Raw genomic sequence first — 57,671 nt, 5'->3', positions numbered from 1 at the left:
GAAATGGTGATTGTGAAAGACATCGAATTGTATTCTATGTGTGAACATCACATGTTGCCATTCTTTGGGAAAGCTCATGTAGCTTATATCCCGAACGGCTATATCACCGGCCTCAGCAAAATTGCCCGCGTAGTCGACGTTTACTCGCGTCGTTTACAAGTGCAAGAGCGCCTTACACACCAAATCTTGGATGCCATTCAAGACACCTTGCAACCACTTGGCGTAGCCGTAGTAATTGAGGCGCAACACCTTTGTATGATGATGCGTGGTGTACAAAAACAAAATTCACTGACCACCACCTCCGCATTCTCTGGCCAATTTGGTGACGGGAAAACGAGGGCCGAGTTCATGAAATTAATAACATCGCGCTTGGGTTAACCGAGTTGTTATGTGAAAATGGTTTAATTGGGTTGTTTTCAAACACTTAATTAAACCATTTTTCGTTTATATGAATGGCAGGGCCTACCTTTGGTGGATTATTTAATACTGCTATATTTGCACTCTAGTTGAAAACCTGCCTTACTAAAAGAGTAGGCACAACGAAGGGTAACATCTAATAAAAACAAGCTATGAAGCACGCTTACGTATTTCCTGGGCAAGGTTCCCAGTTCCCAGGTATGGGTAAACACCTTTACGACACGAACGAAACAGCTAAGGCTTTATTCGAAAAAGCAAACGAAATATTAGGATTCCGTATTTCTGATATCATGTTCAATGGTACAGAAGAAGACTTGAAACAAACCAAAGTAACCCAGCCGGCAGTGTTCTTACACTCTGTCATCGCTTACCTCGCTTTGCCGAATGCTAAGCCAGATATGGTAGCTGGTCACTCCCTGGGTGAATTTTCTGCTTTGGTAGCTAATAAAACTCTTCAATTCGAAGACGCGTTGAAATTGGTGGCTATCCGCGCGAACGCTATGCAAAAAGCTTGCGAACAAAATCCTTCTACTATGGCGGCTATCCTTGGTTTGGCTGATGAGAAAGTAGAAGAAATTTGTGCCGGTATTACCGGCGAAATCGTAGTGGCTGCTAACTACAACTGCCCCGGTCAATTGGTAATTTCTGGTTCTAATGCAGGTATCGATATCGCTTGTGAACAAATGAAAGCTGCCGGTGCTAAACGTGCCCTCAAATTGCCTGTAGGCGGTGCTTTCCACAGTCCTTTAATGGAACCTGCTAAAGCCGAATTACAAGCGGCGATCGAATCCACTACTTTCAGTACTCCTATTTGCCCAGTTTACCAAAACGTAGTGGCAAAAGCAGTAACTGAACCAACTGAAATTCGTGCTAACTTAATCGCGCAATTAACCGGTGCTGTTCGTTGGACACAATCTGTACAAGCAATGGTTGCTGATGGCGCTACTCACTTCACTGAAGTTGGCCCAGGTAAAGTATTACAAGGTTTGGTAAACAAAATTGAAAAAACAGCGGTAACAGATGGTTTCAGCGGCACAGAAACGCTTGCTTAATACATCTTTCCCAAAGCTCTTAAATACACAACAGCGCCTCGCAACTTGCGGGGCGTTCTTGTTTGTAGTATTTTGCTCTTGAAAGGAAGTAAGTAACATTTTTCCATAATTCGCGTTTTAATAAAAACCCTTACCATGCAGTTGAAAACAACCCGCATCTTCATCGCTGCTATCGTAGTGTTAGTAGTTTGTGCTTGTAAAAAGAAGCTCGAACCCGTAAACACGTACGACTACGTATACATTGAATCCACGCTGAAACGCGACACGATCGTATTCCAAGATCCAACACCTTTCACTAGAACAAGAGCAGAAAAACCATTTTTACTATACACCGGCCCCGGTTCCGGCACTATAGGTATCCCCCGCGCCTACATGTACACCCTCGACACCACCGAAATTACCACCCGTATGCTCGGCGGCGGCGAACTCGACACCCTCATCTACCCATTCCTCATAGATTCCGCTCAAACCATCTTCAAAATCGGCAACTTCTACGATCGCCCCGACCTCGCCTCGCAAGACACCCTCACCTTCCAAAAATTAATCAAAACAAATTTATAACGAAGAGGCTCCCCCAAGCCTCTTTTTATTACCCTAAGCAAAAAACACCCCCTAATGGTTAATTTGCGAAATTGCCGCCATCGTTACCCAATACCCCAAAAGCTGTTTACAATATATCTCCCATATACGCCTAATATTAGCCCAATATTGTACCAATATTCCCCCAAAGTTTCAGATATATACCACATATATTCAACATACATCAAAAATATATTTCGGCCCTTTAAGAGCCATATGTAGCTTATATCGCCCATTGGATTGTCAAAAACATTTAAAGGCAAATTATAGGCTTTAAAAAAGATAGTAGTTGTAATTTCAAAGGCTCCCCATATTCTTTTCCGCAGTCCCCAATTACTTTCCGCAGTGAATAATTAAAGGGTAAAATTGAAGATGTATTGATAAACAAGCATCTAAGAAATTTACCCCATTTTTTGCCCATCCCTACAACCCAGTATTGACGGGCATTTACCATTTTTTCACCGACTCTACTCCGACTTTTTCGCCTCAAACCCAGTACTGGCAAAGGTCGGTCCGACAGTTTCCAAGCCTTTTGTCGACAAAAACCTTGTTAAACCCCCTATTTTACCGACATCAAGTAAGCTTTTACCTAGCTTTTAGTCGACAGTTTCCAAGCTTTCACCAACCCCAATCTAAACCCCCTTCCTCCAAATCCCCAAACTCACTCAAAAAAACAACATAATCAACATCAACACACCAACGCCCGGCAGCACAGTACCCCAACCGCCTCATCACAGCTCCGATAAAACGCGCCCGCCGTTTTCACGGCGCGTTTTTCGCCTTTCTTTGGTTACTTTCTTTGGCGAGCAAAGAAAGTAACACACTAGGATGTAATTGAAATTAGAATGGCCGATGCCCCATCAAAAAACTCTTGAACCTCCCCCCGGGAAATCAAAAAAGCCTTCCCAAATAATGAGAAGGCTTAAAAAAACCAATGAAATAGTATTAAAACGTAATCGCGCAATTAACCCATTCAGGATCAAAATTCGCATGATACTTTTTGTAAAAATTAAGCGCCGGTTCATTCCATTCTAACGCTTGCCATGAAATACCGTGGTAGTTCTTTTCTTTCGCTTCAACAATAAGGCGATCGAACAACAATTTACCAACACCTTTACCACGGAAGCTTTCAGTAACAATAATATCTTCCAAGTACATGCGGCAACCTTTCCAAGTAGAAAAGCGCGTGTAATAAAGGGCAAAGCCAATAATATTGTTTTCATGAACGGCTACAAAGCCCCACCATACTGGGTTATCGCCAAATCCCGATTCGGTAAAATGTGCCAATGTAACGGTTACTTCGTTGGGTGCTTTTTCGTAATCAGCCAATTCTTGTACTAATTCCAATATACGCGGGCAATCTTCTGCGGTAGCCCGGCGTACGGTTATATCTAGTTGCATTATTGTAAAGCCTGTTTGAGATCGTTGATAATATCTGTAATGGATTCAATACCTACACTCATTCGGATCAAGCCATCGGTGATGCCGTATTGTTCGCGGGTAGCTTTCGGTACGCCATAGTGTGTCATCGAGGCGGGATGCGATACCAATGTATCACAGGTGCCTAAGGAAACGGCGCGGGTACATAATTGCAAGCGATTGATGAATTTCGTACCGGCTTCTAAACCGCCTTTCAATTCGAAGCTCATCATCGCACCACCGTGTTTCATTTGCTTTGAAGCAATGGCGAAATCGGGATGAGAGGAGAGGCCCAGGTAATTCACCCTTTCAATGGCAGGATGCGCCTCTAAGAAGTTCGCTACTTCCATGGCATTATGACAATGACGTTCCATACGCAACTCCAACGTTTTTATGCCTTGGGTTAATAAATACGCGTCGAACGGGTTGCTATTACCACCAAGTAAACGGTGCGTTTTTGTCATGAAACCATTCATCAATTCCAAATTCTTACCAATAATAATACCGCCAATTGCTGTACCATGACCGTTTAAGAATTTCGTTGTAGAATGGAATACATAATCCACACCAAAGGCAAATGGTTGTTGCAAGTAAGGTGTAGCAAACGTATTGTCTACCGCTGTAACAAGATTATATTTCTTAGCAATGAATGTTAATTCTTCCAAGTCAACACACTGCAACGTAGGATTGGCAGGCGTTTCCAAGTACATCATTTTCACATGCGGGTTCGCTTTTAGCGTTTCTTCTGTTGCATGTAAATCGTGCATATCTACGATAATGCTGTTGATCCCCAAATTCGGCAATATCTTCTGGAACATTTCTTCCGTTCCGCCATACAGCGAGAAGTGGGTTAAAATTGCATCCCCAGCTTTCAAATTCCCCAAGAAAAGCGTTGTTAAGGCCGCCATGCCGGAAGCGTGTAAAATACCCTTTAATACTAGGTCTTTCCCGTTTTCATCTTGTAAACCAAATGCTTCCAAAGCCGCAATCTTTCGCTCTGCCTCCGTGAAATTCGGGTTGCCCCAACGTGTATAAATATAACCTTCTTCTTTTCCCTCGAAACGATGCATTCCTTGCTCCGCCGTATCGTACGTAAAAGTCGACGATGCATATATCGGCGTAATATGCGCATACATGGGGTCTTGCACATGTCCTTCATGTACACAAGCCGAACTAAACCCGCTGATTACTTTATTACTCATGCTAGTGATTTGAAAATGTTTGAAAAGTCTACTTACCCTATGTAAAATACACGCTACAGTTTTTACATTTGTACCCGATTGTACTTAATTTCAAATTTACAACTTACATGAACGATTTCCTACTTCGTTTAGCCAATTACAATGCTTGGGCAAATGGCCGCTTGATCAATATTTTGAACGGGTTGCCTGTAGATAAATTGAACCAAGAGATAGTATCAAGTTTTCCAACATTGCGTAAAACGGTTATCCACATGTGGAATGCCGAGCGTATTTGGTATCAAAGGATACACTTAATGGAACAAATTCCGCCGCCAACATTTGATATGGAAGATACGATGGAGGAGATCAACCAGCAGTGGGCTTCCCAATCGAAAGCGTATATTCAATTCATTGAAAAGGCAACACCACAGAAGCTTTCACATGTATATGGATATTATAATTTTCAGAAACAATACTTCAAATTACCGGTAGAAGTAACGTTAGCACACGTATTTAATCACAACACTTTTCACCGTGGCCAGTTGATCACCATGTTACGTCAAGTAGGTGTAACGAAGTTACCCTCAACGGATATGACAACCTTCGCACTCAACATTAAATAACCCAAGAGGCCTAGCAAGTATGGAAACTATATTTTATCTTGCGATTCCTCAAAATAAAAGATTTATGAGCATGCATTCCTTCTATGAGAACGCCCCGAAACACTTGGTAGCAGTAGACTGCATCATTTTTGGCTTTGAAGATGGCAAATTAAAGTTGCTGATCATAAAGCGGAAAGTTGATCCTATGGCGGGCGCGTGGAGTTTAGTAGGAGGATTTGTACAAGATGAAGAAAGTACAGACGAAGCAGCAGCACGGGTTTTAAAACAAACCACGGGCATGGAAAATATCTATATGGACCAGCTGCATACCTACGGCGAAGTAAACCGCGACACAGGCTCGCGCGTAATTGCTGTTACTTATTACGCGTTAATTCGCATCAAAGAACACGACCGCCTTCTAGCCAACGAACATGGCGCACACTGGTTATCACTACACCAAATTCCGGAATTAATATTCGACCACAACTTAATGCTACAAGAGGCCATGAAGCGCTTACGCGAGAAAGTACGCTTCCACCCAGTAGGGTTCGAGTTGTTACCAGAGAAGTTTACCTTGCCCCAGTTGCGTAATTTGTATGAAGAAATTTACCAACGCGAGCTGGATAAACGCAACTTCCGTAAGAAGATCCTTGCCATGAACATCTTAGAGAAACTGGAAGAAAAAGATAAAACCAGCTCTAAGAAAGGTGCCCACCTTTATAGGTTCGATAAACAGAAATATGAATTATTAATGGAAACAGGCTTCGGCTTTACGATGTAGTATACACGCGTATAGTTTACCTGTTATGTAATACCTTCCAAATCTACACCCAGCTTAGCGAGTGCTTGCTCGCCGAGCGGGGTGAGTTTGTAATGCTTTTCTGTTGACTCGTCGCGTACAATCCAACCCTGCTGCTCGAAATGCTCAAAAATACGCATGCCTAATTTTCCGCCGATATGCGAGTAGCATAGCTTAACGGGGATCGTGTGCTTAGTATCTACTGTTTTCTTTGCCATCATCATCTATTTAACAGCCGTTAACGCGTACACGTACGGTACTTTACTACCGTGGGAATTGAAACGGAATTGATGAGGGGCGAATTCCGTCATACCCGGGAAGCAGTTATACGGCGAATAATCGTATTCCAAGAAGGATGTAAGCTGTAACCCTTGCTGCATCAATGCTGTAAGTACTTCACTTAGGGGGTGGTTCCAAGATATTGTTTTCGCTTGGAGTGGCGCATCCCGGTCGGTATACGTACCACTTACATTCTCTACAATTTCTTCTACGTTAAAGTAGTGGTAGTGTATCTTCTCAAACGTATCATCTAAGGTCCATATGAAAGGATGGAACTCGGCAAACACGAATTGGCCGCCGGGTTTTAAGAAATGTTGCACCACGCCGGCCCATTTATCCAGGTCGGGTAGCCAGCCAATGGTGCCGTAGCTGGTAAATACAATATCGAACTGTTCGTTCAGATGTGCCGGAAGGGTATAAATATCACAGCAAATAAACTGGGCGTTGAGGCCGAGCTGGGTATTTACTTCGCGGGCTTTTTCGATGGCTTTCTCCGAGAAATCGACCCCTGTAGCTTGGGCGCCTAACCGTTGTAACGATAGCGTATCTTGCCCAAAATGGCATTGGAGGTGCAGTATTTTTTTACCTTTTACATCGCCAAGAAGGGCTAGTTCGATGGGTTGTAAAGACGTTTGACCGGCTAGGAAAGCGGGCATATTGTAGAAATCGGATTGAAAATGAACCGCTACCTTATCATTCCATGCTTGTTTATTGAGATCGAGGAAGTTACCATTGTTGGGCTGTTTCATATATTGAAATTACAAAAATTAAAGAATTGGAGAGCTGTACTAAACAATTTGAAAAAGTCGATTGTATTTATATTTTAAAAAATGTATTTATTAATTTTAGTTATTGAAATGAGTCGCTTGACTTTATTTTGCTAACCAATTAAGGTAGTGAAAAGCGTAAGATTTTTTTTGTAAAAAGCATCGACCATAGAGCCTTCTAAACAGAATGTAGCCATTTTAAACACAGAAATTCCGGCCTCAAACGATCGCTTTATCCTTTATGGGAAGGAGCTGTAGAAAATTAATAGTTAGTACACGATGGAGTATTGCACGCTGCTTACCTGTGTGAGAGGAAACTTATATATCAACATAAAAGATGTTGCCAATTACCTGGATGTATATCTTTTTCGTATTTGATGATAAAATACCATACATATGAAAACCCTATGGAATGCCCGAGCTAGTAATGATTTCCGAAGCTTCACAGGTTCCGCGTTGTTCTCACTTTTAAAGTGGAAACAAGGGATGTATAAGAGTACGCAGTTTACCTATGGATGAGCTTTACTTCACCGAATTTCCTATGCAAAAATGTTAACTGTGGTTGTGCATAACAACCTGGGGGAATGTATTTGTATACCGGAACCGTTGGAAGTGGGCCTAACTATTAAATACACACAAGACCATGCAAAAGAAATTTTGTTGCACCCGGCTAGGCATACGGCACGAAGTATCGCGAGAAATTGGAATGAACTTCAGGGTTGTAAAGTATGATGCTGAAGTACGTTTTGACAAAACCAATTTATTCCGATTTTTTGTGACGCCTGGTTATATGACAGAGGAAAGAAATGTGAAGCATTTGAACATCAAATTTTGCCCCTTTTGCGGCACAAATCTTTACGAGTTTTATAAGGCAGATGAGTTTATCAACGAAGACCCTGGGTATTTTTGATGGAGAGGTTGATGGTTAGCAGGCAAGCAGCTATTAACTTTAAACGACACAGTAAAATGAACAAGCCGCTAACACGTTATGTGCTAGCGGCTTGTTTATGAATGAGATAGAGAAACTTATTTTTCGATTTTATCGCCATCGTATGCCCACTTGATGTACGAAGCACCCCAAGTGAAGCCCCCGCCAAATGCAGCTAAAACGATGTTGTCGCCTTTTTTCAATTTGCTTTCCCACTCCCACAAGCACAATGGAATTGTACCGGCTGTAGTATTACCGAAACGATCAATGTTAATCATCACTTTCTCATCTGGTAAACCCATCGCATGGGAAGTAGCTGCAATAATGCGCAAGTTGGCTTGGTGTGGTGTTAACCAAGCAATGTTTTCGCTGGTAAGGTTATTACGACGCATAATTTCTTCTGCAGCAGAAGCCATGTTTGCAACAGCGTATTTGAATACCATTTTACCTTCTTGATACACGAAGTGTTCACGGTTAGCAACTGTTTCCGCTGAAGCCGGCTTCGCTGAACCACCTGCTTTCATATGCAAGTATTCACGGCCATGACCATCACTCTTTAACTCGCTGTCGATCAAACCATAACCATCTTCATTTGGTTCCAATAATACACCACCTGCGCCATCACCAAAAATGATACATGTTGCACGATCTGTGTAATCGATGATAGAACTCATTTTGTCGGCTCCAATCACCATCACTCTTTTGTAACGACCGCTTTCGATGAAGCGAGCACCTGTGTCCAATGCGTATAAAAAGCCGGAACAAGCAGCGCTAATGTCGAAACCAAAAGCGTTTTTAGCACCTATTTTATCACAAACAACGTTCGCCGTAGCTGGGAAAACCATGTCGGGCGTGACAGTTGCCACAATTAATAAGTCGATATCCATTGGCGTGATACCCTTCTTCTTACATATTTCTAATGCCACCGGTACACAAAGTTCTGATGTACCTTTGCCTTCGCCTTTTAGTATTCTTCTTTCTTTAATGCCCGTCCTGGTTGTAATCCATTCATCTGTAGTATCAACCATTTTGGTTAATTCCTCGTTGGTTAATACGTAGTCGGGAACATAGCCACCCACCGCTGTAATGGCGGCCGTAATTTTACTCATATAGCTAAGATGTTATATTAAAATGGGCGTAAAAATACGATTTAACCCAATATTTCCTAAAATGATTCTGGGAACCATTTTGTTAATAAAGATATGAACTTACTTGAATCATTCCTGGTAGGCACTTCGGCAATCGGACTTTTTATGTAAGTTTGTTTCTTTATTGATGTTTTCAACCTATATATGATAGCTTACCTTAACGGGAAACTTACCTATAAAACGCCAGCCCTTGTGCATGTTGATATCCAAGGCTTAGGCTATGAAGTACAAATAAGTTTAAACACGTATTCCCAAATTCAACATTTGGAATCGTGCAAATTATTAACATATTTGCATATTAAAGAAGATGCGCACACGCTCTACGGTTTTTTTGATGATGCGGAAAAGCAGATGTTCTTACACCTCATCAGCGTATCCGGCATCGGGGCCAGCACTGCTCGCATGATGTTATCCTCACTACAACCGGCAGATATTCAAAGAGCTATCCTCATGGAAAATGAGAAAATGCTCGAAGGTGTTAAAGGTATCGGCGCCAAAACAGCCAAACGCATCATCCTCGAATTAAAGGATAAAATGAAACGTGTAAATGTAGATACCGTTAATTTATCTTTCACCCCAAACAATACAATACAAGATGACGCGTTAAATGCACTAATCACGCTTGGAATTGCCCGTAATATGGCAGAACAAGCCATCCAGAAAGTATTGAAGGCAGACCCGTCGACGACTGATTTAGAGGCGCTTATCAAGAAATCCCTGAAAAGTTTATAATACTTAACACTGACCTCTATAAAATCTAATTTCGCTTGGCAAAGATTAACTATGGTGCTATTGCTATAGTAGGCGTTGTATCTTTTGTTATTGTTGACACGGCAGCCAGGAACAGAACGTCAAATTCCTATCGATCCTATGGAAGCAGTTTTGAAGCAATTGAGAAACTCGTAACAACTGATACTACACCTAAAGCTCCCGATACCCTGAAGTTTCCTATCCGCGACCGGAGAGGAACAGGGGTGACTGATCCCGTGAAAAACACCATTGATCTTAAAGATCCATCGAATATTACGAAAACCGTCGAGTACGACCCGGTTACAAAACAGTATACCGTGAAGGAAATGATTGGTAGTCAATATTATCGACAACCCACGGTGATGTCATTCGGCGAGTTCTACAAAATGCAGTCAGCCCAAAGTGAAGAGGCGTACTGGCAAAAAAGAGCCAGCACGATCTCTAACCTCAACCAAAAAAGTGCAGCCCCCGTCCTCAACAGCGGCGGAAAGGCCTTCGATCGCATATTCGGAGGTACTAAGGTTGATCTACGCCCACAAGGTAGCTTAGGACTCACTTTCGGTTACCAAGGTCAGAATATCAAAAACCCCGTACTCGTAGAACGCGCCCGTAAAAACGGTGGGTTCGACTTCGATATGGATATCAACATGAACCTTGTTGGTAGAATCGGGGATAAACTTAAACTAACCACTAACTATAATACCCAGTCGACCTTCGACTTCGAGAACCAAATTAAGCTCGAATACACAGGGTACGACGATGAAATTATTAAGAAAATAGAAGCGGGTAACGTAAGTTTCCCTTTACGCACTTCCTTAATTTCCGGTGTGCAATCGCTTTTTGGTGTGAAAACGCAACTACAATTCGGCCGACTAACCGTTACCAGCGTTCTCTCTAACCAAAAATCCCAAAAGCAAAATCTCCAACTGCGTGGCGGAGCGCAAACCTCCGACTTTGCCATCACGGCCGACCAGTACGAAGATAACCGTCACTTCCTCTTAGCGCAATTCTTCCGAGATACCTTCAATTACTCCATGAGTAATTTGCCCGTCATACGTTCCCTCGCGAACGTCACGCGGATCGAGGTATGGGTCACGAATAAAACAGGGGCCACCACCGAAACCCGCGATATCGTTGGTTTGATGGATATGGCCGAGTACAAACCTTATAATACCGGGATCAATGTACTCACAAATTCGAAGGTGCCCGACCGGGGAACGAATGATCTCTATAGTAAATTAACCGCCGACCCTGCTTCGCGCTATACGGGTACGGTGGTTAGTCGTTTATTGGCCATGGGCTTACAACCGGTGCAAGACTTCGAAAAAACCTTTGCCCGTAAGCTCGATTCTACCCAGTTTACCATCAACCGCCAACTCGGTTTCATCTCCTTGAACCAGCAATTACAGCCAGACGAGGTGTTGGCTGTGGCGTACGAATACACATACAATGGCCGTGTTTACCGCGTGGGTGAGTTCTCGCAAGATGTTCCACCAGATCAGAACAACTCGGCAAACCAGCGTATTTTATTCTTGAAATTGTTGAAAGCCACCTCTGCAAGACCTACTTTGCCGATTTGGGATTTGATGATGAAGAACATCTATGCAACAGGTGCTTACCAACTGAACCGCCAAGATTTCAAGCTGGATGTGTTGTACAAGGATCCCGGCAGCGAAGATCGCCAGCCAAGTGATAAAAGGTACATCCCCGATGCAAGAGGCTCTTACGAAGGCATGCCGATCATCTCCATCCTCAACCTCGATAGGCTTAATAACCAAAACGATCCGCAACCCGATGGTATATTCGATTATGTAGAAGGCTACACGATCAATAGCCAGAACGGGCGTATTATGTTCCCCATGCTAGAACCATTTGCCCAAGGTGTGCAAAAGGCTTTCGGGGGAAATGCGGCTTTGGAAAAGAAATACATGTACCGCGAATTGTACGACTCCATCAAGGTGGTAGCCCAACAATTCCCGCAATTGAACCGCTATGTAATGCGCGGTTCTTATAAATCTTCCAACTCTTCCGAGATCATGCTGGGAGGTTATAACATTCCGCCAGGCTCGGTAACCGTTACCGCGGGTGGCCAGCTCCTCCGCGAGAACTACGATTACGTGATCGATTATAACATGGGTAGGTTGAAAATCATTAACTCCGGTATTTTGAGTAGCGGGGTGCCCATTAACGTGCAGTTCGAAAACAACGCCAATTTCGGGATGCAAGTCCGAAATTACCTAGGTACCCGGTTCGATTATTTTGTGAATGATAAGTTAAGCATCGGTTCCACGATCGTGAGGATGAGCGAACGCCCGTACTACCAAAAAGTAAACTACGGCGACGATCCTATTAAGAATACCGTGGTGGGTTTAGATGTGAACTATAACTCCGATTGGAAAGGCTTAACACGCTTCCTCGATAAATTACCGAACTATAAAACTGAAACCCCGTCCATTATCAATTTCACGGGTGAGGTAGCTCGCCTATTCCCCGGCCACTCCAAGTTGGTAAATGCCGCGGGTAGCAAGCAAGGTCAAGTGTATATCGACGATTTCGAAGGCGCTCGTAATGGTTACGATTTGAAGTTCCCATCTACAAGCTGGTCGTTAGCTTCTACACCGAAAGACGCTGCCGACGAAGCCGGTAATATCCTCTTCCCGGAAGCCGACGCTACAAACGATCTTTCTTATGGTAAAAACAGGGCCTTGTTAGCTTGGTACATCATTGAACCAACGTTGCAAATCCCTAAATCGCCTAGCTTACCACCGAACATCACGGCCGATGAACAGTCGGATCCACGCGTACGCTTGGTGTATCAAAAAGATGTATTCCCGAATAGAAGCACCGACTTTGGTCAAAGCCAGCTAAGCACACTCGATTTAGCCTTCTATCCAACAGAAAGAGGTCCTTATAACTTCGATGCTTCCGATAGCGTAACTGCCAATGGCCGTTTACGTTTCCCTACAAAGCGTTGGGGTGGTATCATGAGGGCGATTGATAATAGTGATTTCGAAACCGCCAACATCGAGTTTATCGAGTTCTGGGTGCAAGATCCATTTATCATGAACCGTAACTCTAAAGGGGGCGACCTCTACTTTAACTTGGGTAACGTTTCAGAAGACGTGTTGAAGGATTCTCGTAAATTCTTCGAAAACGGTTTACCCGATCCGAATAAAGACCCGAATAAAATCGATACTTCTAACTGGGGTAGGATTCCGAAATTCCAACAGCAAATCACCCAAGCATTCGATAACGATCCTGCTATTCGTAAATACCAGGACGTGGGCTTCGATGGTTTGAACTCGCAAGACGAGGTGTCGTACCGTAGCAATTATATTAACCAATTGGTATCGCGCTTCGGCGCAGGTTCGCCAATTGTACGCGAAGCCATGAAAGATCCTTCTAATGATGATTACCATTTCTACCGTGGCGCCGATTACGATGCCGAGAAGAAAAGCATCTTGGAAAGGTATAAGCGTATTAATGGACCTGAAGGAAACTCGCCGGTGTCCGACAACAACTCGCAATTCTCTTCAGCAGCCACAAACTACCCAGAATCGGAAGATTTGAACCGCGATAACACGATGAACGAATCGGAAGAATACTTCCAATACCGCGTGAAATTGACCCCAGACATGCAAGTGGGTCAAAACTATATCGTAGATAAAATCGTTACGAAAGTAAAATTGCCGAACAACTCCGAAGGCACCGAAACTTGGTACCAGTTCAAAGTGCCGATCAGCAATTACGATAAAAAAGTAGGTAATATCCCCGATTTCAAATCGATCCGTTTCATGCGTATGTTCCTTACAAACTTCGAAGATTCTGTAGTATTACGTTTCGCGAAGTTGGAACTTGTACGGAACCAATGGCGCCGTTATTTATACGAATTGAAACCAGGCGATCCCATGCCGGTAGATCAAAGCACACTGTTCAACGTTTCTGCCGTGAACATCGAGGAAAATGCTAAACGTACACCTATTCCTTACGTAGTGCCGCCGGGTATTATTCGTCAAAATACATTGAGTGCTAACAATACGAACATCTTGTTGAACGAACAAGCATTGTCGATGCAGGTGTGTAATTTGCAAGACGGTGAATCACGTGCTTTGTACAAAGGCACCAACTTGGATTTACGCCAGTTTAGCAAATTGGAAATGTTCATCCACGCAGAAGCGATGAACGACCAAAACTCTTTGCGCGATGGACAATTACATGCCATCATCCGCTTAGGTAGCGACTTTACAGATAACTACTACGAATACGAAATTCCATTGACAGTTACACCTTGGAACACAAGCGACGCGATGACCATCTGGCCATCTGTGAACGACTTGAACGTGGCCTTAGATAAATTCAGTCAATTGAAACAAAAACGTAACCAAGCCGGTCAATCTCCACTCATTCCTTATAGTGAACGCGATGGCGCCAACTTCCTCACCATCGTAGGTAATCCTAGTTTGGGCGAATTACGCAACGTAATGATTGGTGTAATTAACCCGAAAGACGATGGTATGCCGAAGTGCGCGGAAATCTGGTTCAACGAAATGCGTTTAACAGGGTTAGATGAAAAAGGCGGTTGGGCGGCGTTAGCGCGGATGGATTTACAATTGGCAGATTTGGGTACCTTAACTGTAAGTGGCAATATGCACACGGCAGGATTTGGTAACATCGATCAAAGAGTAAATGAACGATTCCGCGATAACTACTTACAATACGACGTAGCTACCAACCTCGATTTAGGTAAACTATTACCCAAGCGAACAGGCTTAACGATCCCGGTATATGCAGGTTATTCACAAACCACGAGTACGCCGGAATACGATCCGTACGATTTAGATATTAAACTGAAAGATAAACTCCACCTAGCCCGCACAAAAGCGGAACGTGATTCTATCAAACGCCAAGCGGAAGACTTTACCTCTATTACGAGCTTGAACTTCACGAATGTGCGTAAGCTGAGCATGGATAAAACGAAAGTGCATTTGTGGGATATTGAAAACTTCGACGTAAGTTATTCCTTCTCGCAAATTAACCGTCATAACCCGCTTATCGAGAACGACGTGTTAACGAAGCATCGTGGTGGCTTGGGGTATACTTACGCAGCACCTAGCAAATTCTTAACACCATTCAAGAAAATGGTGAAGAGCAAATCGCCGTGGCTGGGGCTCATTAGGGATGTGAACTTTAACTACGTACCGTCGTTACTAAGCTTTAGGGCCGATGTAACAAGGCAATTCGGTGCTACGCAGATTAGAAACATCGGCGGTGGCCCGTATAAAATGCCGGAAACGTATAACAAGTACTTCACCTTCGATCGTTATTACGGTTTGAAATGGCAGCTTACACAAAGCATTAATGTTGAGTTTAACGCTGTGAACAATGCACGTATTGATGAACCAGACGGTAGAATCACCGGCGAAAAACGTGATACCGTAAGAAGAAACTTCTTCAAAGGGGGTAGAACAACGAACTACTTCCATAGCGCTACCTTAACATATACATTGCCTACATCGAAATTACCTTTGGTTGACTGGACCAACATCAACCTTAGTTACGGTACCGATTACCGTTGGATTGGGGCATCCCGTTTAGCATTGTACCTAGGTAACGCCATCGAAAACACCCAACAAAAAACCTTAACCAGTGAATTGAAATTCACGGAGCTCTATAACAAATCCAAATTCCTCCGGAAAGTACTGGGCACCTCGAACTATACCACGTCGCAAGTACCGCCAGGTATGAATAGCAACGATTTCGGGAAAAGCACGAACGTAAAAGTAGAATCTAATAATGGCGATGTGCCGAAAATTTGGAAGATTGTATTAACGCCGTTATTATCACTGAAACGCGTAACCGTTAACTATAGCGAAAACAGTGGTACACGCTTGCCGGGTTATATCGACAGTGCCAAAGTATTAGGGCAGAACTGGGCTTCTATGGCGCCGGGCTTCAACTTCTTATTCGGTTATCAACCCGATAAAAGATGGTTGGATAAGTTCGCACAAAAGGGCTTAATAACACCAGATACTACCTTCAACCTTCAATTCCAACAACAGTTCACACAACGCTTAGAAATACAGGCGAACTTCGAATTGTTGCGCGACTTTAAAGTGGATTTGAACTTGGTGAAATCGTTCACTAAATCGCATGGCGAATTGTATAAAAACTCCGGCGATAGCGGCTTCACACATTTGAACCCGTACGATGCAGGTGGTTTTGAAGTAACATTTATTGCCATTAAAACGGTATTTGATAAAATCGATGCCGAGCAAGGTATGTCGAAAACATTCAAAAACTTCGAGGCATACAGGCAAGTAATTTCTGATCGTTTGGCGCGCGAGAACCCGTATAACAGCGATCCGGGCGTGCCAACACAAAACCCGAAAGATCCGACTTACAAATATGGTTATAGCAGGTACGCACAAGATGTACTAATACCGGCCTTCCTCGCCGCTTATACAGGTAAAGACCCTGAAAAAATTGGCTTGTTGAAGAACAACAATAGTAGCATCCGTAGCAACCCGTTTGCGAATATTTGGCCAAGGCCGAACTGGCGCGTAACCTACACCGGTTTATCACGCTTGGCCCCGTTCCGCAACTTCTTAACCAACTTCACCATATCGCACGGTTATATTGGTAACTTAATGATGAGTTCTTACAACACGAACCTCGCATTTGAAGATCCAAGATTAGCCGGTTATCCAGCGTTCGTGGATACTGTTTCTGGTAACTATGTACCTTATTTCATGGTACCGAACTTAACCATGGGCGAACGCTTCGAACCATTATTGGGCATTAACCTTACATTCACGAATACCTTGGATGTGAAGTTAGAATACAAGAAGAGCCGCACCTTAAGCCTTAGCTTAATCGATTATCAATTAAGTGAAATAAGGTCGAGCGAAATTGCGGTAGGAGCAGGGTATAGGCTTCGCGGGTTTAAATTGCCATTCTCAATCGGTAAAGATGGCGGCAAGAAGATGATGAACGACCTAAACATTCGTTTGGATATGAGTTTCCGCGACGATAAAACCGTCAACAATAAACTCGATGCCGACATCGTAATCCCCACCAGCGGACAGAAAGTAATCGGCATTATGCCAACCATCGACTACGTAGTGAACAACCGTGTAAATCTTCGCTTCTTCTACGAACGAAAACAATCCATACCGGTCATTTCCACCTCGTACCCAATTACCACCACCCGGGGTGGCCTCACCTTCCGGTATATGTTAGCACAGTAACAAGCATATAAAATCTATATAAAAGGGTGATTAAGCACAAAGCTTGGTCACCCTTTCTCAATTTATAAAGATAGAACAACGAGCATTGCTATTCCCTTAACACCCCCCCAACAAAACAGGCCCCCCAAAGCGCCCATGCCCTTCACCACAGTAGCACCACCGCCTAATCAACATCCCGATAAAACGGCGACGCAGTCTTTCGCCGTTTTTCCTCCTTTCTTTGGTTACTTTCTTTGGAGAAGCAAAGAAAGTAACCAATAGGATTTGAAAACCACCAAAGAAACCGCCATTCATAAAACAACTCTTTTTAGAAGACTTGATAAAAATCATTGCTCAAAACTTCAGAACACCTAATTTTGCTCGAAATGATAAATTGCGATCTATTGCAATCTTTTGTGATATAATTCGATGAAGCAACTTTTCTCTTACATACTACTCACGGCGATCATGCTACAAACTTGTAGCAAGGGGCTGATTGTATTGGAGTTTGTTGTGAATAAGAATTATATCGAAAACGTGCTTTGTGTGAATCGTGCAAAACCTCAATTGGCGTGTCATGGTAAATGTCATTTTATGAAACAAATGGCCAAAGACACCCAGCAAGAGAAAAACGGTAACAGCGCAAAGGATAAGTACGAGGTGGTTTTACAAGCAGTAACGTACGAAGAACATACCACCAACCTTCCTTCCACAATTATACCTTACCCCGCTTACTCCGAGCACCTGGTACCCGCTCATGTTGGCGCCATTTTCAGGCCGCCCTGCGCATAACTTGCCGCAGCTTATCATTTTAGATAGGAACTTATTGTGAAACAGCAGCGCCCTGTACCGTGCACGTAAAAACTGCGCAGTATGCATGCTTTGTTGTATAAACCAGCAGGGAACAATGCTTCCCGGAATTACAGGTACATGAAAAAATTATTGCTCACGTGGTGTTTAATCATCGCGTATACAGCTATGTTATATGGCCAAAAGGCTGTAGAAGGTCGCATTATTGATGCCGAAACAAAAGAGGCATTACAAGGGGTATCAGTGTCTATTAGTGGGCATGCTACGGGTTGTTATACCGATGCACAAGGGAAATTTAAACTAACAGTGCCACAATACCACGATACTTTGCAGGCTAGCTACATTGGGTATACTTCGCAGAAAGTGGCTTGGACAGAGAACCGGGTAATGTTAATTGCCTTGGAACCCAATCGAACAAAACTGAATGAGTTTATCGTGACTTCCAGCCGCGATAAACAAGAAAGAAAAGATGCTCCCATTGCTATCAGCACCATTTCCAAGCAAATGATGAACGAAACCAAGGCTACTTCATTAGAACAATTACTGAATAAAGTAAGCGGTGTGTACATGGTTGACTTAGGCAATGAACAACATACCATGGCTATCCGCCAGCCCATCGGTTATAAGAGTTTGTTTTTGTATATGGAAGATGGCGTGCCTATTAGAACTACAGGCGATTTCAACCACAACGCGTTAATCGAAATCAACATGGCTGCCCTTAGCCGGATCGAGGTGGTACGTGGCCCAGCTTCCAGCCTATACGGTAGCGAAGCAGTAGGGGGCGCTATCAACTTTATCACGGCCAATCCTACCGCCTTGCCATATGCGAAAGTACAAGTAGAAGCCAGCGATTGGGGGTATAGAAGAGCCGATGTAATGGTGTCCAATACTTTCAATAAAGTAGGCATTGTAGTAGGTGGGTATTACGCCAAGCAAAGCAATGGCTACATGGACCATAGCGACTTTCATAAGCTAGCCTTGAATGTAAAAGTAGATTATAACATCAATCACCGCTTTAAATGGACAAACGCTGCTAGCATTGTGAATTATAAAACCGACCAAGTGGGCGGCCTCGACAGTGCTCATTTCTATGGAAAAGATTACCGCAACTTCCATACTTTCTCTTATAGAGAAGTGAAGGCTTTCCGCTATAGAAGTACTTTAACAGCGAATTGGGATGCGAGTAACCAAACAAACCTTACCTTCTTCTACCGTAACAATGAAATTGGTCAAAACCCTTTTTACGCGGTGAAAAACGTGGTAAACAACCCATTAAAAGCGAGGGGCGAAATTAATAGCGATGCCTTTGCCAGCTACGGGGTGATTTTGCAACATAAGAAATCGTTTAAGTGGAAAGAAGCCGCTGTTATTGCCGGTATCAGCATGGATAATAGTCCTAGCGATTATTACGCTCATTACATCGATATCGATCGCAACCAAGCAGGCTATTACATCAACTATACATCCACCGATTCGGTACTCACGAACTACCATGTGAACCTACTGAATAGCGCGGCATATGTACAAGCCGAATTCGCACCAATTGAACATATGAAATTCGTAGCCGCTTTGCGGTACGATCGAATGGATTACAACTTCAACAACTACTTACCACCATCGGCCTTCACCGGGGCGCCCGATGAGAAAAACTACTTCCAAGCGTGGACCCCGAAACTTGGTATCACCTACGATTTTGGCAAAGGCTTAGGCACCTATGTGAACTACAGCGTAGGCTTTGCGCCTCCCAATATCTCGGAATTATACCGTGGCGTAAAAGTACCTACCTTAAAACCTGCCCGCTACCAAAACTATGAAGCCGGCGGCTGGTGGACGATCCCCGGTTATGCTGCTACCCTAGAACTAGGCGTTTACCGCATGAACGGCACCAACGAAATTGTAAGTGTACGCTTAGCCGATGGTTCTTACGAGAATAGAAATGCCGGTAAAACAACACATACTGGTATCGAATGGAACTTACGCTACGAACCCATCCGTAGTATTTTACTACGTGTAAGCGGTACCTACGCCGAACATAAATTCCTTGCCTACCAAGAGCAAGGCAAAACTTACGATGGTAACATCATGAACAGTGCCCCGAAAGTAATTTCAAATGCAGAAGTAACCTTCAAACCCGTTGTGCTAAAAGGTGTAAGAATGGGCTTGGAATGGCAATATGTAGGGCCGTACTATATGGATGTAGCCAATACGAAGAAATACGATGGCTACAATTTGCTGAATGCTCGCCTTGGATACAACTACAAAAACATCGAATGCTGGGTGAATTGCCGTAACGTAGCCAATAGCATTTATGCCACTACAGCCGAAAAAACCGTGTATGCTACCACCTATCGCCCAGGCCCGAAACGTACATTCAACGTAGGCTTGGCATATACATTCACCGGAAAAAATAAATCATGAGAGTAAGTATTATTAGTGTAAGTATTGTGTGGATGTTATGGCTGACCGCTTGTAAACAATCGCCACAATTATCCTTTGGGAAGGAAGAAATATTATCAAACACAGAAACAATTGGTTCATGCCCATATATCACGCAAACTCCAACAGGCAAAACAGTAGTGTCTTGGGTAGAACAAACCGGTTCTGCTACATTAGGTACACTACATTACCGGGTGTTGACAGGCGATACCGAGCAAACGGTTAATATTCCTACGGCCGACAGTATATTGCCCCACGCCGAAAATATGCCGAAGATCATCTTCCAACCCAATGGCCACATGATCGCCATGTTTGGCCGCGAATCGAATGATCCAAGGAATAAATATGCCGGGAAAGTATTTTACACCCAATCTTTCGATAACGGCAAAACATGGGAAGCTGCGCAACCCTTGGTAACCGACACGGCTAGCTACGATCAACGGTATTTTGATATGGCCCTATTACCTAATGGAGAAGTAGCGGCTGTTTGGTTAGATAACCGTAAACATACCACGCACGAAGGTTCCAGCCTGTATTTTGCTACTACCCAAGGCAAGCAAGGATTTCAAGGGGAACACGCTATTGGCGAAACGATTTGCCAATGCTGTAGAACGAAGTTGCTAGTAGATGCACAAGGCGCTATCCACGTGGCTTTCCGCGATATTGTACAAGATACTATCCGCGATATGGCGCACATTCTTAGTACAGATAATGGCCAAACATTTTCACCTCCAGTTCGCATTAGTACCGACAACTGGGTGGTGCGCGGTTGCCCGCACACAGGACCTACCATGGTACAAAACGCCAAAGGCTTACACTTCGCTTGGTTTACCATGGGTGGCGGAGAAGGAGTATTCTTTTGTAGCTCGTTTACAAACGGGAATACGTATACACAGAAAGAAAATATTAGCAATGTAGAAGGCGCTAAGCACCCGCAATTGGGTGTACTAAGCGACAATAAAATGCTGCTGGTGTGGGATGAAATGGTGCCTAATAAAACCGGTAATAACCGTATCGGCATCCAGTTGAAAAACGAAAACGGAACAACTATCTATGCCGGCAACATGAGCGCCGATACGGGATTCACAAGTTTTCCTGTGTTGAGAGCTTATGAGCATAAAGCAGTGGTAGCGTATAAACGAAAAGAGGGAACGCTCGAATCTGTTTGCGTGCAAACAGTCACATGTTTATAACAAAATATAAAAGGGTTGTATCTACATAGATGCAACCCTTTTATCATAATTTCTTTAGTTAAAGCCGATAACATACGGTTTCTCGCTCTGCCATTCTTGCTTCACAGCCCAAGAGCCATAATTGTTTCTCCGGGAACGATCGGTGAAATACCGTTGTTGCGCTCTTATCTTCGGGTAGTATAGCCGAAGGAGATAAATAGTAACAAATGTAAGCATAGGGGATATGGTTTTTTAGGTTAGTTAGTCTCAATAAAAAGGTCTTCATAAAGAAATACATACAATAATTGGTGAACCTCAGTACGCATTTCTTTCGCCACAAATATACAGGTATATCAAATATAAATAAAATATATTATATCTGGAAATAGCATGTCTGTGGGATTTTTAAGGCTACTTACGAGGAAAAATACAGGTGTTTTGAAGGGGGAGAGGGAGTATTTGGGGGATGGAAGGAAGATTTGAGCTACAATTTTGGCAACAACTGCAGCTCAAACCTCGTTATTTTACAACACTTTATGTGTATAAATAGCATTCGCTTGTGCTGTTGGTGTAATCACCAGGTCGTTAATGCACACATGGGCCGGTAATTGGCTGACGTAGAAAGTTACATCGGCAATATCTTCCGCGTGTAAAGGTTCGAAGCCTTTGTACACATTATCAGCCGCTGCTTGGTCGCCTTTGAAACGTACCACCGAGAACTCGGTTTCTGCTGCACCGGGATGAATAGCTGTTACTTTAATATTGTAAGGTAACAAATCGATGCGCATAGCTTGCGATAATGCATCTACAGCATGCTTAGTGGCGCAATACACGTTTCCTTTCAAATACACATTCTTCGCCGCTGTACTACCAATGTTAATAATATGCCCTTTTCCTTGTGCTTTTAAGAAAGGAATAACAGCTTTCGAAACGTACAATAATCCTTTTACGTTGGTATCGATCATGGTATCCCAATCATCTGAATTCCCTTCGTCGATCGTCGATAAATCCAAGGCTAAACCGGCATTGTTTACTAGCACATCTATTTTACGCCACGCTTCCGGGAGATTTTCAAAGGTAACATTCACGGCTTCCTTGCTACGCACATCAAATACCAAGGGTAATACTTTAATGTTGTGGGCTTGCTCTAAGGCTGTTTGCAAGGCTTCCAATCTTTCTTCTCTTCTTCCGGTGATAATCAAATGATATCCCGCCGCTGCAAATTTCTTTGCGATGGCTTCGCCGAAACCCGCTGTGGCACCGGTTACTAATATAATTCCTTTCATGTATTGTGATTTACGTTGTGTGAAGAAACATCTTCATGCTTTTCAATTAACGTAATAAAGTTACGGTTCCTTTTCGTAATACTTTGGCCCCGTTTAAATCCGTGCCTTCCACTACCCACACATACGTATCCATTTTAGCAGGGTTGCCTTTAAACGTACCATCCCATCCCTTTCGAAAATCAACAGAAGAATATATCTCTTGCCCCCACCGGTTGAATATCCGGAAGAACTTATACTCAATAATGCCCACCGGTATAAACCTAAAGATATCATTCACCCCATCACCATTCGGTGTAAAGGCTGTAGGTACATATATTTCAGGTCCTTCATAATACTTCACGTTAATATCGTCGGAGCCTTCACAACCTGCCGCATTCTGTACGTATAAATTATACGTTCGATCGATGTTAGAGGTTAATACAGGGTTAGAAATATTCGGGTTGCTGAGGCCTTCGGGGGGCGACCAGAGATACACGGTTCCTCCTTGTCCTTTCATCTCCATCGTTTGCCCGCGAGCGAGTATTGTATCATTGCCGGCAAAGGCAAATACTTTCTGTACATCTAGGTTTTTCGTGACCGTTTCAGTACACCCTTTATCCGTTTGCAGCGTTAACGATACAGAGTAAGTTTTGCCTTCGTTGAAGGTGTAGGTAAGGTTCCGCATATTGTTGTATATGCTAGGTGGATCGTTCCCTAAATTCCAACTGGTATTTGTAATAGTGCCATAACGGTAACTGGATGTATCGCTAAAAGTGATAGGCTTTTCAGCACAGGCGCCTGTTACGAAGAAACCTGCCCGCAACCCGGGATAGTTAAATATTTTTCCTTCGATACTATCGGTACAAGGCAAGCCTTTATTCACCACTAATTTGTACGTGTAATATCCCGTATCGCTAAAGTTCTTGTAGAACAAGTTTTTGCTATTGGTAATGGTATCGGTACCATCGCTGAAAGTCCAATGGAAAGTAGACGTAAAGCCTGCTGTACTGTAATTCGCTATAGGTACCGCAAAGCTGCTGGTGTCTAAGCAATTTTGTAAAACGTTGTTGATCTGCGCCGTAATCCTCGTATTACAATTGAACACGGTAATGAGAATATCTTTATGGTGGGTAGCAATCAGTTTTTTCGTGGTACGATCATATTCACTTACACATACCGATACAACGTATCGCCCCGAACGTTCCGGGGTGCCTGTAATAATTCCTTGGTTCGAAATACTAATCCTAGGATTACCGCCCATGGGGTTCGAACCATTGTAGGGATCGAGATACCGCACGTTCCTGTTGAAAGGAGGAGGGTTTACCGTTTGTGCATCACTTCGCCTGTCGGTTCCGCCGGTTTTAGCGTCGCATAAATAATACACAAGACTATCACCATCGGCATCGCGCGCGGTGTAGGTATATTGTAGTGGAAGACCGGCACATATAACAAGCGCTTCATCTTTCACAAAAACAGCAGAGTTGTTGCCCGGGCGAGATTCGGTACCCGGAATAAAAGCGAAGTAGTTAGAACCTTCGGTTTCACTGGCTTCAATATTCGTCAAATTTTCACCCCTACAACAACGTTGGTACGTAACATAATACCCGCCGGAAATAGCCGGTAATTCAACCACTTCAGTATAATAAGCTACTTCTAAGTAAATGGTTTGTGGAGCTAAACAAGGGTTCTTCAAAGTATCGCGTAGTGGTTGTCGATCGGTAATGGTGAAAAGAATAGGACCACGTGCTAATGAGCCATCCGAGCCTCTAAAAATATACAGCGGTACGGGGTTTTCGAAGATATCTAAACACCCTTGTCGTGTGCCGCAAACGAAATCACCATCGCGGTAAAGTTTCATGGTGATTTTATAGCGGTAGTTATTGGTAAGCGCATTGAAGCCCAGCGTTTCATAGTACACCTCACCACCAATAATGTGATAAGCCGTGGCAATAGAACAGCAATAACATAATATGATAACCAGCATTAAACGTTTCATCATGGGAAGCAGGGTTACGTTAGGGTGTATCTACGTTGGGAACCAGTTAAAATTTACGATAAATGTTCCACCTTATAAAATGCAATTCCCCTTAAAATTGTTTAAAAATGTGCATAAATACATTTCGCGCAGGTTGAATAGCAGCAAGACTTTCGCCTTATACATAAGGTTTATTGTACGATCTTTTTATGTGTAAGCAATTTTACATGTAAACAGAATTTTTAATAGGAATATTTGCCTATTTGTAGCATGGCTGCGAAAAAAGTGGAAAATATTTTATGAATGGGGAATGCCTGCAGGAAATAAACAAACTGCAAAGGTGGTTTGATGGGTGCTTAAAAGCCTCCAAATTCAATTTAAAAAGTGCCGACGTGTATTTTGTTGTTTTTGAAACGAGAGGCGAAATTTAGGGCTAATAAACCCCATTTTTGTAAAAGATAGTAAGTGGCGTATAGGTGAAGGAAAGTGGTTCGATGGTAGTGTGAATGCAGTGGTTTTAAATAGATCTAGTACCAGCTTGGGTTACAAGGGGTGAAATGGCGGAAACCCTTATAAAATAATATCTCCTAATGTTAGTTTAATGTTGTTCTAATGGTAAAACTGCGTATTTACAAGGGGGGAGATATATTTCCTATATATCCAGGATATATGTAGCCTATATCTAGGAAGCTATTTTCAAAGAATCGTCAAAGTCTTTCAAAGGGAAGTCAAAGTCTTTCAAAGGCAGGTTAAAGTCTTTTAAAGGGTCGTCAAAGGCTTTTCAAAGGGTTTTCAAAGGCAAGTTAAAGGGAAGTCAAAGGGAAGTTAAAGGCTCGGGTATATGAAAGCTTGATTTACAATTGTTTAGAAAAATACGGTATGTTTTATAGATTGAACTTCTTTATAATCAATTGTTTGTGCCTAATTATAGGGGCGTTCGATGATGTGCCTGCTATAAAATTGCCATGCACCGATCGAAAACCGGTGCATGGTAGAAATATGTTGTGCTGGAATGATTAGGAGTGATTGCAGTAGCGAATGAATTGTTCCAAGATGTAATTGCTTTCTTCCGCTTCTTCCCATAACCCCATATGGCCAACTTTCTCTAAAATGTGGATACTGGCGGTTGTAGGGTAAGAAGTTTGTGGCATAATTGCATCCATGGTTACCGCGGTATCTTCTTCGCCAATGATGAACAGTACGGGTACTTGTGCTTGCTTCAGTACAGCTGTTCTATCTGGGCGTAAGATCATGGCTTCGTAATAGGCAATTAGCGTGGCACCGGGGATGTGCATGGCGCGGTGGAGATAGTTATCCACTTTTTCGGGATGCTCGGTACGGTAGCGGTTAGCAAACATGCCCGGTATCGCTTGCCGTATAAATGTATCGTGCCCGTAATCTTGGATCAAGCGGATCGATTTGCGGCGGGCTTCTTTCTTTTCTTCCGTATCGGCTAAGCCGCTAGAATGGAAAAGACCGAAACCTTGTAGCATATCACCATATTTCTCGGCAAAAGCCAGGGTTATATAGCCACCCATGGAATGGCCAATCATCACCACTTTTTGTATACCTTCTGCTACTAACAAAGCATGCACGAAATCGGCCATGCTTTCGATGGTAAGTGGGTGTGTAATATCCGATCCATGTGTGCCTGGTAAAGAAGGCACAATAATTTTTGATGTTTTCGCTAAGTAATTCGTTTGATGCTCCCAAGCAGAACCATCTTCCCCGAAACCGTGCAGTAATACTACTACAGGCCCGCTGCCGGTTACGTAATAGCTCCCGGTTTTCTTATCTGCGTATTGAAAAGTTTTATGCATGTTGCTTTCTGTGTCTTATACGGTGATAAATTGTACATACGAGCAGCAAGATGCAGGCCAAAACAGCCAGCTTCGCGAGGTAATCGCCGAAACGTACATACATCGTTTGATCCTGGCGCATATACACCTTGCCAAGTATAACAGCCGGCTCCCAATAAGGTTGGGCTTGTTGGATTTCACCGTATGGCGTTACAAAGGCTGATGAACCCGTATTCGCACTTCTTGCCACCCAACGACGCGTTTCTATGGCGCGTATAGAGGCATATTGTAAATGTTGTTTATAACCTTGTGTATTGCCCCACCATCCATCGTTGGTACTTACCACTAACAAGTTCACACCTTCGCGCACTTTCTCGGCAACAAATTCACTATACACCGACTCATAACAAATGAGTGGTAATACGTTTGTATTTTGTTGATCGTTGTGGAAAAAAGGCACACCCGGGGTACGCCCGTAACTACCCGTAACACCACCCATATCAAGCGCCAACGATTGCATAAAACTGATATACCGTACGTAAGGTACCAGTTCTACACCTGGCACTAATTTCGACTTATGATAAATTTGCACACTTTGCGATGTATCTATTTGCAAAGCGGAGTTGAATGCATCGTAGTTTGTACCATCTTGCGAGGTGCGGGTAGAGGCCGGTTTATCGTCGTTGGGTCCGTAGAATTTATACGTAACAGCACCTGTAATAATCTTCGCTTTCGGGAATGGCTGTAAGAACTGCCTTATACGGGTTATTTCTGGCGAGAAGTTGAGTTGATGTTCAATAGCGCCATTGGTAAAAAGCGCTGTTTCGGGCCATACGATGTATTGGGTATTAGGTGTAATTTTTTCTGCTGAAAGTTGCAATAACTTTTCCAATTGTTCCATGGAAGATCCATCGTTAAACTTCTCGTTGTATGGATCTATATTTGGTTGAACAACCACTACTTCTGTAGCCCCGCCTTTGTTGATGTTGAGGGCATTACTCGTATAGAAAATGCTATACCCCAAAATCACCGGCACCACAACCGCCATCGCCGGTTTCCACAATTGGCGAACCGCCAATTTTACATCAAACTGCACGCTTTTCAATATGCTATACACCCAAATATTCAGCAACAACACCCAAACCGTACCTCCACTGGCTCCGGTATATTCGTACCACTGTACCCAATTAGGATGACTAGCAAATACGTTCCCCACCGTTAACCAAGGCCAGCTTAATTCCCAGTTGTAATGCACATATTCAAATGTTAACCAGTAAGCCACCAAGGCCACATATCCCCATTTATCACCAAACCTGCGCGTAGCACCTCTAAACCCAACGAGTGGAATTAACATCAATAAGCTGTTAAATACATTCGCAAATACCCCGCTAATAGGTACGGGCGTATTACCCACCCACCAAGTAGTACCCACGTTCCACACCATTAAGGCTAAGAAAGCAAGCCCTGTAAATGCATACCCTTTTTTCAAGGTTTGCGCCAAGTAAATGATAGGAACAAAAGCAAAGAATATTAACCACGTGGCATAAGGAAAGGTAGGCCAAGCTGCCCACAATAAAGCGCCGCTAAGGATGCTGAGAGTAACGGGTTTGAATCTGGTACGCATAATTTTTGTGCAATAGGTTCCAAAAATAGCGCTTTGATGTTAACGATTTGTAATAAAAAAATCCCGTCTCTAAGAAGTAGAGACGGGATCATATTTTTAACGAACTAAATGCGGGTAGTTTTTATTACCTGCTGTAATTCGGTGCTTCTTTCGTAATAACTACGTCGTGTGGGTGGTTTTCTTTTACAGTTGCAGCTGTAATTTTCACGAATTGTGCGTCTTGTAATGTCTTGATGTCTTTTGAACCACTCAAGCCCATACCAGCACGTAAACCGCCTACGAATTGTTGTACCACTTCTGTTAATGTGCCTTTGTATGGAACACGACCAACAATACCTTCTGGTACTAATTTCTTAATATCATCTTCTAAATCTTGGAAGTAACGATCTTTAGAACCTTCAGTCATGGCTTCAATAGAACCCATACCACGGTACGATTTAAATTTACGTCCTTCGTAGATAATTGTTTCTCCAGGGCTTTCTTCAACACCTGCGAAGATAGAACCGGCCATAATAGCCGATGCACCTGCTACAAGCGCTTTTACCATATCACCTGTATAACGGATACCACCATCGGCAATTACCGGTACACCTGTTTTCTTCAATGCATTCGCTGCATCCATAATGGCAGATAATTGAGGGAAACCGGCACCTGTTACAATTCTTGTTGTACAGATAGAACCCGGACCAACACCTACTTTCACAGCATCTGCACCTGCATTATACAATGCTAATGCACCTTCTGCTGTAGCAACGTTACCTGCAATAACGTCTAATTTAGGGAAGGTCTTTTTCAATTTCTTCAATACCTCGATTACACCTTTAGAATGACCGTGAGAGCTATCCAAAGATACCACGTCAACACCTACATTGATCAAAGCTTGCGCCCTGTCAAGTACGTCGTTTGTGATACCTAAAGCAGCACCCGCTAATAAGCGACCGTAGCTATCTTTTGCAGCGTTCGGGTAGCTTTTTAATTGGATGATGTCTCTATAAGTGATCAAACCAACGAGTTTACCAGCTTTATTAACAACCGGTAATTTCTCGATTTTATATTGTTGTAAGATTTTTTCCGCTTTCTTAAGATCAGTTCCTTCTGGAGCAGTGATGAGGCTGTCGCTGGTCATTACTTCACTCACAAGGCGTTTAATATTCTTTTCGAAACGTAAGTCGCGGTTCGTTAAGATACCAACGAGTTTACCGGCTTTGTTAACGATAGGAATACCACCGATTCTATTTTCTTTCATTAAACGGAGCGCTTGACCAATGGTAGCGTCTTCCGGTAATGTTACTGGATCGAGGATAAGACCGTTTTCGGAACGTTTAACTTTACGAACCATTTCGGCTTGTCTTTCGATGCTCATACTTTTGTGCAAAATACCGATACCACCTTCACGTGCTAACGCGATAGCGAGATCAGCTTCTGTAACAGTATCCATTGCAGCGGATACCATTGGTATGTTCAGACGAATGTTTTTGGTGAGTTGCGTAGATAAGTTTACCTCCCTAGGTAACACTTCAGAGTAAGCCGGTACGATCAGTACGTCGTCAAATGTAAGACCCTCAGCTACAAATTTCGGTTTGGATTTTCCCGCAGGCATGTTGCAATTATTAGTCAGTTAAAAAATAATTGCACGCAAATGTACACTTATTTTACGCAATAACAAAAAAGCATCCTTCACGGGTTTTTTGCGTAAGCCTACGACCCCCTACCAGTAAAGGTTTGCCCGGCTTGTTAATATTTTGCTATCAGATTTTTTCTACATGTATGTTAGCATAACTCGTAGATTTTTCCTGGCAATACGCGTACAATTGCTTGCATTTCGAGGTTTAATAAAGCTGCCGATGCCTTGCTATAAGGTAGCCCACTTTGCTGTATCACCTGTTCAAAAGGCAACTTTTGCCCAGCTTGTAGAAGGTTGAATAACTGTTGTTCCTCCGGAGGCAATTCGTAGAATAAGGTTCTTTGTTGAGAGGGTGGGGTAGGGGAAGTTGATGTCCAGTTCATATAATCGAGCACATCGCTGGCAGAGGTTACTAACTGGGCTTTCTGTTCCCTGATCAGTTGTAAGCAGCCTGCCGATGCCGGGTCGCCTACGCGGCCGGGAAATGCCATTACATCCCGGTGGTAACCATGGGCTAGGTCGGCCGTTATTAAAGAGCCTCCTTTTTCATCAGATTCTACAATAATCGTAGCATCTGCTAAGCCGGCTACAATCCTATTCCTGCTGGCAAAGTGCTGGCGGTGTAAAGGGGTATAACTCATGCATTCTGTTAGTAAACCTCCATTTTGCAACATGGCGTTGGCAACGGCATGGTGTGCCGGGGGATACAGCATATCGAAGCCATGGGCCAATACACCCACCGTAGGCATTCCTGCTTGTAGGCAGGTTTCATGGGCTACTACATCAATGCCGTACGCTAAACCACTAATAACAAGTACCTGCTCCTTTTGTAAACCCCGTACCAACTGTTCGCATAATTGTTTGCCATAAGCAGTGGGCCGGCGCGTGCCTATAATACTTACCACGCGTGGTGTATTCAATACTGTATTGCCTTTAGCATATAACAATATAGGAGCATCTACGCAATGCTGAAGGCGCGTTGGGTAGCATGGATCGGTGTAAAAGATGGGCTGAATTTGATGCTGTTGCATGTATTGCACCTCCTGTTCTACACGGTCGAATCCACGGAATGCTTTGATCGCTTTAGCCCTAGTAGGACCAATAAGTGGAATTTTTGATAGTGTGTTGAAAGGTAGTTTGAATATTTCTTCGGCGGAATGTACATGTTGTAATAATTCCTTGGCAACAACGTGGCCTACTTGCGGAATACAAGTAAGCGCCACTTGGTAATGTAGTGCTTGCATGGTTGGGTTAACAATTTATCGTACTGAATTTACAATTTTTCTGCCGACTTTTGCCCTGGATTTATACATTCAAAATCTTAATTCATATGAAGGCATACTGTAAAATGGTGGTGATTGCTGCGATGGGGTTCGTAGGAATGACAGCGTGTAAAACATCGAAACCTGTTCAACAAACCCAATCTAGCCAACAAACTTTATTATTACCCGGTGGTCCAGCATGGGGAGCACTCTATATGCAACATGCAGGCGAATATAAAGCCCTCTGCTTCCAAGCATACCAATTGGCTGCATTACGCCTCGATGCTATCCTTCAACAACCTTCATCAAAACCACGTGCTATTGTAACAGATATTGATGAAACTATTTTAGATAATAGCCCCTATAATGCACACCAAGCATTATTAGGTCAAGAATATACCGACGCATCCTGGAACGAATGGACTTCCAAAGCGGCAGCCGATACAATTCCCGGTGCATTATCCTTTTTGCAATACGCAGCTTCAAAAGGTGTAAAAGTATTTTACATCACGAACCGTAAAACAGATGAACAAGCCGGTACTTTACAAAACTTACAACGCTTCAATTTCCCCAATGCTACGGCTGAATATTTATTGCTGAAAACAACTTCTTCAGCGAAAGAATCGCGTAGAGAATCCGTTGCTAAAACGCACGACATTGTTCTATTAATGGGTGATAACCTCGGCGATTTTGCCGGTGTATTCGAAAACCACAAATCAACCGAAGAACGCAATGCAGCTGTGTTAAAATTGCGCGGGGAATTTGGTAGTCGCTTTATTGTACTTCCCAATGCCATGTATGGCGATTGGCAAAGTGCTTTAATAAAATACAATTACAAAGCCACGATGCAGCAAAGAGATTCAACCTTGCAAAAAGCATTAAAATCATATTAACAAAAAATCCTCGTCCACGACGAGGATTTTTTTTATTCCAGTATGTATAAAAAATAGAAAAAGAAATTATCTTGTAGCCCGAAATCTAATGAGTAGTAAGCCAACGTGACCCTGGTAAACAATAGAACCTAACTAGTATTGAATATTTGAAATTGTAACGAAGCAACAAATTCCCTACAGTATGAGAACATTCCATTTGATGTTGGCAGCGAACTGCCTCACGCTATACTGCGTGCTTATAAGTATTCAATACCAGTCAACTTTACATTCAACTTACACAAACAATAATTAAACCTAACGCAATCAAAATCCCGAAAATGAAGTCATTAAAATTAACACTGGCCGTATGCTGCCTGTCGCTGAGCGCCTTTGCACAAAAGTTTGAACCAGGTGTTATCATTCAACAAAGTGGCGATTCGTTACGCGGCTTAGTAGAACGCCCTGTAATGATGAATACGCCGAATAACTTCCAATTCAAACAAGCCGACGGTAAAGTAACCACGTATACAGCCGCGCAAATAAACGGTGTGAAATTCGACGCCGATGGCCTCTTATTTGTAAGCCGTGAATTAACACTCGATCAAACAGATCAGGGCGTTAATTATTTAACCACACATGCCGACGATCCTCGAACCATTGAAACAAGAAAGTTCTTCATCGAAATGGTATCTGCAGGATCTTCAATGAAATTGTACCGTAATATTTTTAGCGGTGGGTATACTACTTTTATTGTGGAAGATGAAAGTGGAAAATTTACACCACTCACAAACTTGGTACAGTTTAATACTACCACGAAAAAGCTGGAAACCATTCCTATTTACAAGAAGGAATTGACAGAGATTTTTGGTGATTGTGCTTTGGCAACAGAAATAGGCACATTGGAGTATTCTCGCCAAGAAATTACACGCGCTATTAACAAGTATTTGAAATGTAAATATGGCGCAAAAGAAGGTGTTGCATTGGCGAGAGTTAAGAACAGTAGTGCAGAACAATCCATTGGTTGGGGTGCTTTGTTAGGCATAGGTTTCCCCAGTTACAACATGAAGTACAGCGGCGTGGGTAGCGAGGATATTAAGCAGAAAATGAGTATCCCTATTGGTATATTTGTACAATTGCCTTTATCAAGAAAAAATGATGGTAGCGTGTTGTTGTTCGAAGGTTATTACCACAGTATAGCTGCAAACGGAACATACACTATTCCCTCTCAAGAAACATCGCGTACGATGGATGTTGCTGTACGTTTTTTCCAAGTGAATATCTTGTATAACGTAAAACTTACAAATGGTAAATACCAACCGTTTTTAAGCGCTGGTCTAGGAAATGGTTTGGGTATGGGCGCCGGTAAAAATACGTTTGAAGAAACCATGCGTGGCTTCAAAAATTCTGGTAAGGAGTTAGTGAAAGTATCCGGCTACTCTCCATCTATTATTGTAGGTGCAGGGTTACAATTAGGCCGTTTCGCACCGGAATTGCGCTACCAATTAGGTCAAAAATTGGGTGAAGGGATTGGTAACGACGCTGTAAAATCAAATATTCTTCAGTTGATCATGCGTTACCGCTTCTCTAAATAGTTTCATTTTTATTTCAAAATAAAAACCCGTCTACTACCTGGTAGTGACGGGTTTCTTTTTTATCCTACACGGTTACGTATTACACGAGCCCGAATTGTTTGAAGTGATGGTAGTTGTGTTTTTTATGGAATAGCTGCCAATCTTCATAGCTACATTGCCCAAATACCGGGTTCATGTGCAGCTTGCCAGGATTCGCTTGGTAATATTGGTGGAAAATATCAACAGCATTTAAGAAGGCCAGCTTTGCTGTGGCTAGATCTGGATGCTTATAAGGGTGTAAATCTTTTCCGAAGATAGGTGATATCACACCTTGTCTTAATTCTACTTCCGAACGCAAGAACTCGCGTATGGTAGGTAGTTTGGCCTCGTCGGTAAAGCATGGTGCTTCGGGGCTTCCGCAACCGATATGATGAATAGCTGTTAAGTGTTCAATCATGTGTTGGGGCGTCATACCACCCCAAATTGGAGTCGACGTGGGTTGTAGGTTTGCCATCAGCGGCTCTATTGTAGCACGGTGAATGTAAGTTGGAATAGTCATGATAAATGTTTTTATAAACTAACGATACGTAAAGTGGTGCGCCTATTTTGAGCACGACCTTCGTCTGTGGTATTATCTGCAACGGGTTTGGTTTCGCCGAAACCTTTGGCGGTAATCCGGTTAGCAGCAACACCTTGACTAGCGAGGTAATCTGCCACAGATTTAGCACGGTTTTGCGAAAGCTTTAGATTGTCGGCATCATTACCAACATTATCGGTATGCCCGTTAATTTCGATTTTCATACCGGGGTTATCCGTTAGTAATTTAACGAGTTTATTTAGTTCTACGAGCGAAGCGGGTTGTAATTCGTATTTTTTTGTATCGAAAAATATGTTTTTAAGTACAATTTCAGCATTTACAGCCAACGGTTGTAAGGGAATGTTTTTCTCGTAAGGTTTCGTAAGATCAATGTTTCCAGAGAGCGAGAAGTAATCACTATAGAATAAGTATCCGCGGCGAGCTACGCTAAAGGCATAATCTTTCCCAGTAGGCAAAGGCACCAAGTAATGGCCGTTATTATCGCTTCTGATGGTAGCAATTGTTTGACCATTGCTGAGATCTACCAAATCAATGGCCGCTAATATGCGCTTGTTCGTGGTAGAATCATATACATATCCTTTCACGTATGTAGTACGTGCAGGGCGAGCGCTCTCGTAGAGTTCAAAGCTATAAATATCCAATGCTCCGCGGCTATCCGACCTGTCTGAAGAAAAATAAGCCGTTTTACCATCCGCGGCCACAATTAGGCTGGCATCTTCCTCAATGGTATTGATAGGGTAGCCTAGGTTTTTAGCTTCGCCCCAGCTACCGTCCGCATTCCTTTTTGCGTAAAACATATCTAAACTGCCATAGCCGGGCCATCCGTCTGATGCAAAGAAGAGTGTTTGATTATCGGCATGAATATAGGGCGTGGTTTCATTGCCTTTTGTATTGATGGTATTGCCTAATGGTACGGCTTCTTGCCATACACCACTGCTATTGCGCGTGCTGGAGTAAATATCGTAGCCATTATCGGAAGTACCACGAACGAAATAGAGTGTTTGCTTATCGGGAGAGAGGGAAGGTTGTGTTTCCCAGCCTTCCGTGTTAATGGCATTGCCCATATTTCGGGGTTCCGACCATATACCGTTTTCCTTTACTGAATAATAAATATCGCAACTACCTTTTCCTTGGGGGAAGTTGCAGCCGGTGAAAACGATCATTTCCCCGTCTTGCGAAATATTTTGGGCGCCTTCATTGAAAGCACTATTAATAGGTTCGCCCATATTGGCGGCGCGTTTCCACTGTTTTGTTGTATCTCTTCCTGCAACAAAGAAGTCTTCATTCGTTCCTTTTACGCGGCGCGTGAACACGAGGGTTTGATCGTCGATGGTAATAGAAGGAAAGTATTCTGCTTCACTGGAATTGATGTTGTCGCCTAAGTTCCGCGGAGTAAAAGGTACAGGCGTACTATTTTTTGCCGCGAATTCCATGCTAGCCTTTAATCGTAATGCTTTGTCGGAAGGTGCTTTCGAGCGTTCTACATAGCGGGTAATAACGTCTAACGATTGAGGGAATTGGCCATTACCTGCTAATGCCCGGGCATAGCCGTAGCCAATAGTTTTAAAGGCGGCAGTATCGAGTTGTAATAACTTCTCGAAGGATTGAATGGCATGTGGATATTGTTTCAGCTCGAGTTGCGCAAGTCCTAGTTGACCATAAGCATCTGTGAAATTGGGGGTTTGCTTGATGGCCGATTCCAATAAGCTGATCGCTTTTGTCGTTTGGTAGCTGCGCATAGCATCTACCGCTTGATCGAAGAGGGATTGGGTTTTCTTGTTTGCCGTGCTGTACGTTACATTTTGCGCATGCAAACTCAACTGCACGAAAAGGCAGCTGCAAATCATCAATAAGGTGTGTTTTTTCATAGTACTTCGTGCTTTCAAAGTAACGAAAAAAAACGCCCGATGTTGTAGTAAATAAGATTAAGGAACGTTGATATACTTATGCACCTGCAATGAAAGCTGCCACTGTGGGTGATCCTTGATATAATCTACGATCAATGGCGTCATTTCTTTGGCTTTGCTCCATTCGGGTTGTAAATACAGTTTACAGCCCGGGCTAGCCAATGCAGCGTGTTTTTCGGCCCACGCGAAGTCGGACTTGTTGAAAATAACCACCTTTAATTCGTGGGCAGCGCGGTTTACCTCTTCTAAAGGCGCTTTGAATTTCTTAGGAGAAAGGGTAATCCAATCCAGCGAACCGCTGAGTGGTGATGAGCCGGAAGTTTCGATATGTGTGCGGAAGCCAGCTTCATGGAGGGCACTGGTTAAGGCATCGAGGTTGTGCATGAGGGGCTCGCCACCTGTAATAACGGCAATTCTACCGGGGAATTGGGCGGCTTGTGATACGATATCGGCAACGTCGTACTTTGGGTGCTTATCGGCATCCCAACTCTCTTTCACGTCACACCAATGGCATCCTACGTCGCATCCACCCAAACGGATGAAATACGCTGCTTGGCCCTGATAGAATCCCTCACCTTGAATGGTGTAGAAATATTCCATAACCGGTAATGTGCGATTGTTTGTTGCAATACTCGTGTCCATAATACAAAATTCTATAATCCCCGTACCTTCCCCAAATTTTTATACGGGCCTCTTTAAAACAGAAGCCTGCACTCGCGTGGAATGCAGGCTTAATTATTTCGATTGAATAATCTTTAGTTCATTCCACCTTTCTGGCCAATAGCGGCATGATAGGTATTCTTCAACAAGGCAGCGATCGTCATCAAACCAACACCACCCGGAACCGGCGTGATATAGCTTGATTTCGGCGCTACTTCATCAAATTTCACGTCACCTACTAAGCGGAAACCGCTTTTCTTAGTTTCGTCGGCAATACGGTTAATACCTACGTCGATAATCACCGCACCTTCTTTTACCATATCCGCTGTTACGAAACCTGGTTTACCAATGGCAGCCACGATAATATCTGCTTGCAAGCAAAGCTCTTTCAAGTTCTTTGTTTGCGAGTGTGTTAATGTAACGGTGCAGTTGCCCGGGTTGCTATTACGACTCAGTAAAATGCTCATTGGTGTACCAACGATGTGGCTACGACCAATTACAACGGCATGTTTACCTTTTGTTTCGATGTTATAATGTTCCAACATTAACATGATACCGTAAGGCGTTGCAGGAATGAAAGTCGGTAAGCCGCTCACCATTTTACCTACGTTCATGGGGTGAAACCCGTCTACGTCTTTACTTGGATCGATGTTATTGATCACTAATTCTTCGTTGATATGTTTCGGTAAAGGTAACTGTACCAAGATACCGTCGATATCGGCATTTTCATTTAAGGAAGTGATGTGATCGAGGAGATGTTTTTCGGAGATGTGTTCGTCGAAGCGCAGTAAAGTTGAATTAAACCCGATTTCTGCGCAAGATTTAACTTTTGAAGCTACGTAGGTTTCGCTTGCACCGTTGTTACCCACCAAGATGGCGGCAAGGTGAGGTGTTTTCTTGCCTTCTGCTTTCAATTGAGCTACTTGCTCTGCCAATTCGGCTTTAATAGCCGCTGAAACTAATTTACCGTCCAAAATTTGCATGTGCAAAGTTAAGCAGGATTATTGGATTTTGAGGAGGATAACAGGGCTTTAACATTATGTAAAGGGTAAAAAAGGCCCTGGGCGTGGTATTGACTGGTTATTTTTTTTCGGGGGGAGGAAGGGCTATATAAGGGAAATCCCGGCCGAAGCCAGGATTTCCTATTGTTTAATTTTCTAAACACTACATTCTAAAAGCAGCTTAGGCTTTTGGTGCTGCGGCTAAGATTTCAGCATCCGCTTGTGCAGCATACTTCTCGAAGTTGCGTACAAACTGACCAGCTAAGTCTTTCGCTTTCGCATCATAAGCGGCTTTATCGCTCCATGTGTTACGCGGATCCAAGATTTCTTCCGGAACGTTCGGGCAACTAGCTGGGTAAGCGATACCAAATACAGCATGCTCGTTGTATGGTACGTTATCCAATTGGCCTGTTAACGCTGCGGAGATCATGGCGCGGGTAAAGTTCAATTTAATACGGTGTCCTTCGCCGTAAGCGCCGCCGGTCCAACCCGTGTTAATCAACCAAACGTTTACTTTATGCTCACGCATTTTTTCGCCGAGCATTTGTGCGTATTTCGCTGGGTGAAGAGGAAGGAAAGGTGCGCCAAAGCAAGCACTAAAAGTAGATTTAGGCTCGGTTACACCGGCTTCAGTACCTGCAACTTTAGCAGTATAACCAGAAATAAACTGGTACATCGCTTGACCAGGTGTAAGCTTCGAAATTGGAGGCAATACACCGTAGGCATCACAAGTAAGGAAGAATATATTTTTAGGAATGTTACCTACAGAAGGTTCCAATGCATTATCGATATAATTCAGCGGGTAAGATACACGCGTATTTTCAGTAATCGATTTGTCGGCATAGTTTACCTTGTTGGTACCTGGGAAGAAAGCGATATTTTCCAACAGCGCGCCTTCTTTTACAGCTTTGAATATTTGGGGTTCTTTTTCTGCGCTAAGGTCAATTGTCTTGGCATAGCAACCTCCTTCAAAGTTGAATACGTTGGAAGAAGTCCAACCATGTTCATCGTCGCCGATAAGTTTACGATTAGGATCGGCGCTTAATGTGGTTTTGCCTGTTCCGCTTAAGCCGAAGAAGATAGCTGTATCGCCATCTTTACCTTGGTTGGCAGAGCAGTGCATGCTCAACACTTTACGATCGTGTGGTAATACGTAGTTGAGAATCGTAAATATACCTTTTTTCATTTCGCCGGTATAAGCGGTACCACCAATGATGATGGTCTTTTTCGTGAAATTTACAACGGCAAAGTTGTGTTGACGCGTACCGTCAACAGCCGGATCTGCTAGGAAGCCCGGAGCTTGGAGAATTGTCCACTCGGGTTCCATCGTTTCTAATTCTTCCTCGGTTGGTCTGAGGAACATGTTGTAAGCAAAAAGATTGGCCCATGGTTGCTCATTCACCACGCGAATGTTCACGCGGTAATTTTGATCAGCACATGCGTAACAATCCCTCACCCATACTTCCTTTCCAGAAAAATACGCGGTGATTTTGTTGTAGAGCTTATCAAAGTTTTCGGCAGTAAACGGAAGATTGAAATCATTCCAATTCACACTGTCTGCAGTCAAGCTATCTTTTACAATAAACTTGTCCTTTGGAGAACGACCGGTAAATTCGCCGGTATTAACAACCAACGCACCTGTATCGGCTAATTCGCCCTGACCCATTGATACAGACTGTGCAACGAGTTCTTCAGGCGTTAGTTGATAGTGTACGTTAGCGATGTTCTCTATGCCTAATTCCTTTAATTCTGTAAGAGCATCTCTTACACTACTGATTTGCATAAAGAAAGATTGTTTTGGTGTAAAGGCAAAACTAGGTAATTTTTGATTTTGTCAAATTTTATAAGTGTTGTACCACTTAAATTTCGATGTAATGATGGTTTTGAGGGTAGAGGATTAGAATATTTTCAATAAACATCGATTTCAAGTAGGCAAAACGATAGTAAGTAGGTGACGATTTAGTGAAGAAAGTATCTTGGTAAGTTAAATATGAACCTAAAATGTTGATTTTTATAGGGTTTGCGTCATTTTTACACACTTGAAATTGACTGTTTTATACTAAAAAGGTGTTAGAACTCCGGTTTTGCCAGTAAACGATTTCTCTGTAGGTTTGAACCCGCAAACGAAGAACCGCATTTATATAGATTATTAAAAGCATATAGCATGAAAGCTTTACCGCTGGACCAACAGATTTTCATTAAAAACCGTGCACGTTTTGTTGCGAAAATGCAACCAAACTCCATTGCGATTTTTAACTCGAACGACGAATTGCCAACAAATGGCGATGCCTTGTTTCCTTTTAAACAAAACTCCGACCTATATTGGTTAACAGGGATTGAGCAAGAAGATACAATGCTCATCTTGAATCCTTCTTTCCCCGACCCGAAATACCGTGAAGTATTGGTATTAGTGCGCCCAAACGAATTAAAGGAGAAATGGGATGGCCATCGCTTACGCAACAATGAAGCAACGGCTATTTCAGGTATTACTTCAATTGTATACCTCGATGTACTCGAAGGTGTTTTGCAGCCTTGGATTCACGATGTAGCTAACATTTACCTCAACACAAACGAAAACAACCGCAAGTCCAACTATGTGCCTGTACGCGATTACCGTTATGCACAAGAAATGAAATTGCGTTATCCTTTACATAATTATCTCCGCTCGGCACCCCTGTTGAAGGAACTCCGCTCTGTTAAAACCCAAGAGGAAATTGTTGTAATGCAACAAGCCATGGATATTACAGAGAAAGCTTTCCGCCGCTTATTGGGCTTCATTCAGCCCGGTGTGTGGGAACACGAAATCCACGCAGAAATCTTGCACGAGTTCTTACGTAACCGCTCTAAAGGCGAAGCGTACGGCTCTATTCTAGCTTCTGGCGATCGTGCCCGCGTGTTACACTATGTTTCTAACAACCAAGAGTGTAAAGATGGCGAGTTGATATTGATGGATTTCGGTGCTGAATACGGTGGTTACAATGCCGATTTAACGCGTACTGTGCCTGTAAACGGGAAGTTCAGTAAACGTCAACGCGACGTGTACAACGCATGTTTGCACTTACACAACTATGCGAAAAGCATCTTGAAGCCTGGTATCGTGTTGGCGCAATACCACGAGCAAGTAGGCGACGAAGCCACCAAAGAGTTTATCAAATTAGGCTTACTCACCGAAGCAGATGTGAAAAACGAAGACCCATCTAACCGCGCTTACCGCAAGTACTTGTACCATGGTATTTCTCACCACCTAGGTATAGATGTACACGATTTAGGTCCTTCCATGACGCAGCCATTACCAGCCGATGCCGTGATGACTATCGAGCCTGGTATTTACATCGAGGAAGAGCAAATGGGTATTCGCATCGAGAATAACATTTGGGTGCGCGAGAGTGGTAATATTGATCTCATGAAGAATATTCCGATCACGGCCGATGAAATTGAGGCTTTGATGAAGAAATAATAACCTGCAAACCCCGTGTTGCCGCAATTCCTAATGGAATGTGTGCTGTACGGGGTTTCTTTTATCCAGAACATTTATATCTTTAATGCATTGCTATAACAAGCAATGTGTATTTTACTATGAAACAATTACCCAATATTCTTACCCTCGGTAATTTATTCTGTGGCGCCCTCGCCATCATTTTCGTGCTGTATGCACCGGAAACCCTGACAGAATATAATGGCAACGATTACAAAGTAATTAGCCCGGCCCCCGTTTACTGGGCGTCTATTCTCGTGGTATTAGCCGGTGTATTCGATTTGTTCGATGGTATGGTAGCGCGTTGGTTAAAGGTTTCATCGCCTTTGGGGAAAGAATTGGACTCCTTGGCCGACGTGGTTAGTTTTGGGGTAGTACCGGGTATGATTTTATTCCGTTTATTACGAAGCGCATACATGCAAATGCCGGATGTATTTGATGTGTCGCTCGTAAACTTAGCACCGGCTTTATTGGTACCGTGTTTCGCGGCTTATAGATTGGCTGTGTTTAACTTGGATACGCGTCAAAGTGAGAACTTTATCGGTATGCCCACACCGGCAGTAGGCTTGATGGTGGCATCTTTCCCGTTAATTATGCTGTATGATTCGTTCGGCATGGCTCATTATTTACAGAATATTTGGGTGTTATATGGCATTATCGCTGTGCTTTGCTACCTCATGGTATCGCCACACCCGATGATTAGCATGAAATTCAAGAAATTGAAGGCCAAAGAAAACATCCCGCGGTTCATTATTTTGGCTATCGTGGTAATTAGCATCCCTGTTTTGAAGTTCGCGGCAGTGCCGTTTATTTTTGCTAGTTACGTGATTTTATCGCTGGTAATGCCACCGAAAATCAGCCAAGCGTAACGTAGTACAAGAAATTTTGATAAGAAGCAAATGGATTTTGCCTTCTTATTTATTATAAAATCACGTAGGTTTGCGTCAAAATTTTAGAACGATGACTTTTACTGCACTTATTAATGTAATGCCGCTGAAGGAATTATTGGACCCACAAGGTAAAACTGTTTTGGGCGGATTGAATAACCTCGGCATGAAAGGCGTGCACGATGTAAGAATTGGTAAACACATTACCTTGCAAATCGAAGCTGGTAGCAAAGAAGATGCTTACAGCATTGCTGAAAACGCTTGCCAAAAATTATTGGCAAACCAAGTAATGGAATTCTACGAAATCACTATTCAATAATATTCCTGAAGCGCTTACACCGCTTTGATCAAACGCTGTGCAATGCTCATTTTAGGGCGTTACACAGCGTTTCATCTTGTGTACCATTCATATGGCCAAATTAATCCTTGTTCCATCGCCGATTGGCAACCTCGCCGATATTACTTACCGCGCTGTAAAAGTGCTGGAAGAGGCCGACCTGGTTTTGGCCGAAGATACCCGTACCTCCAGCGTACTACTAAAGCATTATAATATCAATAAGCCCATTACTCCTTATCATCAGCACAACGAACATAAAGTTTTACAACACCTCGTTCAACAGCTGCAGATGGGTAAAACCATGGCTTTGTTAACAGATGCTGGTACACCTGGGGTGTCAGATCCCGGCTTTTTGCTTGTAAGAGAGTGTATCAGGGCGGGCGTTACGGTAGAATGCTTGCCGGGAGCCACTGCTTTTGTGCCGGCCTTGGTGAATAGCGGCATTCCTATGAACCGCTTTGCTTTTGAAGGTTTCTTACCGCTTAAAAAAGGCAGGCATACGTTACTCACGCAATTAGCTACAGATGAACGCACTTTGGTGTTTTACGAATCGCCGATGCGGCTCGTAAAAACATTGGAAGACTTTATCAACTATTTCGGTCCCGACCGCCAATGTTGTGTTAGCCGCGAGATTTCGAAGATGTTTGAAGAGAATAAACGCGGTACTTTACAAGAAGTAAGAGACTATTTCGCTGAAAAGGGTGTGAAAGGAGAGATCGTTTTTATCGTGGAAGGATTCATCAACCCCAAACAGAAAAAAAATAAATATAGCGACGATGATGACGATGAATAATCGTATCCCGCTTTTATAATTGCAAAGCTTCGTCTAGTAGATGAAGCTTTTTTTATACAAAAAAGGCCGACCCCGGCTGAGTGGAGTCGACCTTACTATCAAATTAAAAACCATACACTTAGTAGAAAACGGCTACGTCATCTAACGTTTTGCGTTGTAAATCTGGCACCCAGCATTCTTCAGCAGGATAGCCGACGGGTAGTAACAAGAAAGCTTTTTCATTTTCGGGGCGCCCTAAAATATCACCCAAGAAATTCATGGGGCTTGGCGTATGTGTTAAGGTAACCAGCCCAGCATGGTGGATAGCTTGTAGTAGGAAGCCGGCAGCAATACCGACGCTTTCTTGTACATAATAATTGTTGTTTTTATGACCATCTTCTTCAAACTCATACACTCTTTTAAACATAACGATTAAGTAAGGCGCTACCTCTAAGAATGGTTTGTGCCAATCGGTTTGAAGCTTTTGTAGATCTTTTAGCCAACGGTCCGACATTCGCCCGTTGTAGCTTTTATATTCTTCTTTTTCAGCGGCTACGCGGATTTGTTTTTTGAGAATAGGATTCTCAATAATACAGAATGTCCAAGGTTGTTTATGTGCGCCGGAAGGAGCCGTGCTGGCAGCGAGTACAATGTTTTCGATTACTTCACGCGGTACATGCTTTTTGGAAAAATCTCTCACAGTTCTTCTAGCATTCATCCATTCGAACATTTCGCGGGAGCGCGCGAGCATTGTGTCGGCATCGAACGTTGTACGATGATAGGCCACGAAGGGGTGGCCTTCGATGAGCTTAGTTGACATAAGCAGACGATTTTGGTTTAATTAGGTTGTATAGCAACTTACAGAAAATTCGCTGTTTGGGAAATTAAAATTTGATGTGGAAATCCGCTATTGAACGAGCTTTGAGGGGATTTTTTGAACTGAGAAAATAGGTACGAGTAGTATAGAAATAGGCAGGCAGGCAACCTGGGATTTTCTTGATATACAGTGATTATTTCATGTGATGAAAAATTAATAAGTATTTTAATATGAAAAATTAATATAGCTGGAAGAAAAGTTGCGCTTGAAAGAGTGAAAAGAGCGGGTTTTCAGAGGTTTTATGCACTGGCTTGCTGCTAATAATAAAGGGTTGCATTCCTTTGTAATGCAGTAAAAAACGTTATCTTTAGATTATACCTGCATTTTAACCCATTACGCCTTAAGACACGGTAGCATTTTTAAAAGATTCAAAAGTTTAGCTTGTATGACGACTTCCAACTGTACGCAATTATTATCCGTAACTGAAGATTTACAACTCGCTCGCTGGCCCGAACTAGCGCAGAAAATATCATTAGCCGATATTCTCACTTGCCTCAATGCTGCAGAACCAGTTGGTGAAAGCATGATTCTCGGTACCCAAAATCTCGTTTATTCAGCTAAAACCGCCATTCTGCCTAATGTGCAGGAAGTAGTAACCATCTTTTATCAAAATGATAATTGGTCGAAAATTGAGGTGCAATGCAATACCGAAGAAATCAATATAGGGCACGTCATTCCCAACGAATGGCCCGAACCTGAAGTGATCCTCGACTTTAGCGCAGGCACTACGGTTACCGATTTCTCTGAAATAACCAATGTTTGTCCTGCCCAAGGCCTAGCCTTTTTCGTAGACCCGGAAGATGGCCGCCTACTTCGTTTCGAACTCTTTAAACCCATGAGTACCAACGAATACCTAGCCACCTTACGCGATGAAAGCGATATGGATGATATCGACCTCGACGATTACTTAGAAGAGGAAGAATAGCTTTGCTACGCTTATCTTTGCTGATCTCCACTCTTCCATTTTCCCCTTGTACAAACGGAGTAATTTGTATTTTAGCAACTTAACATAAGGAACAACACAACAACATGAAGAAATCTGTTTTATCCGGTTTGGTATTGCTTTTGGCAGTTACCGGTGCCTTTGCACAAACCGATCGTTGGCAACAACGAGTAAAGTATGACATGGATATCAATATGGATGTCAATACCCATCGCTTTACAGGGACGCAAAAATTAGAGTATACCAACAATTCGCCCGATACCTTAAAAAGAGTGTTTTATCATTTATTCTGGAACGCGTTTCAGCCTGGTTCTATGATGGACGTTCGCAGCCAAGAATTAGGTAAAGTTGTGGTAGGGAAAGACAGGAACGGGAATCCTCGTTACGATTGGGATGCACGTGTGACCGATCGTATTTCTAAATTATCACCAACCGAAATTGGTTACCAAAAGGTGTTATCCTTAAAAATGAATGGCAAGGCACAACAATTCAAAACAGATGAAACGGTATTGATTGTTGATTTAGATAAACCCATTCTGCCACATTCAAAAGTTGTATTCGATATGACTTTCGAAGCGCAAGTACCTGTACAAATTCGCCGTAGTGGTCGTAATAACCGCGAAGGGGTAGATTACAGCATGGCACAATGGTATCCTAAAATCGCGGAATACGATTTCGAAGGTTGGCATACTGATCCTTACGTTGCGCGCGAATTCTTCGGCGTATGGGGCGATTTCAATGTCAACATTTCAATCGATAAAAAATTTGTAATAGCAGGTACAGGTTATTTGCAAAATCCAAACGAAATCGGTTACGGTTACGAAGAGGATGGTGCAAAAGTAAACCGCCCCAAAGGCGAAAAGCTCACCTGGCGCTTCCAAGCTCCTAATGTGCACGACTTCGTGTGGGCTGCTGATCCAGACTATAAACATATCAAGAAGAAAATCGACAACTTCACTGCTCACTTCTTCTACATCGAAAACGAAACAACAAAAACGACTTGGCCTAACTTGCCCGACATGATGGCGAAAGCTTATGCTTACGCGAAAGAGCATTACGGTCCATATCCATACAAGCAATATTCCTTTATTCAAGGTGGTGATGGTGGTATGGAGTACCCAATGGCAACATTGATTATGGGTAATGGTAACATGGACGGATTATACGGGGTAGCTGTACACGAGTGGATGCACTCTTGGTACCAAGGCATGTTGGGTACAAACGAAAGCTTGTATCCATGGATGGATGAAGGTTTCACTACATTTGGTGAAGACAACATCATCAACAATACGACCGATGCAGGTAAAGGTCGTTGGGCACATGCCGGCAGCTACGCAGGTTATTTCAACCTTGTAAAAAGTGGTTTCGAAGAACCTATGAGCACGCATGGTGATCACTTCAACACCAATATGGGCTACAGCGTAACAGCGTACTCAAAAGGCGCTGTATTCTTAGAACAATTGGGTTATGTTATTGGCGCTGAAAACCGTGATAAAGGCTTGTTGAATTACTATTGGCAATGGCGCTTTAAACACCCCAATGTGAACGATTTCATTCGCGTAATGGAAAAGCAAAGTAATATCCAACTCGATTGGTACAAGCAATATTTCGTAAACAGTACGAAGCATATTGATTACGGTATTGATACAGTAGTAGAGAAAGATGGCAAAACCGTTGTAACACTGCGCAGAGTAGGTTTATTCCCTATGCCAATCGATTTAGTGGTTAAAACAGGCGATAAAGAGGTTATGCACTATATCCCAATGGGCTTAATGTTCGGTGAAAAGCCGAATGAAAATCCTGCACAACAACGTATCGTGCATGATAATTGGAAATGGACATCACCAACTTACACCGTTACCATCGATGCTCCATTGAGCAGCATCACCAGTATCGTTATCGATCCAAGCAAACGCATGGCCGATATCGATCGTACGAACAATACTTACCCGGCGAAGTAATTCGTTGATATATCAATATATTGAATCCTCTCTATGCAAATAGGGAGGATTTTTTTATACATAAAAAAAGCGATCCCGGTAGGTATCGCTTTTTGTGTATATAGACGTCAGTATTATTGTAATAATTGTTCCAATTGATCCGTCCAACTTTTCTTCGGCATTTCCCGTTGCTGCAAGGTTTGCAGGTGATGTTCAGTATGGTACATCGTGAAGTACAATACTTCGCGCATGGAAATTTTGCCTAGTAGAGGATGTGGTAGTTGGTATTTATCGAGTTCTTCTTCCGACCATTTGCCAAGTTGTAATAGAAGCTTATCTTTTTGCTGAAAGTAATTTTTCAAGAGCGTATCGCGTTGATGTTCGCTAATGATGCTTGGAAGATAAGCGCGGGTAGTGGTACCACCTGCGGCGAGTACTTGTTGGTATTCTGCAACCAGCTCATCATATGGCATATTGGGGCGTTTGGGTGTTCCCCAGAAACGGAGTAACATTTTAGGCATGTTTAAGGCCGCATTCACGGGTTTAACGCTTTTGATGAGGTGGTCGAGTTGTTGCCCGGCCGACCATTTCCCTTCAGGAGAAACAACGAAGCGATGATTCGATAAACCTTTTACAAAGGTGGCGAAATCGTTGAAACGGGTGTTAAGTTGTTCATGTATGGTATGTTTGTTCATTGTGTTGTTGTGTTGATAGTAACCAATAAAGATGCAGGAATGAAGCAAGGTTTAGTGTTTCAATAGGCAGATCACTAAATTAAACCTTTTTTCCTAGGCATGTATCAACAACAAAGGGTTTGACGATTCTATGGCAGATACCTTATTCCAGTATGGCACATTCGTAGCCTTGTTGTTGAACGAAGGCGATGATATTTTCTTCCGAAGTTTTGAGGTCGACGATGCGTAACACTTTATCACAATCTTCCAAATCCACATTACAAGCACTTACTTCAAAGTGATTACGAATCGCCGAGATGACCGAAGACTTCTCGTGTTGGGTATTGATATTCGTTTTAAAAATGCCAATCATAGCATGGTGATTTAAGGAATAAGCAATCATGGTTTCAAGTAGTTAGGATTGATAAGGAGGCTTTTCTTCTTTAGTTTCCGTGTGTGTATGGGTAGATGTATCTGTGTTGGATGGATTATTTTTCAATTCATCTTCAAAATGACGCCATTGCTCGCCCCATGGCCCGCGGTGTGACCAACATTTGCCCAATTTTTCGCGCATCTTTTCTCTTTCTTCGGGCGACATGTTTTTCATTTTTTCGGCCATTTTATCGCGCCATAATTTTTTATCTTTCCAACTGCCTTTTGGTCCTCCCCCGAACATACCGCCAAAGAGAAGTTTACAGAGAATGAATAAGCCGAGTGCTTGCCAGAAAGTTATTAATGGTAAGTTGAAAAGGGTTGGCATTAACCAGTTCCACAAGTATTTGATGGCGCTACCCATCACGGCGACAAAAGCGACGCCACAAACGAGAATTTTAAAAAATTTAGCAGCAGTGAACCTACCCATTTTATTATAAATTTTGAATGCTTTTAATTAGATGATAATTCTTTGTACAATTCGAATAAACGTTCCCTCAGATACAATACAGCGTACCTTTTCCGTGAAAGGAGCGTATTGACCGACACACCTGTTGCTTCAGATAATTCTTTAAAGGAACGGCCTTCTACTTCGTGTTGTAAAAAGACGAAACGTTGTTCTTCCGGTAGTTCGTCTACCGCTTCCATAATTGCTTCGGAGATAATTTTACGGAATAGGGGAGCATCGGCTTGCGCGCTTACGTCGGCCAAGATATCTGATAAGTACAAAGTATCTTCACCTTCGCCATTGACCATTTGCCCTGCGCTAAAGTTGGTTTCCTTCTTTTTGCGGAACCAATCGGTTATTTTATTCCTTGTTACGGCGAAAAGCCATCCCGTAATTGATTCAACCTGGGTACCCACGCGTAGGTACTGGGTGAATTGGAACAACACATCTTGCAAAATATCTTCGGCATCGGCTACATTGTCCACCCTTTTACGAATGAACTGCAGCAAACGTTTCCGTTCTTTTTGCACGGTTTGTTGTATACGGTGATCCTGTTCCGTTGCCATATTGGGTTTTATGAGAAGCAACTCTTTCATCTTAATTAAAGTAGACGATCAAGTTTCTTCGATATTGTAAGGGCTACAAAAAAAATTATAAAAACCTCGATTTTGTTTTTCATTATAAAAATACGGGGTATGTAAATTTAGTAAGAACCAAGGGATTTCGGGTAATCTTGGGTAAAATATGGCGGAAGTGTGATGTCTATGGTGGAAATGCGACAATTGTGGCGGTATATCTAAGTCGAGCCAGGTGCCAAATTACAATTGTATGTTGTAGGCGGGATAATTTGAAGCCTTGAAAAATGGGTTATAACCTGTTTTGCAAGGCTTTACTTATAGAATTGTAGTGTACAATATTTATTGAATTATTGTGCAATATAAATATTTAGTTGGTTGATTAACAAGTATTTAACTGTATGTTTAAGCTGCTTTTGGGATATTTGTAGTGATTAATTCTACTACTATGGAAAACTATTCTAAAACAAACATAACAGATCCATATTATTTGGCCATTCAAGAACCTAGACAAGAGATATTAGAGGAGATATTTTTTTCTTTCCGTGTTCAAGAAACTGAAGAGTATAGAAAGAAGATTGATCGGAAACAATTGGCTAGGATGGCTTGGTTAGCGGAACGAGAAAGACAACAAAAAGATAGATGTGCAAATGTATTTGAGCAAATAAAATCTGATGGAACGTTTGACAAATTATTGGCTATGAGTGCCTCACAGAAATTGATCATGGGAAATATTCAAAATCTTTAGTTCATTTATACACCTCTTTATGGGTTACCCTTTTACCCCTCATTGTGATCTTCAAGAAAAGCCATATTATTTCTTTGTAACCGATAAAGGTTTGAGTTATGTAGTGGAATTTTATAGATCGATGAATCACTTTGATGATGATGTTTTATACAATGAAGGGAAGACGTTTGAAGTAAATTTTCGAAGATTGGATAGTGAGTATAATTCGAAAAGTCATTATGATCCATTCATAGCTATTACCCTTAGAAATATCATTCTTTTCCATATTCAACAGCATGATGAGTTGAATATTTATACTTTTTTATGCGACTCGGTTGATCTGCTTGACAAAGTAAGATCAAAATATTTCCGCAGAATGGCTAAATCTAAAGGCCTTGATTGGAAGTTTATTTCATTTGAAATTTTACCACCTAATCCCAATGGTTCGGCGAGTTATCTTGGTGTAGTTATTCACCAAGAGCATCCCAATTTTTTTTATTTCTTAATGGCGTTCCACTATCATGCAACATTAATGGTTGCTCATGAAAAAACAGCATAAACTAACAACTATATTGTACAAACAAAAAACGGCTGATCCTTATGGACCAGCCGTTTTCAATATCTGCAAAATGTACATTAACAAGGCACGCACACCACGTATTTCTCTTTAAAATATTCTTCTGGGAAAAGCTCGTAAATCTCAGTCAGCATAGGCCTTGTGCCACTTTCAGAGATTTCTTGGCCAAGATCACCACCTTTCAAACAAATGAGGCCATGTTTCATATTTACCCAATGCTCTGGTGACGATTTCTTCAAAACAGGTTTGCTCCAAAACCACAAGTCTTTCAACGGTGCTACAGCTCGCGAAACAACATGGTCGAACTTCCTGTTTTTGATGTCTTCTATACGCGTATGCTGTGTAGTAACGTTTTCGAGGCCAAGGGCTTCTACAACGGCTTCTACTACTTTCAGTTTTTTATTGATAGAATCCACCAAGTGAAATTGCACATTGGGATAGAAAATCGCCAAAGGAATGCCCGGGAACCCACCACCTGTACCCAAATCGAGTACCTGGTTGCCATCCGGGAAATCTGCAATCGCCGGGATGCTTAAAGAATGAAGCACGTGTTGCTCGTATAAACTATCAATGTTTTTACGGGAAATGACGTTAATCTTTTCATTCCATTCTTTATAAACAGCCTCCAGCGCCTCAAATTGTTGCTGCTGCTTCGGCGTGAAATCGCTAAAATATTTGTTGATGATCTCCATAATTACTTCCACTTGTTCTTCGATTTGAAGAATAATGCGGGCGTAAAAATAACATAATAAAGCAACATGAAGATATCTAAGCACCAACTATACCAAAAGAGGTCCTGCTCATGAAGCTTTTTCATACCACCATACATAATACCACCTTGGATAATTGTTTTAGCTGCAAAAATGCCTAAAACCCAATACAGCAAAGGATCATTGAACAAGCCAAACACCGCTGCCAGCAACAACGGGTAGAACAAAAAGTGCGTCAAAGAGAATAATCCTAACATCACTTTATGACCAAACCGGTAATGCTTACCCGTGCTCATATGACGCGTTTTCTGCCTAAACCACGACGACCAGCTCATTTTCGGCTCTGAATAAGCAAATGCATGCTTATCCAGCACCACGGCTGTATTCTTAGCATTAGCCACCTTATTCACAAATAAATCATCGTCGCCGCTAGCAATATGTTGGTGAGAAGTAAACCCTTTGTTATCGAAGAATAGCTGGGTTTTATACGCCAAATTCCTGCCCACGCCCATATATGGCGCCCCGCTCATGGCGAAGCTCAAATATTGCATGGCGCTAAAAAATGTTTCATAGCGTACTACTTTATTAAGAAAACCTTTCTTTTTGTAATAAGGACCGTACCCCAATACAATATCTTTCCCTTCCGTAAAGCCTTGGCTCATATACGACACCCAATAAGTGCTACCAGGCTTACAATCGGCATCTGTTAACAACACAACGCCATGCTGGGCACCTTTAATACCAATTGATAAAGGGTATTTCTTGCCCGGGATGAACTTGGCCGACTGTTTGATTTCTATATGCCTGAAATGAGGGAAAGTAGGTTCCAAGCTTCGGAGGTAGTATTTAGAGTCATCTTCCGAGTTATCATCTACTACAATCACCTCGTACCCTACACCCTTATCATTGGCGTAACGCTGTTGTAATACTTGTGGCAGGTTTTTCGGGAGAGCCACTTCTTCATTCTTGGCACAAATTACCACTGAAATCGGTAACTGTGCAGGTTCTTGATCGCTAAAAGTACGCTTGTAAAAAGCTAAGCGGGAAAAAATCACCAGGTAATACAATGCCTGGATCCCCGCTACTACTGCAAACGCATAAAAGATTATGATTCCTAGATCCAACATAGCCCGCAAAAATATATGTTTTTATTTACCTATATATTTGTTTCTGAAAATTATTATTCGGCGTTCTTTAAAACCCGCACCTGCGGCCTAAAGAAATAATATTAACAAGTGTATAATTCGTTCCCAACTGTTTTATTGACAAATTGGAATACTTTTGCAGGCTGAAATTATGAAGTTCGAATTATTACATACCGATGCCGGTTCCAAAGCAAGGGCCGGGAAGTTGACAACCGCGCATGGCGAGATCGAAACCCCGATCTTTATGCCTGTAGGCACTGTGGGGAGCGTTAAAGCCGTTACCCAAGAACAATTGCGTACTGACATAAATGCTCAAATCATCCTCGGCAATACGTACCATTTGTACCTACGTCCAGGTCTCGATATTATTAAACAAGCCGGTGGCTTGCATAAATTCAATGGCTGGGAACGCCCATTACTCACCGATTCCGGTGGGTACCAAGTGTTCTCCCTCGCCAATAACCGCAAAATCAAAGAAGAAGGCTGCGTGTTCCAATCGCATATCGACGGTTCCCGCCACCTCTTTACGCCCGAAAACGTAATGGATACCCAGCGAATCATCGGTGCCGATATAATTATGGCGTTCGACGAATGTCCGCCATACCCTTCGGATTACCGCTACGCGAAGAAATCCATGGAGCTAACACACCGCTGGCTCGATCGCTGTATCAAGCGCTTCGCGGAAACAGAGCCCGTTTATGGCTACGAACAAAACCTTTTCCCTATCGTACAAGGAAGTACGTATAAAGACCTACGCAAGATTTCTGCGGAAGTAATCGCTTCCAAAGAATGTGCAGGTAATGCCATTGGTGGGCTCAGCGTGGGCGAGCCAGAGGCCGATATGTACGAAATGTGCGAATTGGTATGCGATGTTTTACCAACCGATAAACCAAGATACTTAATGGGCGTGGGTACACCATGGAATATCTTACAAAATATTTCCCTAGGTGTCGACATGTTCGATTGCGTAATGCCTACTAGAAACGGTAGAAACGGGATGTTGTTTACTTGGAATGGTGTAATTAACATCAAAAACAAGAAATGGGCCGACGATTTCACACCAATCGACGAGAACAGTGCCTGCGTGGCAACAAGTAAATACACGAAAGCCTACTTAAGGCATTTATTTGTGGCAGGTGAAATCTTGGGTATGCAATTAGCGAGTATACATAACTTGGCCTTCTATTTGGATTTGGTAAAAGAAGCCCGGAAGCAGATTCTAGCCGGTACTTTTGCTACTTGGAAGGAAGGAATGGTAAAACAATTGCAAGTAAGATTATAAAACTTGCATCGCTAAAAACTTTAATTACTAAATTGGGCAAAATTTCGCGGCAAACGCGATCCATATTAAAAGGCATCATCACGACGTACAGGTTACATGAAAAAAATTGACTGGTATATATTACGTAAGTTCATCGGCACTTTCGTTTTCTGTTTAATGGTTCTGCTGGTGATATCGGTAGTGATCGACATTACCGAGAAGGTAGACGATTTCATGAAACACAACCTGTCGTTCACACAAATTGTGATGGAATATTACATTGGTTTTATTCCGCACATCGCGGCCTTGTTATTCCCATTATTCATCTTTATTTCTTGTATCCTCTTTACTTCTAAAATGGCATACCGCACAGAAATCGTTGCGATTTTGGCTGCAGGGGTAAGTTTTAGAAGATTTTTACGTCCGTACTGGGTAGGTGCTATTGGGTTTGCCTTTATATTATGGTTAGCCAACCAATACGTGGTACCGGCTGCCAACCGTATCCGTACAACGTTCGAGAATAAATATGTACACCGCCCGGATGATAACTTGGGCCAGGTTTCCGATAAAACTTACCGTATAGATACCAATACTTATGTAACCTTAGGTTACTACAACGTAGCATCGAACTATGGTTCGGGCTTTGTATTGCAACGTATCAAAGGAGAAGAAGTATTTTTCAAAATGAAAGCACAAAGTATCCGCTACGATACGGCGACGAAGAAATGGGCCTTAACAGGCGTTAGTTCGCGCAAGATTGTAGGCTTAAAGGAAACTTTGGATGAAAGGCCCGACTCGCTGTTAAAATTGCCATTTGAGCCATCAGAATTAGCAACCGACGATAAGAACATACAAGAAGCCCTTACAACACCAGAATTGCGCCGATATATCGAGCGCGAGGAAATTAGGGGTAGTGAAGGCTTAAGCGTGTTTAAAGTTGAGTATTATAGAAGAACATCGGCCGCATTCTCTGTTATTATATTAACATTGATTGGTGGAATTATGGCTAGTAAAAAAGTAAGAGGGGGGAGTGGATTACACTTAGCTTTAGGTATTGTTATCAGCGCCAGCTATATTCTCTTTTTACAATTTTCCACGGTATTTGCCACGAAAGCTTCGCTGGACCCGCTTCTTGCCGTTTGGATACCGAATTTTGTATTCGGTGGTTTAGCCTTCTATCTGTATCAAAAAGCGCCGAAATAGGTAAGAATTATAACAATTTTGTAACGAATAGCGGCTAATTTTAGTTTATACGCTTTCGGAATTTTCTTACTTTTGTTCATTGATCGAATTTGTTTACATTACCAAATTTAGCGGCAAATGAGCTATATAAAAGATAAGTTTAAGGTTAAAGCAGATGAATTAAGCGCGGAAGTAAAGGAGTTAATCAAAAATCATGGCAATACGAAGATTGAAGATGTAACGCTTGCGCAAGTATACCAAGGTATGCGCGGTATTACCGGATTAGTGACAGAAACGTCTCTGCTAGATGCGAATGAGGGTATTCGCTTTCGTGGGTATTCAATCCCAGAATTAAGAGAAAAACTTCCAAAGGCACCAGGTGGTAAAGAACCATTGCCAGAAGGTTTATTCTATTTGATGTTGATCGGTGAATTACCTACAGAAGCCGACGTTCAAACGATCTCCAGCGTTTTAGGCAGAAGATCTCACGTGCCAAACCACGTTTTTGATGCAATCGATGCATTACCACTTACTACCCACCCGATGACGATGTTCACCATCGCTATCATGGCTCTCCAAACAGAATCATTATTCGCAAAAGCTTACGCAGAAGGTATCAACAAAAAAGACTACTGGAGCTATGTTTTCGAAGATTCATTAAACCTCATCGCTCGCTTACCACGCGTAGCTGCTTATATCTACCGTCGTAAATACAAAGGCGGCCAACACATTCAACCTAACGGCGAATTGGATTGGGCTAGCAACTTCGCTCACATGTTGGGTTATACCGATGATGCTTTCAACGAATTGATGCGTTTATACATGGTGATCCATGCTGATCACGAAGGTGGTAACGTAAGTGCTCACACTACGCACCTCGTAGGTTCTGCATTAAGTGATCCATATTTGTCTTTCGCAGCTGGTATGACCGGCCTCGCGGGTCCATTACACGGCTTGGCTAACCAAGAAGTAATCAAATGGATTTTAGACATGCGTGAAGAATTGGGCGGCGGAATGCCAACCAAAGATCAAATCGAAGCTTATGTTCGTAAAACATTGGCTGATGGTAAAGTGGTACCTGGTTACGGTCACGCTGTATTGCGTAAAACCGATCCTCGCTTCACTGCGCAAATGGAATTCGCAAAAACACACTTACCAAACGACGAACTCGTTCGCATCGTATGGATGGTGTACGACACCGTACCTGGTATCTTAACGGAATTAGGTAAAGCTAAAAACCCATGGCCAAACGTAGATGCTCACTCTGGTGCATTACTCGTTCACTATGGTTTAGTTGAATATGAATTCTATACAGTATTATTCGGTGTGTCTCGCGCATTAGGCGTATTGGCATCATTATGTTGGGATAGAGCTTTAGGTTTATCTATCGAAAGACCTAAATCTGTAACAACCGAATGGATGAAACTTTTCGTAGAAGGAAAAGCAGAAGTAATCGAAGGATAATACAAGTATCCAAATACTTTCAAGAGGCTACCCATTATAAGGTAGCCTCTTCTGTTTAATACCCCCTCCCAATCCCTTTAAGCTACCTCCCCAATACTTCTCCCATTATCCCTCCATTATATACCTATACCTTCCTACTAACAAAAAGTAACTTCTAAATAACCTCCAAGTACTTCCCAAGTAATTTCCAATGTCGGTTCCTAAAACGACTTTACATATAGTTAGCCTAAATTTGAGATAATTATGAAAAAGAAACATGGTCGTAGCGCCTTCCTTTACGAGGAGTCCTTCAAAATTATGATCGCCCGTGAGTACCTCACAGGTTCACTGAGTATGTCCGAACTAGCTAGGAAGCATGGTTTAAAAAGTGCATCTGTTGTGCAAACGATGGTAGAATGGTTTAGAAAGAATGAAGCTTCTACATCATCTAGTGTTCAGGCTTCTACCGCTAATAGTGAAGTGGAAGAGCAATTGAAGGATGCCCAACTTCGTATTACAGCCTTAGAAATGTTGATCAAAAATGCAGAAAAGGAGCTGGGCGTTGATATCGTAAAAAAGCTTGGCATCAAACAGCCACCCAAATGAAAGCGATAATGCGGGAAGTCCCCTTGTCAAAAATCTGTGGTTTGTTTGGTAAAACAAGGCAAGCATGGTATGATATTAAACAACGTGATAGCAGTAGTAGTTGGCAAAAAGCAGTCGTATTAGACTTGGTGCAAGCCGTCAAGAAAATGGTTCCAAAAAGTGGTACTATTAAGCTTTACAAGGAGCTAAAGCCCACCTTTGTGTCTCAAAACATAAAACTAGGAAGGGATGGTCTACACGCATTATTGGCCGATCACGGGTTATTGGTAAAACGTCACAAAAAGAGGGTATATACGACGCAGTCTAGTCATCATTACCGTAAATGGCCTAGCTTAATCCAAGGAATGGTACCTAGTCGACCAGAACAGTTATGGGTAAGTGATATTACTTACTTGTCTACTAAAAATGGTTTTATACACTTGTCATTAATAACAGACGCTTATTCAAGGAAAATTGTGGGTTACGAGTTAAGCCCCAATTTAAAAGCTGACGGCTGTATTGCAGCCTTAAAAAGGGCCTTAAAGGCAAGGGCTTTACCTGCCGAATCCCTCATTCATCATTCTGATCGCGGTGTGCAATATTGCTGTAACGATTACGTAAGCGTGCTGCAAAAAAACGGTGTTAAAATCAGCATGACCCAGACGGGGAGCCCATATGAAAATGCATTAGCCGAACGTGTAAATGGTATTTTGAAACAGGAATTTGAACTAAACCAACAATTTCCTTCTTTCCAAGCAGCCGTAAAGCAGGTAAATAGCGCCATTTACCGCTACAACCAGTATAGACGGCACTTTGGATGCGATTTACAAACACCAGCTACGAAGCATAATGCTGGTATTCAAGCTGTTTGTCAAGTAAAATCAGTAATTTGACAAACCCTGTCAAGTTCATTTAGTAATATCGCTAGCTAAGTGTCAAGTTATTTTAGTACAAGACA

49 protein-coding genes (1 of these 49 running past the window's edge) are annotated in these 57,671 nt (G+C 42.6%); 25 read left to right on the top strand and 24 right to left on the bottom strand.

Annotated elements, in window-relative coordinates; translation table 11 throughout:
• The 3 genes from folE to LX64_RS23720 all read left to right on the top strand — a co-directional run.
• Positions 1 to 378: the 3' portion of a GTP cyclohydrolase I FolE gene (gene folE / locus LX64_RS23730; RefSeq protein ID WP_111600195.1), read on the top strand. 219 nt of this gene lie to the left of the window's left edge; 378 of the gene's 597 nt are visible here — the last part of the coding sequence; its start codon lies off the left edge, out of view; it ends in the stop codon at positions 376 to 378.
• 191 nt (positions 379 to 569) lie between these two features.
• Positions 570 to 1,469, top strand: a complete 900-nt coding sequence (gene fabD, locus LX64_RS23725; protein ID WP_111600194.1) for an ACP S-malonyltransferase — start codon at positions 570 to 572, stop codon at positions 1,467 to 1,469.
• Positions 1,470 to 1,604: 135 nt separating this feature from the next.
• Positions 1,605 to 2,030 (top strand): hypothetical protein, encoded by a 426-nt coding sequence (locus LX64_RS23720; RefSeq protein WP_111600193.1) that lies wholly within the window; start codon positions 1,605 to 1,607, stop codon positions 2,028 to 2,030.
• A 963-nt stretch (positions 2,031 to 2,993) separates the two neighbouring features.
• On the opposite strand, the gene LX64_RS23715 is transcribed toward LX64_RS23720, so the two are convergent.
• Together LX64_RS23715 and LX64_RS23710 are read right to left on the bottom strand one after the other, a co-directional pair.
• Positions 2,994 to 3,449 (bottom strand): GNAT family N-acetyltransferase, encoded by a 456-nt coding sequence (locus tag LX64_RS23715; protein ID WP_111600192.1) that lies wholly within the window; start codon positions 3,447 to 3,449, stop codon positions 2,994 to 2,996.
• Complete coding sequence (locus LX64_RS23710; protein ID WP_111600191.1) at positions 3,449 to 4,669, bottom strand: trans-sulfuration enzyme family protein; 1,221 nt, start codon at positions 4,667 to 4,669, stop codon at positions 3,449 to 3,451. Before LX64_RS23710 ends, LX64_RS23715 begins: the two co-directional genes overlap by 1 nt.
• A 107-nt stretch (positions 4,670 to 4,776) precedes the next feature.
• On the opposite strand from LX64_RS23710, the gene LX64_RS23705 reads away from it, so the two are divergent.
• The gene (locus tag LX64_RS23705) at positions 4,777 to 5,271 is read left to right on the top strand and encodes a DinB family protein (RefSeq protein WP_111600190.1); all 495 of its coding nucleotides are present in this window, start codon (positions 4,777 to 4,779) and stop codon (positions 5,269 to 5,271) included.
• Positions 5,272 to 5,335: 64 nt separating this feature from the next.
• Positions 5,336 to 6,031, top strand: coding sequence for an NUDIX hydrolase (locus LX64_RS23700; RefSeq protein ID WP_111600189.1), 696 nt, complete (start codon positions 5,336 to 5,338; stop codon positions 6,029 to 6,031).
• Between the two features lie 23 nt (positions 6,032 to 6,054).
• Here LX64_RS23700 and LX64_RS23695 read toward each other — a convergent pair whose 3' ends face one another.
• The 3 genes from LX64_RS23695 to LX64_RS23680 all read right to left on the bottom strand — a co-directional run bounded on the left by LX64_RS23695 (position 6,055) and on the right by LX64_RS23680 (position 9,132).
• The gene (locus LX64_RS23695) at positions 6,055 to 6,267 is read right to left on the bottom strand and encodes a hypothetical protein (RefSeq protein ID WP_211324882.1); all 213 of its coding nucleotides are present in this window, start codon (positions 6,265 to 6,267) and stop codon (positions 6,055 to 6,057) included.
• Positions 6,268 to 6,273: 6 nt separating this feature from the next.
• The gene (locus LX64_RS23690; protein ID WP_111600187.1) at positions 6,274 to 7,077 is read right to left on the bottom strand and encodes a class I SAM-dependent methyltransferase; all 804 of its coding nucleotides are present in this window, start codon (positions 7,075 to 7,077) and stop codon (positions 6,274 to 6,276) included.
• Between the two features lie 1,044 nt (positions 7,078 to 8,121).
• Positions 8,122 to 9,132, bottom strand: a complete 1,011-nt coding sequence (locus LX64_RS23680; protein ID WP_111600185.1) for a beta-ketoacyl-ACP synthase III — start codon at positions 9,130 to 9,132, stop codon at positions 8,122 to 8,124.
• Between the two features lie 183 nt (positions 9,133 to 9,315).
• Here LX64_RS23680 and ruvA point away from each other — a divergent pair, with 183 nt between their 5' ends.
• The 5 genes from ruvA (at position 9,316) to LX64_RS23650 (ending at position 21,586) form a co-directional block, all read left to right on the top strand.
• Positions 9,316 to 9,903, top strand: a complete 588-nt coding sequence (ruvA, locus tag LX64_RS23675) for a Holliday junction branch migration protein RuvA (protein ID WP_111600184.1) — start codon at positions 9,316 to 9,318, stop codon at positions 9,901 to 9,903.
• A gap of 35 nt (positions 9,904 to 9,938) precedes the next feature.
• Positions 9,939 to 17,168 carry a T9SS outer membrane translocon Sov/SprA gene (sov, locus tag LX64_RS23670; protein WP_111600183.1) on the top strand — a complete coding sequence of 2,410 codons (7,230 nt, stop codon included), beginning with the start codon at positions 9,939 to 9,941 and terminating at the stop codon, positions 17,166 to 17,168.
• 408 nt (positions 17,169 to 17,576) lie between these two features.
• Positions 17,577 to 17,939, top strand: a complete 363-nt coding sequence (locus tag LX64_RS23660; protein WP_111600181.1) for a hypothetical protein — start codon at positions 17,577 to 17,579, stop codon at positions 17,937 to 17,939.
• 138 nt (positions 17,940 to 18,077) lie between these two features.
• Positions 18,078 to 20,375 (top strand): TonB-dependent receptor, encoded by a 2,298-nt coding sequence (locus LX64_RS23655; RefSeq protein WP_245952804.1) that lies wholly within the window; start codon positions 18,078 to 18,080, stop codon positions 20,373 to 20,375.
• Complete coding sequence (locus tag LX64_RS23650; protein ID WP_148707438.1) at positions 20,372 to 21,586, top strand: sialidase family protein; 1,215 nt, start codon at positions 20,372 to 20,374, stop codon at positions 21,584 to 21,586. The genes LX64_RS23655 and LX64_RS23650 overlap by 4 nt, the downstream gene beginning before the upstream one ends.
• 54 nt (positions 21,587 to 21,640) lie before the next feature.
• Here the strand turns inward: LX64_RS23650 and LX64_RS26105 are convergent, their stop codons facing one another.
• From LX64_RS26105 to dprA, 7 genes are all read right to left on the bottom strand, one after another.
• The gene (locus LX64_RS26105; protein WP_158538725.1) at positions 21,641 to 21,802 is read right to left on the bottom strand and encodes a hypothetical protein; all 162 of its coding nucleotides are present in this window, start codon (positions 21,800 to 21,802) and stop codon (positions 21,641 to 21,643) included.
• A gap of 287 nt (positions 21,803 to 22,089) precedes the next feature.
• A complete protein-coding gene (locus LX64_RS23645; protein ID WP_111600179.1) occupies positions 22,090 to 22,851 on the bottom strand; it encodes an SDR family NAD(P)-dependent oxidoreductase in 762 nt (253 codons plus the stop codon).
• Between the two features lie 46 nt (positions 22,852 to 22,897).
• Entirely contained in the window at positions 22,898 to 24,829 is a 1,932-nt protein-coding gene (locus tag LX64_RS23640) for a T9SS type B sorting domain-containing protein (protein WP_111600178.1), read from the bottom strand.
• Positions 24,830 to 25,821: 992 nt separating this feature from the next.
• A complete protein-coding gene (locus tag LX64_RS23635) occupies positions 25,822 to 26,625 on the bottom strand; it encodes an alpha/beta fold hydrolase (RefSeq protein ID WP_111600177.1) in 804 nt (267 codons plus the stop codon).
• Positions 26,618 to 28,228 (bottom strand): apolipoprotein N-acyltransferase, encoded by a 1,611-nt coding sequence (gene lnt / locus LX64_RS23630; RefSeq protein ID WP_111600176.1) that lies wholly within the window; start codon positions 28,226 to 28,228, stop codon positions 26,618 to 26,620. Before lnt ends, LX64_RS23635 begins: the two co-directional genes overlap by 8 nt.
• A gap of 124 nt (positions 28,229 to 28,352) precedes the next feature.
• A complete protein-coding gene (gene guaB / locus LX64_RS23625; RefSeq protein ID WP_111600175.1) occupies positions 28,353 to 29,828 on the bottom strand; it encodes an IMP dehydrogenase in 1,476 nt (491 codons plus the stop codon).
• Between the two features lie 170 nt (positions 29,829 to 29,998).
• Positions 29,999 to 31,096: a DNA-processing protein DprA gene (gene dprA, locus LX64_RS23620; RefSeq protein WP_111600174.1), complete on the bottom strand. Its 1,098-nt coding sequence runs from the start codon at positions 31,094 to 31,096 to the stop codon at positions 29,999 to 30,001.
• An 86-nt stretch (positions 31,097 to 31,182) separates the two neighbouring features.
• On the opposite strand from dprA, the gene LX64_RS23615 reads away from it, so the two are divergent.
• Positions 31,183 to 32,007, top strand: coding sequence for a 5'-nucleotidase, lipoprotein e(P4) family (locus LX64_RS23615; protein ID WP_111600173.1), 825 nt, complete (start codon positions 31,183 to 31,185; stop codon positions 32,005 to 32,007).
• 317 nt (positions 32,008 to 32,324) lie between these two features.
• On the top strand, positions 32,325 to 33,578 hold the full coding sequence (locus LX64_RS23610) for a hypothetical protein (RefSeq protein ID WP_111600172.1): 1,254 nt from the start codon (positions 32,325 to 32,327) through the stop codon (positions 33,576 to 33,578).
• A gap of 79 nt (positions 33,579 to 33,657) precedes the next feature.
• Here LX64_RS23610 and LX64_RS23605 read toward each other — a convergent pair whose 3' ends face one another.
• From LX64_RS23605 to pckA, 5 genes are all read right to left on the bottom strand, one after another.
• A complete protein-coding gene (locus LX64_RS23605) occupies positions 33,658 to 34,116 on the bottom strand; it encodes a hypothetical protein (RefSeq protein WP_111600171.1) in 459 nt (152 codons plus the stop codon).
• A gap of 11 nt (positions 34,117 to 34,127) precedes the next feature.
• Positions 34,128 to 36,023 carry an OmpA family protein gene (locus LX64_RS23600; protein WP_111600170.1) on the bottom strand — a complete coding sequence of 632 codons (1,896 nt, stop codon included), beginning with the start codon at positions 36,021 to 36,023 and terminating at the stop codon, positions 34,128 to 34,130.
• 57 nt (positions 36,024 to 36,080) lie between these two features.
• Positions 36,081 to 36,704 (bottom strand): 7-carboxy-7-deazaguanine synthase QueE, encoded by a 624-nt coding sequence (locus LX64_RS23595; RefSeq protein ID WP_245952803.1) that lies wholly within the window; start codon positions 36,702 to 36,704, stop codon positions 36,081 to 36,083.
• 113 nt (positions 36,705 to 36,817) lie between these two features.
• Complete coding sequence (gene folD, locus LX64_RS23590) at positions 36,818 to 37,705, bottom strand: bifunctional methylenetetrahydrofolate dehydrogenase/methenyltetrahydrofolate cyclohydrolase FolD (RefSeq protein ID WP_111600169.1); 888 nt, start codon at positions 37,703 to 37,705, stop codon at positions 36,818 to 36,820.
• 199 nt (positions 37,706 to 37,904) lie between these two features.
• Positions 37,905 to 39,506, bottom strand: a complete 1,602-nt coding sequence (gene pckA / locus LX64_RS23585) for a phosphoenolpyruvate carboxykinase (ATP) (RefSeq protein WP_111600168.1) — start codon at positions 39,504 to 39,506, stop codon at positions 37,905 to 37,907.
• A gap of 381 nt (positions 39,507 to 39,887) precedes the next feature.
• Between pckA and LX64_RS23580 the strand changes: the two genes are divergently transcribed.
• The 4 genes from LX64_RS23580 to rsmI all read left to right on the top strand — a co-directional run bounded on the left by LX64_RS23580 (position 39,888) and on the right by rsmI (position 43,215).
• On the top strand, positions 39,888 to 41,180 hold the full coding sequence (locus LX64_RS23580; RefSeq protein WP_111600167.1) for an aminopeptidase P N-terminal domain-containing protein: 1,293 nt from the start codon (positions 39,888 to 39,890) through the stop codon (positions 41,178 to 41,180).
• A 119-nt stretch (positions 41,181 to 41,299) separates the two neighbouring features.
• A complete protein-coding gene (locus LX64_RS23575) occupies positions 41,300 to 42,067 on the top strand; it encodes a CDP-alcohol phosphatidyltransferase family protein (RefSeq protein WP_111600166.1) in 768 nt (255 codons plus the stop codon).
• 91 nt (positions 42,068 to 42,158) lie between these two features.
• The gene (gene purS, locus LX64_RS23570; protein WP_111600165.1) at positions 42,159 to 42,404 is read left to right on the top strand and encodes a phosphoribosylformylglycinamidine synthase subunit PurS; all 246 of its coding nucleotides are present in this window, start codon (positions 42,159 to 42,161) and stop codon (positions 42,402 to 42,404) included.
• A gap of 91 nt (positions 42,405 to 42,495) precedes the next feature.
• Entirely contained in the window at positions 42,496 to 43,215 is a 720-nt protein-coding gene (gene rsmI / locus LX64_RS23565) for a 16S rRNA (cytidine(1402)-2'-O)-methyltransferase (RefSeq protein WP_111600164.1), read from the top strand.
• A gap of 118 nt (positions 43,216 to 43,333) precedes the next feature.
• Here rsmI and LX64_RS23560 read toward each other — a convergent pair whose 3' ends face one another.
• Positions 43,334 to 44,014, bottom strand: a complete 681-nt coding sequence (locus LX64_RS23560; RefSeq protein ID WP_111600163.1) for a nitroreductase family protein — start codon at positions 44,012 to 44,014, stop codon at positions 43,334 to 43,336.
• A gap of 442 nt (positions 44,015 to 44,456) precedes the next feature.
• Between LX64_RS23560 and LX64_RS23555 the strand changes: the two genes are divergently transcribed.
• Together LX64_RS23555 and LX64_RS23550 are read left to right on the top strand one after the other, a co-directional pair.
• Positions 44,457 to 44,996 (top strand): hypothetical protein, encoded by a 540-nt coding sequence (locus tag LX64_RS23555; RefSeq protein WP_111600162.1) that lies wholly within the window; start codon positions 44,457 to 44,459, stop codon positions 44,994 to 44,996.
• A gap of 104 nt (positions 44,997 to 45,100) precedes the next feature.
• Entirely contained in the window at positions 45,101 to 46,975 is a 1,875-nt protein-coding gene (locus LX64_RS23550; RefSeq protein WP_111600161.1) for a M1 family metallopeptidase, read from the top strand.
• 113 nt (positions 46,976 to 47,088) lie between these two features.
• On the opposite strand, the gene LX64_RS23545 is transcribed toward LX64_RS23550, so the two are convergent.
• From LX64_RS23545 to LX64_RS23530, 4 genes are all read right to left on the bottom strand, one after another.
• Positions 47,089 to 47,649, bottom strand: coding sequence for a DinB family protein (locus LX64_RS23545; RefSeq protein ID WP_111600160.1), 561 nt, complete (start codon positions 47,647 to 47,649; stop codon positions 47,089 to 47,091).
• 142 nt (positions 47,650 to 47,791) lie between these two features.
• Positions 47,792 to 48,001, bottom strand: a complete 210-nt coding sequence (locus LX64_RS23540; protein WP_111600159.1) for a hypothetical protein — start codon at positions 47,999 to 48,001, stop codon at positions 47,792 to 47,794.
• 42 nt (positions 48,002 to 48,043) lie between these two features.
• Positions 48,044 to 48,490 (bottom strand): hypothetical protein, encoded by a 447-nt coding sequence (locus tag LX64_RS23535; RefSeq protein ID WP_148707437.1) that lies wholly within the window; start codon positions 48,488 to 48,490, stop codon positions 48,044 to 48,046.
• Between the two features lie 23 nt (positions 48,491 to 48,513).
• The gene (locus LX64_RS23530) at positions 48,514 to 49,074 is read right to left on the bottom strand and encodes an RNA polymerase sigma factor (RefSeq protein ID WP_111600157.1); all 561 of its coding nucleotides are present in this window, start codon (positions 49,072 to 49,074) and stop codon (positions 48,514 to 48,516) included.
• A gap of 457 nt (positions 49,075 to 49,531) precedes the next feature.
• Here LX64_RS23530 and LX64_RS23525 point away from each other — a divergent pair, with 457 nt between their 5' ends.
• Together LX64_RS23525 and LX64_RS23520 are read left to right on the top strand one after the other, a co-directional pair.
• Complete coding sequence (locus LX64_RS23525) at positions 49,532 to 49,831, top strand: hypothetical protein (protein WP_111600156.1); 300 nt, start codon at positions 49,532 to 49,534, stop codon at positions 49,829 to 49,831.
• A gap of 19 nt (positions 49,832 to 49,850) precedes the next feature.
• The gene (locus LX64_RS23520) at positions 49,851 to 50,369 is read left to right on the top strand and encodes a hypothetical protein (protein WP_111600155.1); all 519 of its coding nucleotides are present in this window, start codon (positions 49,851 to 49,853) and stop codon (positions 50,367 to 50,369) included.
• A 77-nt stretch (positions 50,370 to 50,446) separates the two neighbouring features.
• Here LX64_RS23520 and rsmG read toward each other — a convergent pair whose 3' ends face one another.
• Together rsmG and LX64_RS23510 are read right to left on the bottom strand one after the other, a co-directional pair.
• Positions 50,447 to 51,091 carry a 16S rRNA (guanine(527)-N(7))-methyltransferase RsmG gene (gene rsmG / locus LX64_RS23515; RefSeq protein ID WP_111600154.1) on the bottom strand — a complete coding sequence of 215 codons (645 nt, stop codon included), beginning with the start codon at positions 51,089 to 51,091 and terminating at the stop codon, positions 50,447 to 50,449.
• Complete coding sequence (locus LX64_RS23510) at positions 51,082 to 52,224, bottom strand: glycosyltransferase (RefSeq protein WP_111600153.1); 1,143 nt, start codon at positions 52,222 to 52,224, stop codon at positions 51,082 to 51,084. Before LX64_RS23510 ends, rsmG begins: the two co-directional genes overlap by 10 nt.
• Before the next feature lie 169 nt (positions 52,225 to 52,393).
• Between LX64_RS23510 and tgt the strand changes: the two genes are divergently transcribed.
• The 5 genes from tgt (at position 52,394) to LX64_RS23485 (ending at position 57,606) form a co-directional block, all read left to right on the top strand.
• Positions 52,394 to 53,524, top strand: a complete 1,131-nt coding sequence (gene tgt / locus LX64_RS23505) for a tRNA guanosine(34) transglycosylase Tgt (protein WP_111600152.1) — start codon at positions 52,394 to 52,396, stop codon at positions 53,522 to 53,524.
• A gap of 96 nt (positions 53,525 to 53,620) precedes the next feature.
• Positions 53,621 to 54,706, top strand: a complete 1,086-nt coding sequence (locus tag LX64_RS23500) for an LptF/LptG family permease (RefSeq protein WP_111600151.1) — start codon at positions 53,621 to 53,623, stop codon at positions 54,704 to 54,706.
• Positions 54,707 to 54,823: 117 nt separating this feature from the next.
• Complete coding sequence (locus LX64_RS23495) at positions 54,824 to 56,149, top strand: citrate (Si)-synthase, eukaryotic (RefSeq protein ID WP_111600150.1); 1,326 nt, start codon at positions 54,824 to 54,826, stop codon at positions 56,147 to 56,149.
• A gap of 243 nt (positions 56,150 to 56,392) precedes the next feature.
• The gene (locus LX64_RS23490) at positions 56,393 to 56,734 is read left to right on the top strand and encodes a transposase (RefSeq protein ID WP_111598167.1); all 342 of its coding nucleotides are present in this window, start codon (positions 56,393 to 56,395) and stop codon (positions 56,732 to 56,734) included.
• The gene (locus LX64_RS23485; protein ID WP_111598168.1) at positions 56,731 to 57,606 is read left to right on the top strand and encodes an IS3 family transposase; all 876 of its coding nucleotides are present in this window, start codon (positions 56,731 to 56,733) and stop codon (positions 57,604 to 57,606) included. The genes LX64_RS23490 and LX64_RS23485 overlap by 4 nt, the downstream gene beginning before the upstream one ends.
• The last annotated feature ends 65 nt before the right edge of the window (positions 57,607 to 57,671 follow it).

Origin of the sequence: Chitinophaga skermanii, assembly GCF_003259335.1 — a bacterium.
In the GTDB taxonomy this organism is placed as follows: Bacteria; Bacteroidota; Bacteroidia; order Chitinophagales; family Chitinophagaceae; genus Chitinophaga; species Chitinophaga skermanii.
Note: the sequence above shows the minus strand (reverse complement) of the source record. Positions and strands in the feature narration are given on the sequence as shown.

Coding starts and splice junctions, on each gene's coding strand:
- LX64_RS23535 (WP_148707437.1), bottom strand. CDS start 48,490: ATGGGTAGGTTCACTGCTGCTAAATTTTTTAAAATTCTCGTTTGTGGC.
- LX64_RS23615 (WP_111600173.1), top strand. CDS start 31,183: ATGAAGGCATACTGTAAAATGGTGGTGATTGCTGCGATGGGGTTCGTA.
- LX64_RS23640 (WP_111600178.1), bottom strand. CDS start 24,829: ATGATGAAACGTTTAATGCTGGTTATCATATTATGTTATTGCTGTTCT.
- LX64_RS23695 (WP_211324882.1), bottom strand. CDS start 6,267: ATGGCAAAGAAAACAGTAGATACTAAGCACACGATCCCCGTTAAGCTA.
- LX64_RS23610 (WP_111600172.1), top strand. CDS start 32,325: ATGAAGTCATTAAAATTAACACTGGCCGTATGCTGCCTGTCGCTGAGC.
- LX64_RS23560 (WP_111600163.1), bottom strand. CDS start 44,014: ATGTCAACTAAGCTCATCGAAGGCCACCCCTTCGTGGCCTATCATCGT.
- dprA (WP_111600174.1), bottom strand. CDS start 31,096: ATGCAAGCACTACATTACCAAGTGGCGCTTACTTGTATTCCGCAAGTA.
- pckA (WP_111600168.1), bottom strand. CDS start 39,506: ATGCAAATCAGTAGTGTAAGAGATGCTCTTACAGAATTAAAGGAATTA.
- lnt (WP_111600176.1), bottom strand. CDS start 28,228: ATGCGTACCAGATTCAAACCCGTTACTCTCAGCATCCTTAGCGGCGCT.
- LX64_RS23580 (WP_111600167.1), top strand. CDS start 39,888: ATGAAAGCTTTACCGCTGGACCAACAGATTTTCATTAAAAACCGTGCA.
- LX64_RS23485 (WP_111598168.1), top strand. CDS start 56,731: ATGAAAGCGATAATGCGGGAAGTCCCCTTGTCAAAAATCTGTGGTTTG.
- LX64_RS23605 (WP_111600171.1), bottom strand. CDS start 34,116: ATGACTATTCCAACTTACATTCACCGTGCTACAATAGAGCCGCTGATG.
- LX64_RS23650 (WP_148707438.1), top strand. CDS start 20,372: ATGAGAGTAAGTATTATTAGTGTAAGTATTGTGTGGATGTTATGGCTG.
- rsmI (WP_111600164.1), top strand. CDS start 42,496: ATGGCCAAATTAATCCTTGTTCCATCGCCGATTGGCAACCTCGCCGAT.
- LX64_RS23530 (WP_111600157.1), bottom strand. CDS start 49,074: ATGGCAACGGAACAGGATCACCGTATACAACAAACCGTGCAAAAAGAA.
- LX64_RS23545 (WP_111600160.1), bottom strand. CDS start 47,649: ATGAACAAACATACCATACATGAACAACTTAACACCCGTTTCAACGAT.
- LX64_RS23520 (WP_111600155.1), top strand. CDS start 49,851: ATGGGTTACCCTTTTACCCCTCATTGTGATCTTCAAGAAAAGCCATAT.
- LX64_RS23490 (WP_111598167.1), top strand. CDS start 56,393: ATGAAAAAGAAACATGGTCGTAGCGCCTTCCTTTACGAGGAGTCCTTC.
- LX64_RS23705 (WP_111600190.1), top strand. CDS start 4,777: ATGAACGATTTCCTACTTCGTTTAGCCAATTACAATGCTTGGGCAAAT.
- LX64_RS23575 (WP_111600166.1), top strand. CDS start 41,300: ATGAAACAATTACCCAATATTCTTACCCTCGGTAATTTATTCTGTGGC.
- folD (WP_111600169.1), bottom strand. CDS start 37,705: ATGCAAATTTTGGACGGTAAATTAGTTTCAGCGGCTATTAAAGCCGAA.
- ruvA (WP_111600184.1), top strand. CDS start 9,316: ATGATAGCTTACCTTAACGGGAAACTTACCTATAAAACGCCAGCCCTT.
- purS (WP_111600165.1), top strand. CDS start 42,159: ATGACTTTTACTGCACTTATTAATGTAATGCCGCTGAAGGAATTATTG.
- LX64_RS23700 (WP_111600189.1), top strand. CDS start 5,336: ATGAGCATGCATTCCTTCTATGAGAACGCCCCGAAACACTTGGTAGCA.
- LX64_RS23495 (WP_111600150.1), top strand. CDS start 54,824: ATGAGCTATATAAAAGATAAGTTTAAGGTTAAAGCAGATGAATTAAGC.
- LX64_RS23710 (WP_111600191.1), bottom strand. CDS start 4,669: ATGAGTAATAAAGTAATCAGCGGGTTTAGTTCGGCTTGTGTACATGAA.
- LX64_RS23645 (WP_111600179.1), bottom strand. CDS start 22,851: ATGAAAGGAATTATATTAGTAACCGGTGCCACAGCGGGTTTCGGCGAA.
- LX64_RS23660 (WP_111600181.1), top strand. CDS start 17,577: ATGAAGCAACTTTTCTCTTACATACTACTCACGGCGATCATGCTACAA.
- LX64_RS23525 (WP_111600156.1), top strand. CDS start 49,532: ATGGAAAACTATTCTAAAACAAACATAACAGATCCATATTATTTGGCC.
- LX64_RS23690 (WP_111600187.1), bottom strand. CDS start 7,077: ATGAAACAGCCCAACAATGGTAACTTCCTCGATCTCAATAAACAAGCA.
- LX64_RS23715 (WP_111600192.1), bottom strand. CDS start 3,449: ATGCAACTAGATATAACCGTACGCCGGGCTACCGCAGAAGATTGCCCG.
- LX64_RS23680 (WP_111600185.1), bottom strand. CDS start 9,132: ATGAGTAAAATTACGGCCGCCATTACAGCGGTGGGTGGCTATGTTCCC.
- fabD (WP_111600194.1), top strand. CDS start 570: ATGAAGCACGCTTACGTATTTCCTGGGCAAGGTTCCCAGTTCCCAGGT.
- LX64_RS23655 (WP_245952804.1), top strand. CDS start 18,078: ATGAAAAAATTATTGCTCACGTGGTGTTTAATCATCGCGTATACAGCT.
- LX64_RS23500 (WP_111600151.1), top strand. CDS start 53,621: ATGAAAAAAATTGACTGGTATATATTACGTAAGTTCATCGGCACTTTC.
- guaB (WP_111600175.1), bottom strand. CDS start 29,828: ATGCCTGCGGGAAAATCCAAACCGAAATTTGTAGCTGAGGGTCTTACA.
- LX64_RS23720 (WP_111600193.1), top strand. CDS start 1,605: ATGCAGTTGAAAACAACCCGCATCTTCATCGCTGCTATCGTAGTGTTA.
- LX64_RS23550 (WP_111600161.1), top strand. CDS start 45,101: ATGAAGAAATCTGTTTTATCCGGTTTGGTATTGCTTTTGGCAGTTACC.
- LX64_RS26105 (WP_158538725.1), bottom strand. CDS start 21,802: ATGCTTACATTTGTTACTATTTATCTCCTTCGGCTATACTACCCGAAG.
- tgt (WP_111600152.1), top strand. CDS start 52,394: ATGAAGTTCGAATTATTACATACCGATGCCGGTTCCAAAGCAAGGGCC.
- LX64_RS23510 (WP_111600153.1), bottom strand. CDS start 52,224: ATGTTGGATCTAGGAATCATAATCTTTTATGCGTTTGCAGTAGTAGCG.
- LX64_RS23600 (WP_111600170.1), bottom strand. CDS start 36,023: ATGAAAAAACACACCTTATTGATGATTTGCAGCTGCCTTTTCGTGCAG.
- LX64_RS23635 (WP_111600177.1), bottom strand. CDS start 26,625: ATGCATAAAACTTTTCAATACGCAGATAAGAAAACCGGGAGCTATTAC.
- LX64_RS23540 (WP_111600159.1), bottom strand. CDS start 48,001: ATGATTGGCATTTTTAAAACGAATATCAATACCCAACACGAGAAGTCT.
- LX64_RS23555 (WP_111600162.1), top strand. CDS start 44,457: ATGACGACTTCCAACTGTACGCAATTATTATCCGTAACTGAAGATTTA.
- LX64_RS23595 (WP_245952803.1), bottom strand. CDS start 36,704: ATGGACACGAGTATTGCAACAAACAATCGCACATTACCGGTTATGGAA.